This is a genomic window from Asaia lannensis NBRC 102526 (assembly GCF_024054035.1).
Lineage (GTDB): Bacteria > Pseudomonadota > Alphaproteobacteria > Acetobacterales > Acetobacteraceae > Asaia > Asaia lannensis.
Genome location: NZ_JAMXQU010000006.1, coordinates 115,344 through 171,302 on the forward strand (window position 1 = coordinate 115,344; position 55,959 = coordinate 171,302).

Sequence of the window (55,959 nt, forward strand, 5' to 3'; positions counted from 1 at the left end):
TCGCCGATACGCAGGCCTGCGCCATAAAGCAGGGTAAACAGGGCCTCGTCGCGTGCGGCACAAAGGGGGTGCAGGGCCAGGGCAGCCATTTCGACAGGGGCGGCACGCGCAATATCGCGCGAGAGCGGGCGGGGCAGACGCTTGCGCGTTTTGGGGGCCTTCATCTGGCGAAGCGCACTGGCACTCAGCCCATGGCGCAGGGAGAGATACTGGAAAAACGACCGCAGCGCGGAGACCCGTCTCGCACGAGAGCGGGCGCGTCCATCCGGTGTGCCACGCCCTGTTTCGGAGCGGCTGGCATCGAAAGCCAGCCATGCGCGGAAATCGCTCGTTCTCAGGGTCGAAAACGCGTTGAGATCGGGTTCTCCTCCCAGATGCCCGGTGAGAAATGCCAGTGCCGAACATACATCGTGACGATAGGCGATGACGGTATTGGGACGTGCCCTCTTTTCGAGTGCCAGCCAGTCGAGCCAGTTTTCAAGACATTCATGCATCAGCATGACGTCGGACCTCGTCTCGGGTAAGAGGACAGGACAGAAGGGGGCGCTTGGGCAGCATGACAGAAGCGAGCTTAGAGAAGCTGGACGCAGATGGCGAGAGAGCCGTGCGTGTCAGCGTGCTGCTGCCACTGCCATTTCCGACGCCGCTCGATTATCTGGCGCGTGAAGGAGCGCTGTCTCCCGGCGATCTGGTTGCCGTGCCTCTTGGGCGACGTCAGGAAACGGGCTGTGTGTGGGATACGCAAAACGATGTCCCTGCCGATTTTGCGCCGGCGCCTGCACGTTCTGTCCCGATGGCGCGGCTCAAACCCGTGCTCGAACGGCTCGACATGCCTTCCCTGCCCGGCGATCTGCGGCGTTTCATCGACTGGCTGGCCGCCTATACGCTGACGCCCCCCGGCCTTGTTCTGGCAATGGCAATCCGTGCCCGTCACACGGCGCCTACGCGTGTCCAGCTCGGCTGGATAAAGGGCACCGCCGATACGCAGGGCGTGCGTATGACAACGGCCCGGCAGCGCGTGCTTGACGCAGTCGGGGCCGAGCCTGTGTCTACTGCTACGCTGACTGCCGAGACGGGCGTCTCACCGGCTGTCCTGCGCGGTCTGGCTGCTGTGGGGTTGCTGCAGGAAGCGCCTCTGGTGCTTGCACCGCTCTTCGCTCACCCGGATCCGGATTTTCAGCCGCCGCATCTTTCACAGGAGCAGAAGGACGCCGCAACTGAGCTGACGGCGGCCGTACACACGCGCAGCTTTGGTGTAACCCTGCTGGAGGGCGTCACCGGCTCGGGCAAGACGGAGGTTTATTTCGAAGCGATTGCTGCCTGTCTGGCCGAGGGGCGGCAATGTCTCGTCCTGTTGCCTGAAATTGCCCTGTCCACCCAGTGGACCGACCGTTTCGAACGACGTTTCGGCGTTCAGCCTGCACTGTGGCATTCCGAACTGGGTGGCAAGAAACGGCGTGAAACCTGGCATGCCATCGCACAGGGGCAGGCCAGTGTCGTTGTGGGCGCGCGTTCGGCGCTTTTCCTGCCCTTTCCCGATCTCGGGCTGATCATCGTGGATGAGGAGCACGAATCAGCGTTCAAGCAGGAAGAAGGCGTTACCTATCACGGGCGCGACATGGCGATCGTGCGCGCGCGGCTTGCAGATGTGCCTGCCATACTCGTATCCGCCACACCGAGTCTGGAAACGCTGACCAATGTCGAGACGGGGCGATATCGTCACGTGGTGTTGCACAGCCGTCATGGCGATGCGACCCTGCCTGATGTGCAGCTGATCGACATGCGGCGCGCGCCTCCCGAAAGGGGGCAGTTTCTCTCACCGGCGCTGATCGATGCCATACAGGCCACTTTCGAACGTCAGGAACAGGCAATGCTGTTCCTCAACCGTCGGGGTTACGCGCCGCTGACACTGTGTCGTGCCTGCGGTCATCGTATGGAATGCCCCAATTGCTCGGCCTGGCTTGTGGAGCACAGGGCAAGGCAGATTCTGACCTGTCATCATTGCGGGCATAACGAACCCCTGCCGGACACCTGTCCTGCCTGCGATGCGGAAGCCAGCCTTGTTGCTGTCGGTCCGGGAATCGAGCGCGTGCATGAAGAGGCGAGGCTCCATTTTCCCGAGGCGCGTATTCTGGTCATGGCCTCTGACACACTCGGGTCGCCCTCGGCCACGGCAGAAGCGGTCAGGCGTATCAGCGAACGCGAGATCGATCTGGTGATCGGGACGCAGATCGTTGCCAAGGGCTGGCATTTTCCTGATTTGACCCTGGTCGGCGTGGTCGATGCCGATCTCGGTCTGGGCGGGGGGGACCTGCGTGCTGCCGAACGGACCGTCCAGCTTCTGCATCAGGTGGCCGGTCGCGCCGGTCGTGCGGAAAAGCCTGGTACTGTTCTGCTTCAAAGCTATCTTGGCGATCACCCCGTCATGAAAGCGCTGGTCTCGAACGATTATCTTGCTTTCATGGATCAGGAAGCGGCGCAGAGAAAACCCGGGTTCTGGCCACCGTATGGGCGCCTGGCCGCATTGATCATCAGCGCCGACTCAGCCGAAGCGGCCGACAGGGTTGCCGCCATGCTTGGCGCGCGCGCGCCCGATCTTCCTGGCGTGCAGGTGCTTGGGCCGGCCCCGGCCCCGCTGGCCATTCTGCGCGGTCGTCACAGGCGTCGGCTTCTGCTGCGCACAAGACGCAATGTCGCGGTGCAGCCGATTCTCAGGCACTGGCTCGATGGGGTCAAACTCTCCAGCCATGAGCGCATCGACGTCGATATTGACCCGATTTCGTTTCTCTAGGTCTGGCTTTGCCGGGGGCCTTTATGGCGCGGGCGGCTGAACGGATGCGCTTCAGATAGCCCAAAAGGGGCGCTGCGCCTGCCGGGCAGGGATCGGGACCATTTTTGCAGGAATATGGGGTGGATGCAGCCCGAAGGCTGCATCCGGGTAAGGCTCAGGCCTTCTTGTCTTCACGCTTGATGGCCTTGACCACGAAGGTGACGATGGCGATCACGGCCAGAACATGCTGAAGATGCGGACGCAGCTTCTTGGGGCCGAACATGCTGAGGAAGGTCAGGCCTCCCAGAATGGCCTCTTTGGTCTGCGGCTTGGCGGCGCAGCACATCTTGCTGATGCAACAGCCCTTCTTGCCCTGTTCCGGCGCGGTCAGTTCGGTAACCTTGGCCTTGTTCTTCTTGAACATGATGTTCTCCTTATGACTTCGACATCTTATCAAACTGCGCAATCAAGGCAGAGTTGAGATGGTGACGCGCTTTAAATGGGACGTCCATCCAGGGTGGCCTGCAGTGTCTTCACACGTTTGATACCGCCACTAGCCAGAGGGTCTACCACAAGCACCTGTTTTGCCGCCTGAAGCGCTGCCCCGATATCGTGACGCTCTTCCTCGACCTGGGAAAGGAGCTGCCATGAGAGCGGATCGTCAGGGTCGAGATGCAGGGCCACGCCGAGATCGCTTATCGCCCCTTCGAAATCGCCTGCGGCATAGCGTATGCGCGCCCGGCCGCGGCGTATGAATGCCTTGTCGGGCTGGAGAACCAGCGCATTGTCCAACGCAGCCTCGGCCTTGCGGTAGTCATGCGCCTTCAGGTTCGTATCGCCGCTCTCAAGCAGGAGGCGCGTACTGGCTGAAAGCCCTTTCTGTCTCAGGGTCTCGGCGCGACGTTCCAGAGCGCGTGCCTCGGCCGGACTATGCGCGTTGCGCAGGGCCTTGCTGACGTCGCGCAGCGGGTCTGGCTTTGCCTTGTCTGCGGGTAATTTCCCCGAAGGCGCCTGCTTCGATGCTGGGGTGGAAGAGGAGGAGCCAGCCCCCTGTGCGGTTGCGGACCGGTTGCCTGCATGGGGGGAGTGGGTCTGGTCGGTGCCCGGGTGAGCAGGAACAGCCTGGCAGGGGGTGTACGCAGAAACGACAAAAGCCGCGCTGCTGACAAGCAGACACGGCCTGACGACGGTCCGGTAAAGGACCGTGCAATGCGTCAAAACGGGGCTGAGGCTCCGTTTTGGCATCAACAGTGAATTAGCCCTGGCGAGCCTTCATGCGCGGGTTCTTCTTGTTGATGACATAGACGCGGCCACGACGGCGAACGACGCGGCAGTCCTTGTCGCGGAGCTTGGCGGATTTGAGGCTGTTACGGATCTTCATGATAATTTGCTTCCCGGGCCATGCAAGACGAACGGGCGTCGCGCCCGCGAGTGGTGGTCGGAATACTCATCGCCTTGTCCAGAGTCAACTCTTAGCTGCATTTCAGCGCGTGGAAACCCCGTATTTTGGGCGTTTTCAAAGGATGAAAAGGCAATTATCCTGATTCGATGAAGAAAGCTCTGCCTGTTTTTGCCGCCCTGATGCTGGGTTTGCCTCTTTCGGCGCAGGCTGCGCCACATCCTAAAAACGATCCCGCATCGATCCTCAACCGGATTCTTGCCGTGTTGCAGACAGATCCGGACTCGGCCAGCGACAGCTGTGTCGAAGCCCTGAAGGAACTGCACAAGACGCAGAAGATCATTGCAGATCAGGATACGGACAGCAGCAGCAATCAGGATGCGGCAGTCGCACGCGATGTGCTCGAATCCGATTTCGAGGAAACCATCGAGATCTGCGGTACGGATGCGCGCACCATGTGCCGCACGAAAGCCGAGTCCGATGCCAGGCTTCCGCCACTTTGTGCGGCCATACGGCCCCGCCCCCAGGCAGAGACCGACGAATAAGGCGGATCGGCCCGGTTCTGGCCGATCCACGCCTCTACAGAGCTTTCCTGTATGGTTTCAGGGCGCGCTTGTATCGGGGGCGCCGTCTGTCAGAGGGCGCCTTGCCATGGCCCAGAGTGCGAAGGCCTGCACATAAGCGACCTCTTCAAGGCGCTTGAACCGTCCCGACGATCCGCCGTGACCGGCATCCATATTGATCCGGCACAGGAAAGGCCCTCCTGACGCCACTTCGCGTAGCTTTGCGATCCATTTCGCGGGTTCCCAATAGGTCACGCGCGGGTCGGACAGCCCACCCATTGCCAGAACGGGCGGATAGGCCACCGGCCTGATATTATCGTAAGGCGAATAGCTTGCGATCAGGTCATAGGCATCCCGATCTTCCAGCGGGTTACCCCATTCGGGCCATTCAGGCGGGGTGAGCGGCAGGGTATCGTCGGACATGGTGTTAAGAACGTCCACGAACGGCACCTGTGCGGCGATGCCGGCGAACAGTGCAGGTGCAAGGTTGGCGACCGCCCCCATCAGCAGTCCGCCCGCCGATCCACCATGAGCGACAATGCGACCCTCCTTCCCGTAACCCCGGCTGACGAGATCGCGTGCACAGGTCACGAAATCGGTAAAGCTGTTCGGCTTGTGCTTGCCTCGCCCTTGCAGAAACCAGTTCCAGCCTTTTTCCGACCCGCCGCGGATATGCGCGACGGCATAGACCCAGCCACGGTCCACTAGGCTGAACACAGAGGTACTGAACCCCGATTCCATGGAGATTCCGTATGACCCGTAGCCATAGAGCAGGATCGGGGCCGTACCATCGATGGGCGTGTCGCGTCGTTTGAGAACGGTGATCGGCACCTCTGCACCGTCATCTGCCACGGCGAAAAGACGATGCGTTTCATAGAGTGCGGGGTCATGACCCGAAGGAACCTCGCGTATTTTCTGCAGAACCTGTTCGCCCGAGCGCATGTCGAGATCGTACCAGTGTGCAGGCGTCGTCGGTGATTCGTAGATATATCGCAGAACCGCGTCGTCATATTCGAGAAAGCCGAGCAGGGTGAGATCGAAGGCAGCCTCCTGCATTCCGATCGTTCTGGCCTGACTGCGTATGTCCTTCCCGGTGTCGTTCCCCCCGGCATCCGCCTTGACCACATGGATCTCGATATTGCCGTCGACACGTTCCGACCAGGCCAGATAATCCCGGCTGGCGGTGGCGCCGAGCAGGTAGCGACCCGGATGATGCGGCACGAAATCGCGCCAGTTCTCACGCGACGGTGCCGTGTCCGGTGCCTGCATGAGAGCGAAATCGACTGCATTGCCGGTATTGGTCAGTATGATGAACCGGTCGTTCCAGTGCGTGAGCGTATAGCGCTCGCCCCGTACCATCGGTGAGGCGATCTCGGGCATCCGGGTCGGATCGGATGCCGGTATGAGCAGAGTCTCGTTCGTGTCGTGGTCGCCACGTTCGATCAGGATCCATTGACGCGATGCCGAGACGGCAAGGCTGAGGAAAAATCCGGGATCGGGTTCGTCGAACACGAGTACATCCTCGCCCCCGGCGAGAGGACGCCGATAGACACGAGAGGGACGTCCATGGTCATCGCGATAGATCCAGAAAAGCCATGCGCTGTCGGGCGAGATCACGAAACTGCCCGAAGCGCTCTCGACGACAGGTGCGAAAGGCTTGCCCGTTTCGAGATCGATGCTGTGCAGGCGGTAAACCTCCGATCCCTGCGTGTCTGCGGCGTAGACGAACACGCGATGATCGTCTGAATGGCGTGTGGCAGCGAGCGCGAAATAGGCATGCGCCTTTGCCAGGGCGTCGACATCGAGCAGCACCTGCTCTGCTTCATCCTGTCCCTCTCCCCCACTCCGACGCGGGCGTCGCAGATAGACGGGATGCTGTGCATCCTTGGCGAAACGCGAGAAGTAGAGCCAGTCGCCGTCGGGCCAGGGAACGGAATCCTCGGCGGGCGGAATACGCCCGATCATTTCCCGCAGCAGCGTCTCGCGTTCAGGCGCCATGGGGGCCAGACAGTGCTCGGTATAGGCATTTTCCTCACGCAGGGCCTCGGCAATATCCGTGCGTAACAGGGATGGATCGCGCAGGACTTTCTGCCAGTTCTCATCCTTCATCCAGGCATAATCATCCTGCCGGACACGGTCGAGCTGGGTGATCGTATGAGGCACGCGCCTCGGTGAGGGAGGGATCATGACAGGGCCTTAGCATGGATGACGATTGATCATCCCACAGTGCGGCAGATCAGGGCGCAGCTCAATGTTTCCCGGGCTCGAAGTAACAAAGTTTCGATTGGGTAATAAACTAGCGCCTGGCTCAAATGTTAGACAACCGCACGTCCTTCGACCTGTCTGAACGACCGGTAAAGCGCGTTTTCACAGGTCCTCATTCAAACGACGGGCCTGAAAAAGAGCATAACTAAGGATCGATTTCATGATGTCACGTCTTTGTCTTGGTCTGACGGCCCTTTGCAGCCTCGCCTATGCTGGCGCAGCTCATGCCCAGCAGGCACCTGTGCCTGCCGTAGCACCGGGTACACAGTCCACCGTCATGCCTGCCGGTTCCGTTCCCGTTGAGCGTCAGGGCGCACCGACCGCCAATAACGGCGCCATGCAGGCCGTTGGCGGTCCCGCTGTAAGCAATACGGTCGCTACCGCAGCAACGCCCGGCGTTCTCGACACATACGGTCTGCCGTCGCTCGACTCAGCCAAGGCCGGCAACCTTGCAGGTCTGGCGAGCTATTGCGTGCGCAACCATCTGGTGCACGGCACGACGCTGCGCGTTGTAGGCCGCAAGCTTGCCAAGCGCCCGGATGTGCAGAACGACCAGTATTACTCGCTGGGCGGTCAGGGTCTGCTCCAGACCAGCACGAACGTCCCGTTCGACGTCTCTTCCCTCGATCTGAGCCATCGTACGCAGCTTTGCGCCCAGGTCGGTCAGCGCGGTCAGAAGTTCAAGTAAGATCTTATTGCCTGACAGAACGCAAAAGGGTCGGCCATCAAGGCCGACCCTTTTTGTTTTCTGATGACGGCGTCTTGGGGTGGGCGGTCCGGTATGGAGCACTGCCCCGTACCCCGCCAGAGGACAATCGTTCTCTGAAAACCTGTCAGATCATGAAGCAGGATCGAAGGAGCGGGCCCCTTCGCGGGTGTAGGGCAGAGCCCTGCAAGGTGACGTGATCAGGCGGGAAGCGAAAGAACCAGGTCCAGACCTTCAGCGCTGCACAGCACGGCTGCTTTTTCCTGACGGGTCAGGGATTGAAGGGCAGAGGAAACGGATGACGCTTCACGCAATTTGAGAAGACCGACCAGAAGATTGGGGTCGATGGCGCTGCCGGGCTGACGCGGTGCAGGCAAGGCGCGCCGATGCTCTGCTGCCAGATCGGGATTGCTGCGCAGGGCGGCGAAAGCTTCTGCGGGGGGGCGATTGGGTAGGGCCTCGGCCTGGGTGCGTCGCAGATCGTTCTCCGCGGCCAGAGCGAGGATGGGAGGCAGATTGACCTCTTCGGGGATCAGCAGAAGGCCCCAGCTCCTGAGCCACAGGCCGACATCGCGGCTGGCCGTCATGGCTGCGAGTGGGATCGCCAGGGCAAGACCCACCAGAACCGGCGTCATCCACAGGAAGAGCGAGAAGGAAACGGACCAGGCGGCCGCGGCGAGAACGATGCCGAAAGCCGTATAGATCCAGTAGCCGTGCGCGACTTCCTTCAGCGACACGCGCCCGTCATCGCGGTTCTGGGCGTTCCAGCCCGAATCACGACCGCGAAGAATGGAGATGACGCCCGATGTGTGAATGAGCATGGCGATTGGCGCGATCAGACCGCCAATCAGCGTTTCGAGCAAAATGGACACGACGAGGCGCACGAAACCGCCACAGCTGCGCAGCATGGAACGATCGAAAAGCGTGGCGATCAGGGCCAGAAACTTGGGAGCCAGCAATACGGCCATGGTGCCGATGAACACGTATTTGGCCTGTACCGGATCGACCTGTGGCCAGTGCGGATACAGCGTCTTGGTATCACCGAAATATTCGGGCCGGTCGAAATGCGACTGAAGCGATATCAGGATGCCGAACATCAGGAACAGCAGCCACAGGGGGGAGGTGATATAGGCCCCGATTCCCACCATCATGTGCATGCGGCTGATCCAGTGCAGCCCGCGCGAGAGGACGATCTTGCCGTGCTGAAGATTGCCCTGGCACCAGCGACGGTCGCGAATGGCGACATCGGTGAGCGATGGCGGGCTTTCCTCGTAAGAGCCGAACAGGCCGGGAATCATGTGAATGGCCCAGCCACCGCGACGCATGAGGGCGGCCTCGACGAAATCATGGCTGAGAATGCCGCCGCCGAAAGGCTTGCGCCCCGGCAGATGCGGCAGTCCAGCCTGCTCGGCAAAGGCGCGGGTGCGGATAACGGCGTTGTGCCCCCAGTAATTGCCTTCCGAGCCATGCCACCAGGCAATACCATGGGCGATGAGCGGTCCGTATACGCGGCCGGCAAATTGCTGCATGCGGGCAAACAGCGTCTTGCCGCCGATAATGACCGGAAGCGTCTGGATCAGGGCAACGTTTTTATGCCGTTCCATGGCCGAGACGGTACGCACGATCAGACCGCCATCCATGACGGAGTCTGCGTCGAGGGTCAGCATCTGCTGATAGGCACCCCCAAAACGCTTGACCCACTCTTCCAGATTGCCGGATTTGCGATCGATGTTCTTGGGGCGTCGGCGATAGAAGATGCGCCCCTGCCCGTTTACGGCCTCGACGAAAGCCAGATAGGCGCGTTCCTCGCGAACCCAGACATCAGGATCGGTCGTATCGGAAAGCATGAAAAAATCGAATGCATCGATACGCCCGGTGGCTACGAGACTGTCGTGAATGGCACGCAGGCCCACAAGCACGCGATCGGGGTCCTCGTTATAGGTGGGCATGAGCACGGCCGTGCGTGACATGAGCGCCGGCAGGGGCGTGTCACGCGAAATGCCCAGACCCAGACCGCCGTGACGCAGTACCGAGACGAACCCGGCAAGGGAGGAGGTAAAGGAAAGCGAGATCCATGCGCCGAGCACGACGAAAAGCGCGAGCACGATAATGCCCAGCGTCGAGACGCCCACGGAATTGAGCACGCGGTTCATTTCGAACGCGCCCCAGCCGGTCAGGAGAATGGCGCCGCCGATTACAAGCAGGCGTCGCAGCCATAACAGGGAGGGGGTGGTCGGCAGACGGCGATCGCGCCCGAAGGTCTCGGGACGCTGACGCAGGTTCTGCGTCGGCATCGCAAGTGGCGATTCCGCCGGGAGCACGTCGAAGGGGGTGAAGTTGGGAGAGAGGCTGCTCACGGCGTCCAACGATACATCCATTTTTCAGAAATCGGGCCCTGCTCATTGGCAAGCTGACAGGTGAGCTCGGCCAGCTTGGCACTGCCGGGGTAGAATTCGAACGTTGTGCGCCATCCCTTGATGTTGGGGTTGGGCTCGACGACCACGTTCTTGATCGTGCCGGTCGATGCCTGAGGGACGAGATGAAAAGCCGCGTTGGGCGGCAGGTTCTCGAAAGGCTTGCCCGTGAAGTCGATGACGAACATGCGGCCATCGGCGTGATCGGTCACCCCGCCGACTCGCGTCGCGCCGATACGGGCCAGATCGGTCGGCCAGGGCGTGTCCCAGCCCCAGTACATGCGATAGGTGTACGAATATTCGTGCCCGGCCTGCATGGTCTGCTTGGGGCGCCAGAACGATACGATATTATCGTTGACCTCGTTGGGGGTCGGGATTTCGACCAGATCGACCGCGCCTTCGCCCCAGTCGCCGATAGGCTCGATCCAGAGCGAGGGGCGTTTCTCGTAGTTCAGGGCGAGATCTTCGAAATCATGAAAGGCGCGACGGCGCTGCATCAGGCCAAAACCGTGCGGGCTGGCGTCCTGAAAAGCGGAGAACTGGAGATCGACCGGGTTATTCAGCGGGCGATAGAGCTGGGCGCCAGTGCCGGTCCACATCTGCAGCGCTTCACTGTCATGAGCAGCAGGGCGCCAGTCATCGACATGATTGCGGTTGTTGGCGTCGAAATAGAACATGCCGGTCAGGGCAGCGACGCCGCCTTCGGTAATGTCTGTGCGCGGATAGAAGCTCGACTGAACATCGAACACCGTAGTGGCGCCCGGACGGATGGTGAAGCGGAAGGCGCCCACGACCGAGGGGCTGTCCATGAGTGCGTGGATCACGACGGAGTCGACGCCGGGCTTGGGCTTTTCAAGCCAGAATTCGCGGAACAGGGCGAATTCCTCACCCTTTGGATCGCCCGTTCCGTTGGCAAAACCACGTGCAGACAGGCCGTAATTCTGCCCCCTGGAGACAGCACGGAAATAGGAGGCACCGAGGAAGACAGCGCATTCTTCCATGACGTTGGGTGTGTTGATGGCATTGCGCAAACGCAGACCCGAGAAGCCGAGATCGTCCGTCACGCGCAGCATCGGATCGGGATAGGTAAACATATCGGGGTCATAAACGATCGGGCTGGACTGACCGTCGACCACCTCGTTCATGTTGATGCGTGGGCGATACAGGAACCCGCGAGGGAAGAACTCGACATCGAAAGCCAGATTCTGGCCGTGCCAGAGTGCACGGTCTTCCTTGTAGGCAATGCCGCGGAACTGATCGAAATTCAGATTGTCGATGGCGCTGGGGAGAGTCTGCTGCGGCGCCTTGTAGGCCGATTTCGACATGGCCTGCGCGATCTGCCGGACCGTATTATTGTCGAACGGCGTAGGCTTGGGGGCGGCAGAGGGCGCCGCCCGGGCAATTTTACTGGCCCCTAATATAGAGAGGCCAGCACCGATTTTTACCAGATCGCGACGCAGCACTATGACTATCTCCAGCAGGCCCGGCTAAATGCCGGGGGATCTCCGATTTTCCTAACGCCCATAGGTTACTTTGGGACACAGGAAAACTCGCCTGCCCTAGAAATCTGTCATGAGTGCGGCTTTCGCGCATCCTTTTCAGACGGGGAGCGCTGCCTTGACGCCCTTTTCGCGGATAATCTTGCGCAGTTCGGTCACTTTTTCGTCAAGTGCGGCATGGTCGAGCTTGCGCCAGCCATCGAAAGCCGGAAGGGCAAAGCCGGCTTCCAGATCGTCGCTCTTCGCGATTTTCCATGTCTCGTCGGTGAAGGTGGGTTCGATCGGTTCGAAGGTACCGCCCTTCTCGTTCTTGCCACGCAGCATTTCAAGATAGGCCGCCAGACCGTAGGCGACACGATCGAGATCGCGCTTGTCGTTCAGCAGGTTCTGGATGGTCGCCGTCCAGAACACCTGTACCTTCGACGCGCCATCGCTGCCGATACGCAGATTCTGGTCCGCCATGGCAGGGTTCGAGAAGCGTGAAATCACCGATTTCTTGTAATTCTCCAGATCCTCGCCCGGCGCAGCCTTCAGGGTCGGGATGACATCGGTGTCGAGATAGGTCTCGACCAGCTTGCGCAGATCGGGATCGTTGATCGATTCATCGATATGATCGTAGCCCAGAAGCAGACCGGAGAAAGCCAGGAAGATATGCGATGCATTGAGCATGCGGATCTTCATGAACTCGTAATCGGTTACGTCATCGACCATCTGCACGCCCACTTTTTCAAGTGCAGGGCGTCCGTCGGCAAATTCATCTTCCACCACCCATTGCGTGAAATCCTCAGCGACGAGCGGCAGAAGGTCGTCCAGACCGCTCTCACGGTTCAGACGTGCTGCGATCTCTGCTGAAACCGTTGGGGTGATGCGGTCCACCATGGCATTGGGGAAGGTGGCATTGGCCTCGATCCAGCTGGCCAGTTCGGGATCGCGTGCCTTGGCATAACCGAGGAATGCCTTGCGGGCGACATTACCGTTATGGCGCAGGTTGTCGCAGGACATGATGGTAAAGGCGCGATCGCCTGCATCGCGGCGGCGGCGCAGGCCTTCCACCACATAACCGAAAATGGTCGAGGGCGATTCCGGGTTGGACAGGTCACGCTGTACGGCTTCGTTATCGAGCGCGAACTCGCCCGTATGCTCGTCGATGTTGTAGCCGCCTTCGGTGATCGTCATGGAGACGATCTTGATCGCGGGATCGGCAAGATAGTTGAGCACGGCTTCAGGCTGTTCGGGGGCCAGAAGATAGTCGCGCAGGGCACCGATCACGGTGCGCTTGCTGTCGCCCGACGGGGCGGTTTCGGTCAGGGAGAACAGGCAATCCTGCTTCTTGAAGTCCTCGGCCTTCTTCTTCGAACGCTCGCCGGAGGTCAGACCCACGCCGACAATGCCCCAGTTCTGCTGACCGGGCAGCGCGAGCGCCTTGTCCACGTAAAACGCTTCATGGGCGCGGAAGAAGTTGCCGACGCCGAAATGCAGGATTCCCGGCTTGATGTCCTTGAGATCATAGGATGGAGCGTCCACGCCTTGCGGCAGGTGCTTCAGGGTCTCGCGGGTGATCATAAGCTTAAATCCCTTGTTGTTGCGTCAGGAGCGCCGTTTCCGGGCAGGAAAGAAAGACCAGATTCGTCGCGGCAGGTCAAAGCAATGCCTGACAAATCACAGTCCGGATCGTCGTCTTCAACGTGACAGACCGGTGGCAGGTTCATCGCCAGACGGTTCCGTCCCTATTTTCCGATCATGTCGCGCAGGTCTTTTGCGCGGCTTTCAGGTGTGCACATCAGCACATCGGTAGCGCGCCTCAGATCCTGACGGAGCAGGGCAATCACGAAATGCATTTCCGGCAGGGCATCCTGCCCCAGGGTCGGGAGCGTGCTCAGCACATCCTCTCGGCCCGGACGATAGGGTTTTTCATTCGCCTTGCCCGCAGCATGGATCTCACAGCGGCGGGCGAGAGAGCGATACGCATGACTCAGCCCGGTATGCAGCCCGGCCACACCGGAAAACCCGCCCCTGTCCTTGCCCGCATTGATGGCGCGCGCCACCAGCATGGTATCGCTGAGCATACGGCGCATGAGGGCCGGCAATACGGTCAGGATAGGGTGACGCTTTTCGAGCAGACCCCAGTTTTCACGATAGGCTTCGGCCACGCATTCGTTGAGGACAGACAGGTTGCGCGCGCAGTGATCGTTGCGTGCTTCCAGCTCGCTCCACATCTCCTGACGGCGCAGGGCGGCCTGAAGCAGCTCATCCATTTCACGGAACATGCGCCCCGCGGTCAGAAAGCCGCGTCTTCTGGCATTGGCGTGCAGTACGACGAAAGACACGACCAGCGAGACGATAACACCAAGGAAAATGGCCGTCAGACGTTCTGTCAGGGGCCAGTAAGGGTTCGCGCCATGCGAAGGCAGAAGATAGACGATCATCAGCGTCACCCCCGCAAAGCGCAGTGAGGGACGCACTGCTGCCATATAGGCCAGAGGAAGGAGCGCAACGCAGAAAATCGGCCAGTAGAAACCGAACAGCAGCCGCGCGGTAATGGCCAGCGTGCCGACGATTGCGCCGACAAGCGTGCCGATCACCTGATCGCGTGCTGTGGACACGGTCTGATCGATGCTCGACTGCGTCACGATCAGCGCCGTGATCAGGGCCCAGATCGTCTCATCCAGCCCGGTCGCCTCACCGATGATCCAGCACAGGGCGACCGCAACCAGCGTGCGGACCATCTGCCGCCAGGGCGCCTCACCATCGGCTCTTGCCCGGAACAGGGAGCCAAAGGGCATCGATTACTCCCCGGATAGAGGCAACGGCACCCAGCGTAGACCGTCCTGACCCTGAACGAGCAGCAGGACGGTATGTTTTTTCTGCTGTCGCGCGCGCGTCAGCTCCTTGGACAGGGCATCGGGCGAATTCACGGCCACCTGCTGCACCTCGGTCACGACGTCGCCGGGCTGCAACCCGCGTGTGTCGGCCGGGCCATCGCGCGTCACATCGCTCACCACCACGCCGCGCTGTGAGTCCGACAGACTGTATTTGCTGCGCATCTCGTCATCGATCGCCGAGAAGGTGACGCCCAGATCGGCAAGGGCCAGTTTGCTCGGCCCCTTGGTCTTGGCATCGGTCGGTGGCATGTCGGGGGCTTCGGGCGAGGGCTTGACCACAAGCGTGACGTCCAGCGTCTTTCCCTTGCGCCAGATGCCGAACACCGTTTTCGTCCCCGGTGCGATTTCGGCCACCAGGCGCGGGAGGGCATGACCGTCAATGGGCTTGCCATCGAGCGAGACGATTACATCCCCGGTCTGGAGCTTTGCCGTCGCAGCCGGCCCCTTGGGGTCGATGCCTGCAATCATCGCGCCTTTTTCAGGTTTGAGCCCGATACTGTCGGCAATCTCATGCGTCACGTTCTGTACGCGCACGCCGATCCAGCCGCGCGAGACATGCCCGTCGCGACGCAGCTGGTCGATCACGCCGCGTGCATCGTTGGCCGGTATGGCGAAACCGATACCGATGGAGCCGCCGCTCGAACTGTAGATGGCGGTGTTGATGCCGATCACCTGTCCGTCGAGATTGAAAAGCGGACCGCCCGAATTGCCGCGATTGATGGAGGCATCGGTCTGGATATAGTCGTCGTACAGACCGTGATTGATATCGCGCCCGCGCGACGAGACGATGCCGCTCGTCACCGTGCCGGACAGGCCGAACGGATTGCCGATGGCCAGAACGCGGTCGCCTACACGGGCCTTGTCGCTATCGCCGAAGGGCACGGTCGGGAAGGGAGTCTTGCTTTCGATCTTGATGACAGCCAGATCGGTTCTGCTGTCACGCCCCACGATCTTGGCGGGTAGCACCGTACCGTCCTGCAGCGTGACCGATACCTTGTCGGCATCCTTGATGACGTGGTTGTTGGTAACGATATACCCGTCAGGCGAGATGATGAAGCCAGAGCCCAGAGCCTGCATCTTGCGTGGGGGCTCCGAGGATGAGGGCTGGCGGTTCATGTAATCGTGAAAGAATTTCTCCATCGGCGAGCCGGGGGGAAATTGCGGAACCTGCGGCCCGTCATCGGGGCTCGCATCCGGACCGTCATCCTCGTCTTCATCTTCTCCCGGCTTCAGCGTTGCCGAAATCGAGATATTCACGACCGCAGGCAGCAGGCTTGCAGCCAGATCCGCAAGCGAATCAGGCGCAGCATGAACGCTGCGCGCTGTGGCCGTCGCCGTGCCCGGCTGAGTAGCTGGCGCCGCCGGGGGCGAGTGGGCCGGTACAGACTGGGCCGAAGCAGACCGGACCAGAGCGGACTGGGCAAAGGCGGCAGATGTGGCGGAAACCCAGCCACCCATCAGAGCGGCAAGAACGAGGCGATGTTTCATCATGCTAGGCTAACGCAAATCAGGGGTTTGCGTCACCTATCTCCGCGCTGCGATCTTTCTTCTCTTCCGCGCGGGCTTCCCTGCGTGTTTCACCCGCCATGAGGGCGGCCTGACGACGGTGGCGATCGAGCCAGAGAGCCAGAGCGTAGACGCCCAGAAAACCCAGTACATTGACCAGTATCTGAATGACCCAGCCATCGCCGAAGCTGTTCATCACAAGGCGTGCAAACAGATCCAGAATTGTACCGAAGCTGAACACTTCAAGCGAATGGCGCCCTAACAGGGCCAGCCCCTGACCGACACGCGTTTCGGACAGGCGTGTGGCCGTGACCGAAGACTGAACGAGCAGCAGAATGGCCAGCGCATCGGTCCAGCGCCATATGGCGAGATCGGATTTGTCGGCAGGTGGCAGTTCCGCCAGAGGCCTCAGACTGGGCAGGTTCCAGCTTTCATAGGGGAAGCATTCCAGCGCAGCGAACACGAGATAAGCGCCCGCCAGCAGTTTCGCCCATAGTGGACCGGGCAGATTTCCCTCCCGCTTGCCGGCCATGATGGCAGCCAGCATACCGAGCGTGAAAATGAACTGCCATGCGAAGGGGTTGAAATACCACCCGTCGGGATCGAGCCAGTTGGGCAGATTCAATGTGGGATCGCTGTTGATCAGCCCCCAGAGTGCAAGGCTGGCGCCCCCCAGCAGCCAGGGTGAGATCTTCCACAGAAACACCAGCAGCGGAAATGCCAGAAGAAGCACGATATAGAGAGGCAGGATGTTCAGATTGTTCGGCAAGGCCTGGAGGCTGAGCACGCGCCAGATCCACTCATGGCCATGCGCAAGCTCAGGCTCCAGAAAATCTACCGGCACAGGCCAGTAGTGACGCCATTGACGGATCGTGAGCACGGAGACGAGCAGCATGACCATCTGGAACAGATAGAGCCGCCAGCACCGGCGCAGGATACGTTCGATCCCCATGATCCAGCCGCCGCTCGGCGGCCCGCGCAGGATAAGGCGACCGTAGGCAAGCCAGGAGGCGTAACCTGCCAGAAGCACGAAAATCTCGGCAGCATCGGCAAAGCCGAAATTGCGCAGGGTAAAACGGTTGAGCACATCCTGCGGCGCATGATCGGCCAGCATCATCAGCAGCGCGATGCCGCGCAGTGCATCGATACGATGATCGCGTTTTCTGCGTTTGGGGGCGGCGTCGGTTCTGGCCTCGCTCATTCCTGTCCTGCTTTCCTGCCCATATGGGCCGGGTAAAGAGCCCCGGCATCGCCCTGCTCATACGCGCAGACGCTTGCGCGATCCACTTCCAGCCATGTTAAACCACAAGGAGCAGACCCCGGCCCGTCGCCAGCAGCGCCCTGCCGCCAGAGGACAACCATGACCGATTTTGAAAAACCCGCCAATGAGGAAGACCAGCGCAGGATTCTCGAGACCCTGCGACTGGTCAAGGATGAGGCTGGCACCTCGAACGTTCTGAGCTTTGCCTCGCTTGAAGGCGTGGCCGTGCGTGACGGTCACGCTCATGTCTCGCTCGCCACATCGCGTGAGGACGCCGCACGTATCGAGCCCATGCGCCCGCGTGCCGAAGCTGCACTGGCCAACCTGCCCGGTATTTCGCGCGCCACGATTATTCTTACCGCCCATCGTGCGCCCGGCAAGGCTGCCCCCCAGCCTCAGGGGCATCGCCCCTTCCAGCTGGAGCAGCCTGCAAACAGCCCTGGTCATCCGCAGCCAACCCGCCCCGATGGCAAGGCGCTCCCCCAGGTGCGGGCCATTATCGCCGTTGCCTCGGGCAAGGGGGGTGTTGGGAAATCGACCACGGCCGTCAATCTTGCTGCGGGTCTGGCCAAGCTCGGCCTGCGCACCGGCATGCTCGATGCCGATATCTATGGTCCTTCGCTCCCGCGTATGCTCGGCCACTCAGCAAAGCCCGCGCTCGAAAACGGCAAGATCATCCCCGTCGAGGCCTGGGGCATGCACGCCATGTCCATCGGATTCCTGGTGGATGAGCAGCAGGCCATGATCTGGCGCGGCCCCATGGTCATGGGGGCGATCGGCCAGTTTCTCGGCGATGTCGCATGGCCCGCCCTCGATGTGCTCGTAATCGACATGCCGCCCGGCACGGGCGACGCCCAGCTGACCATCGCCCAGAAGCTCAGCCTGCGCGGTGCCGTGATCGTGTCCACGCCTCAGGATATTGCGCTACTGGACGCCCGTCGCGGTCTGACCATGTTCGAACGCATGAACGTGCCGCTTCTCGGCGTGGTCGAGAACATGTCCTATTTCTGCTGTCCCAACTGCAACCATCGCACCGAGCTTTTCGGTCATGGCGGGGCTCGCGCCGAAGCCGAAAAAGCCAATGTGCCGTTTCTGGGCGAAATCCCCCTGCTAGCCGATATCCGCATGAGTGCGGATGCAGGAACGCCGATTATTCTTTCAGCGCCTGAAAGCGAGGCCGCGCAGGCCTATACACGTCTCGCGCGCGCCGTGGCCGACAGCCTGCGTCTGGAGCCAGGCGCATGAACCGCCTGATCCTTGCCGCGCTGGTCATGGGGATGACGCTTGCCGGCTGCGGCCCACGCAAGGTTGCCCATCATGGTTATGCTGCCGATGGTTATGGCGTGATCGACAACTCACCCCATCTGCCCCCGCCGGACACACTCTGGCAGCACGCCGCTCCTGCGCATTGAAGCCGGGATCGAAGGGGCTTGCCCCTTCGCGGGTGCAGGGCTGAGCCCTGCGGGAGCATTTCCTGTCAGTAGATGGCCGGTTTAGTGGGTGGTTGGTGCGGCTGAAGAGCTGGCCGGGGCCTGAACGCCGGTTTTCTCGGTTACGGAAACATCGCCGTTGACAGTGCGGTTCAGCACGGAGAACGAAACGGCATCCATGGTGGTGACGTCGACTTCGTCGCCCATTTTCAGACTGTTCAGCAGGGGCAGGAGTGCCTTCTGGCGGACGGTTATGGTGCGGGTGATATCGGCGTGATCGATGATCGTCACCTTGTGGGCGGCGGCATCGACAGCGACAACCTTCACGCGCTGACGCTGGAACGAGACGAGCGTGCCGTGAGGATGGCGGCGCGCATAGCCCTTGGCCGAGGATACCGTCGATTCAGGTAAGGGTGTGCCCGGTGCAGCGAGATCGGCCGCGAGTGTCTGGAAAAAACGGACAGCGATACGGTCGCCTTCCTCAAGGTGAGGCAGGTTCTTTGCATCTTTGGGAATGGTCAGGTTGAGAAGTCCGCCCTTCTGGTCGCGCAGAAGGAGGGTATGTGTTTCCGCGTCGATCGTCTCGACCGTGGCGGTCATGGTCTGGTTGCCCGTGATGACAGCCTGTGCAGCAGCGGAGGGCGCATGAAGCACGGCCGCAGGCGCTGCGAGAAGAAGGGCAGTCAATGCAGGGCGCAGCAGACGGCGTGTCGTGCGCAATGTCCTCAAAACCATGGGAGCGTTCTTGTCCTTCTTGGGTGTCAGTCAGGGCGATAGGATCGTCTCTCCCGTCTCGATACGGGGGAGCCGGACGATCTCAGGCTGCCCTATGTTGCCGCTTCTGAAAAGGGGCTGCGTGACGGGGAGCAACCGTTATGCCCGATGGGTGAGGACGCAGGATGACCGGCATCGGTGCAAGCGCCATTCCCGTGATGACACTACGCTCGTTTTGCGAGGATAACGGGGTATGACGCGCCGTTTTCCAGCTCTGTCTTTCCCTTGCGGTTTTGTACTCGCATTCATGCCTGCCTGCGGTTCCGTCTGGGCTGCACAGGCAGACAGTCTGCCGCCCGCATTGCAGAAAGCGCCTTTGCGGCATGAAGAAAATGTGACCGTGCGCGGCCGGCAGGCAGCGGGACTGGCTGCGGATTATCTGCGCTCTGCTGCGACACTCGGCCCACTTGGAACACGATCCATTCTGGAGACGCCGTTCTCGGTCATGACCGTCCCTCGTGACGCGATCGTGAACCAGCAGGCGCGGAATGTGAACGACCTGACGCAGTTCCTGCCCTCGGTTCAGCTTGAAATGAGGGGAGACCCCAATACCAGTCGTCCGCAATCGCGTGGGTTCGAGGCCGATGTCATTGCCAACTCCCGTATGGACGGGCTGAACATGGTCATCACGACCCCCTATGCGGCTGAGATGTTCGACTCGCTTCAGGTGCTTAATGGACTTTCCGGCGCGTTATACGGGCCGCAGAACCCGGCAGGCACATTCGATTATACGCTCAACCGGCCAACGGACCGACAACAGGAGCATCTCGTTCTGGGGGTGGATGCCACGGGCGCCCCCCTGGAATCGCTCGATGTTGCCGGACGGACAGGCGGTGGGAAGTGGTTCGGCTATCGTGTGACGATGCTCAACCAGTCAGGCACCAGCTACGCGCCGGGAACGCATCTGAGGCGCGGGATGATCGTCGGGGCGTTCGATATCAGGCTTGATGACAGGACACAGATCCAGATCGATGCCAGCCAGTACAGCTATGCCCAGCGTGGCTATGCGGGAGGGTTTACCTTTCCAACCGGCCTTGTCTTGCCCAGGGCGCCCGATCTGTCACGGCAGGGCTATGGGCAGAGATTTGCCGGATATAATGCGTCAACCGATACGGCGCTGATGAAAATCGTGCATCGCTTCGATGCAGACTGGTCGCTGACACTGGGCGGGCTTTATCAGGATGCGGGACGCAACGTGTTCGGTGTGACCAATGCGTTGCTGGATGCGGCAGGACGGTACCGGACCACGATTACAGCAGCGACGACCGCCAATGATTTCAGGGTCTGGTCCAATCTGGCCTATGTGAACGGACGGTTTCGCACCTGGCATTTCGACCATCGGGTCGTGCTCGGCTCGAACGGCTACAGCATGGGAAACTTCAATCCGACTGCAGGCGCCAGCACTGTTCTGGGAACGGCCAGTCTTGGCGCGCCTGTCGTCTATACCGGCACACAGCCCTATTTTTCGGGGCGCTACCGCTCTGCATCGATCCTGACCCAGTCCCTGCTGGCTGGCGATACGATTGCGCTCACGCGTCATGTCTCGGTGATGGGAACTCTGGGCTGGAGCTGGCTCGATACCATGAGCACTAGCAAGGCAGGGGTGACGACGGGTGCGTATCATGCCTCTGGCCTGTTCACCCCCATGACGAGCCTGATCTATCGTCCCGGCGCGCGTACCAGTCTCTACGCCACCTGGGGACAGGCCGTTCAGGCTGGACCCGTCGCACCGGCTTCCAGCCTGAATGCGAACGATGTTCTCGCGCCGCTCCGGTCGGAGGAATATGAGGTGGGCGCAAAGTATCGCCCTTCACGGGGATTGATGCTGAGTGTGGCGGCTTTTCGTATGACGCGCGATTTTGCTTTCACCGATCCGGCAAGCGGCCTGTTTCGTGAGGCTGGCGTTCAGCGCAATTACGGTATTGAAGGGCAGATTGCAGGGCGGTTGAACGACGCCCTGAGTGCGATAGGCGGTATGACCTGGCTCGATGCCCAGACAGGCAATACGGGTTCGTCCCTGACGTCGCACAAGCAGGTCGTCGGGGTGGCGCCGGTCCAGGCCAGCATGCTGCTCGATTATCACCCGCAATGGATGCGCGGTGCGGCGGTCAATGCCAGCTTTCATGTTGTGGGGCGGCGTGCTGCCGATAATGAGAACCGCAGTTTTGCAGCGTCTTTTACGACACTGGATCTGGGTGCGCGTTACGGGTTTCATGTGTATCGCACGCCAATGGTTCTGCGCTTTGGCGTGACCAATGTCACGAACGTGCAGTACTGGGCGTCTGTGTATCCCAGCTCGATCGACGGGGGGACGAACGCGACCAATTCAGCGGTGGCGGGCCTGCCCAGAAGCTTTCACGCGACGACCGAAATCGACTTCTGATCGGTTTCGCATTCCGGCTGATCGACCGGCGCGTGCCAGCCTTTTACCGTTTCATCATTCTGCCTGAGAGCCGCAGCCCCGTGCGCCACTGCGGCCCATGCCGCGTTGGCCAGCGCCTTGCGGCTGGGGAAGTTTTCGGGGGCGAGGGGTGGGTGCAACAAAATCGTGGCGCGCTTGTTGCGTCTCTTGAGGAACTGCCAGACATGCGGGCCGAGATCCATATCGCCATACCAGGCAAAAATGGCGCGTCGGGTGCGATGAACGGGCAGGCCTTCAAGCCGGTCATAAACCAGCGAGATGGGCTGGATGAGTGGTGTCAGCCCTGGTGGGTATGATGGCATGTCGACAGGGGGCGCGTTTTTCGGCAGGCGTGGCAGCTTGGCGATGGCGAAGAATGTCGACATGAAAGGCAGCACGCGCGATCCGTCCGACGACGTTCCCTCAGGGAACAGGATCAGGTTATCGCCGGTTGCGAGGCGGGTGATCATCTCGTCGCGCTCGCGCCCTGTCGTGCTTCTGTTGCGACTGACGAATATGGTCCGACCGATTTTGGAGACCAGCCCCATGATAGGCCAGCGTTCGATATCGCCCTTGGCAACGAAAACGGAATAGATCTTGGTCCCGAGGACGGGAATATCGAGCCAGGATGAGTGATTGGCGACATAGATCACCGGACGCTCGCCACGATCGCGTCCTTTCTGGCCGCCCACAGTGCCGACCGGTTCGCCGATTACCTTGATATCCAGATCGAGCAGTTTGCACAGCACGCCCCAGATAACGCGGGTCCAGCGTATTTTCAGCACGCCCGGAATGGGGAGGAGCAGGGCTTCGAAACCGACCGAAAGAGGTACCCAGACGACGACCCCAGCGAGACGCAGGCAGGCCTGCAGTGCCTCGACTCTCTGCCCCAGGCGGCCCGGCCCCGGATCGATGGTGTCCCGATCGAGAACAGGTCGCGTCATCTGACGCGCAGTCCCGTTCTTCTGGCGAGAAGGGTCTCGACGCGAGACCAGTCCGGCGAGCCGGTTTCGGAGGCGATCTGCACACATGACCTGTTCAATACTGTCACCGGGCAAATGTGACAATCTGTCGACCGACTTCTTCTTGTCCGTAAATGTTTCTGAAAACAGCACCTGTGCTTACGGGATGGTGCGGGTAGACGCAGTATTGAGGCGCATCCACAGGCATGTTTCACGTGAAACATCGCAGTGGCTCATGAGGGTGCGAAAGAAGGTAACGCATTGTTAACAACCCAATAATGCGCCTGCCGCGTCTCTGATGCGTAGAGACTGAAAAGAAAGGAAGAAAGCACTATGTCTGGCTTTAACCCCATACCCGGAATGCCCCCCATGAGCACCAAGCTCAAGCCGAACTGGTTTATCGGGATTGGCATTGTCCTGCTCGTTCTCGGGGCTGTGGCTCTGGTTGACGCGATCGTCGCGACTCTCGCGAGCGTGGTGGTTCTCGGGATGCTGCTGATCTTTTCGGGCGGGGCATATCTGGCGCAGAGTTTTGCGCATCGCGATGTGCCCGGATCACGCTTCTGGATGACCGCTCTCATGGGTCTTCTCTATGGCGTGAGCGGTATTCTGCTGATTCAGGAGCCGATTACGGGGTCGTTCTTTCTGACGGCGTTTATGGCGGGATGTCTTATGGCGTCAGGCGTCATGCGCGGCATCTGGGCGATGGGTAATCGCGATGTGCCCAATTGGTGGACCCTGGTGCTCAGCGCTGTCGTGTCGCTGCTGACGGGTATTTTTATCTTCGTTACGCTGCCCTGGTCCGGTCTTTGGCTGATCGGCACGTTTATCGGGGTCGAACTGATTTTCGGTGGCGTGTCTGCAATCTCGTTCGGCTCTGCGCTCAAACACAACACACGCTGAACCTTCAGAAGCCTTTAAAAACCGGAAAGCCACGTTGAACCCGGTTCAACGTGGCTTTTTTATTTCGGTGCAGATTTCAGGATCTGTGTCGGGTCCGGTCCTATTGTCAGGCTCCACGCACGGCGCGTGCGATGGTCGAGAGCTGCTCCAGTACGGCTGGCACCGTAGAGGCTGTGGCCTTGCCATTGTCGAGCGTCTCGGCAAGCGTGGCGATCAGGGCTGAGGCCACGACAGCTGCATCGCCCACAGAAGCCGCCTGCTTCGCCTGTTCGGGTGTGCGAATGCCAAAGCCTATGGCAACAGGCAGATGGCTGACAGCCCGGATGCGTGGCAGGGCTGCTGACAGTTCGTCATTGCTGGCCGTGCGCGTGCCGGTAATGCCGGTGATGCTGACATAATAGATAAAGCCCGAGGCGGTATCGAGCAGATAGGGTAGACGTGCATCCGGCGTGTTCGGGGCAATCAGCTGAATGAGGTCAAGGCCGCAGCGCTGTGCATCATCGGCCAGCAGATCGCTTTCTTCCTTGGGGAGGTCGACAATGATCAGCCCATCGACGCCGGCTTGTGCTGCATCGGTACAGAAGCGGGCAGGGCCGTAGCTATCGATCGGATTGAGATAGCCCATCAGGATGATGGGTGTCTCGTTATCGCCCTCACGAAAAGCGCGCACCATGTCGAGCACGCCTGCCAGTGTGGCACCGGCCGTCAGGCCGCGTCTGGCTGCAGCCTGAATGGTCGGGCCATCGGCAGAAGGATCGGAAAAGGGAACGCCGATCTCGATCAGGTCCGCACCGGCTTCGGGCATGCCTTTCAGCAGTGCGAGCGAAGTCTCGAGATCGGGGTCGAATGCCTGAAGATACGGAATGAGTGCCCCGCGCCCCTCGGATTTGAGGGCGTCGAAACGGGCCTTGATACGACTCACAGCGCAACTCCCAGATGCTCGGCGACAGTAAAGATGTCCTTGTCGCCACGGCCGGACAGGTTGAGAACGATAATCTGATCGGGGGTCATGGACGGCGCGATTTTCATGACCTCTGCCAGACCATGGGCACATTCCAGCGCAGGAATAATGCCTTCTGTGCGTGTCAGGAGCTGGAACGCATCCAGTGCCTCCTTGTCTGTCACACCGACATATTCCACGCGACCGATATCGTTCAGCCAGGAATGCTCCGGTCCGATGCCCGGATAATCGAGACCGGCGCTGATCGAATGCGCCTCGGCGATCTGACCGAACTCATCCTGAAGCAGATAGGTGCGATTACCATGCAGCACGCCGGAACGTCCACGTGAAATGGAGGCTGCGGTGAGACCGCTATCGAGGCCATGACCTGCGGCCTCGACGCCGATCATCCTGACGGCGTCGTCATCGAGGAAGGGATGGAACAGGCCCATCGCATTCGAACCGCCACCGATGGCTGCAACCAGAACGTCAGGCAGACGACCTTCTGTGGCCAGGATCTGCTCGCGCGTTTCGATGCCGATGATGGACTGGAAATCGCGCACCATTTCCGGATAGGGGTGCGGCCCGGCAACCGTGCCTACCAGAAAATAGGTGTCATGCACGTTGGCTACCCAGTCGCGCATCGCCTCGTTCATGGCGTCCTTGAGTGTGCCAGACCCTGCCGTGACTGGATGAACCTCGGCGCCGAGCAGATGCATGCGAAATACGTTGGGTTTCTGCCGCTCGACATCGACCGCACCCATGTAGATTTTGCATTTCATGCCGAACAGGGCGCAGACCGTGGCTGTTGCCACGCCATGCTGTCCGGCCCCAGTCTCGGCCACGATGCGTGTCTTGCCCATGCGTCGTGCCAGAAGGATCTGGCCCATCACATTGTTCAGCTTGTGCGAGCCGGTATGGTTGAGCTCTTCGCGCTTGAGATAGATCTTTGCGCCGCCAAGCTCTTCACTCAGGCGCTTTGCATGCCAGAGCGGGCTGGGGCGGCCCACATAGTCGCGGAAATAATAATCGAGTTCGCGTCTGAATTCGGGATCGGCCTTGATGGCCTGATAGGCTTCTGTCAGATCCTGCACCAGAGGCATGAGGGTTTCTGCCACGAACTGACCGCCGAAACTGCCGAAACGACCGCGTTGGTCGGGGCCGTTGCGCAGGCTGTTGGGGCGAGGCGGAACTTCAGAACTCATGGCAAATTTCCTGTCAGGGACATGGATCGACACGGCGAGCGGGTTTCTGCGATACCAGAGGGGCGGCGTTGCGTCCATTCTTGTCCCGCAAGGGAAAGCGTCCGAGCCAAAAAGGAAAAACGAGATGTTTCTGGCCCATCCTGTCGGGCAACCCGTTCATGAAATTCTGGCCGCAGATGACGCGAAAAATGTGACATGGCTCGATCTGGTCGAGCCCACCGAAGACGAGATCCGTCTGTCCGAAACCATGCTGGGGATTACCCTGCCACGCCGCGATGCGCTGGAAGAGATCGAAAGCTCGTCGCGTCACTACAAACGGGGCGATGTCATCTATCTGTCCATGCCCTTGGTGCGCATGGTCGATGGTGTGCTGACGACATGGCCAGTCGGTATGGTGATCACACCGGACAAGCTCATCACGCTGCGTTATGCGAGCTATACCGCCTTCGAAACCATGAGCCGCGATCTGGCGGCCGATAATGCCGATTTTGCCCTGTCCGACGTACCGGAGCTGACGATCCATCTGCTTGAGACGATCGTCAACCGTCTTGCCGATATTCTCGAAAATGTCGGTCATGCGCTCGATGCGATCTCACGTACGGTCTTTGCCGCCAAAAGGCCGAACCGACGCGTGCGCAGTGCCGAATTGCTGCGACAGACCCTGCGCGAGCTGGGCGAGAGTGGCGATCTGACATCGTCGATCCGGGAAAGTCTTCTGGGGGTGGATCGCATCGGTATGTATCTGGGCGATGCGCGTTATTTCGAGTTTCGCGATACGCTTCAGATGCGGCTGCGCATTCTGGGGCGCGACGTCGCCTCATTGAGCGATTACGTCGTTCAGATGACGGCGAAGGTCCAGTTCCTGCTGGATGCCACGCTCGGTTTTATCAGTATCGACCAGAATAACGGCATGAAGCTGCTGACGGTGGTCAGTTTCGTGGGGATCACGCCTACCTTGCTTGCGGGCGTGTACGGCATGAATTTCAAGGTGATGCCGGAACTCGATTGGCGTTATGGCTATTACTATGCTTTGTGCCTGATGCTTGCCTCGGTGGCCGTTCCCCTTTTTATATTCTGGCGCCGGGGCTGGTTTGGAGATCGCTCATCGTGAACCGCCTCGCTCTGACCCTTCCTGTCCTATGCCTTGGGCTTGTGGCCTCTCAGGCCATAGCACGCCCGGTTCTGCAGCCGACAACGGAGCAGGCCCAGGCTGCGCTCGACCGCTTAGCACGGGAGCCGCTTCGCTATGAGGGCGAGAGCATGGTTGCGCCGGATTTTCGCCAGGCCCCCGGTTATACGGGCAGGCAACCCACGCATGTCCTGATGGGGTACCGGGTGGAAGGGACGCGCCTTTCGGGTGAATTCGTCGTTCTCGATGCCGATAACCGCCCGCTTCAGGCAGCCCCGCTTACCGGGCAGATTGCGCAGCAGGGTTCTGGCAATGTCGGTTATCGTGTTGCGGGTCACCCAGCCGGACCCATGCCATGCACGATCGATATCGCGCTTCCCAAGCCGCTTCATCTGGATGGACAATGCGCACCGGCCATGATTTCAGGCGCCTATGCCGAACGTGTAAAGGCGTCACCTCTGATGTTCATTATTCCGGGGCTCGGGGCGTCCGAAACGACATCGGGACAGTATATGATGAAGCCTTGGCGCGGTTGATCGGAACTATTGACAGAAAGCGTTATTTCTCATTAGATTGAGACGCAAGAGCCGCTGGTTTTCACTTATGCGGCCTTTCTCAAGACCCTTTCGTCTTCGCTCATCGTCGGGCCCGTTTCTGCGGCCCATCTGACGGGGCATTCTTTCACGATCGATCATCTGTCACGGGTGCGGCTCTCCGTCTTCCGGGCAGTGGACTATAGCCCATCTAAGGCGCTTTTCATGCATCTTGCTGAACTCAAGAAAAAAACACCTGCCGATCTGCTGGCCTATGCTGAAGAGCTGCAAATCGAGAATGCCTCCTCGATGCGCAAGCAGGACATCATGTTCGCCATTCTCAAGACCCTGGCGGATAACGAGCAGGCCATTTACGGCGAAGGGACGCTGGAAATCCTGCCGGACGGTTTCGGTTTCCTGCGTTCGCCCGAAGCGAATTACCTGCCCGGTCCTGACGATATCTATATCTCCCCCGCCCAGGTCCGTCGCTTCAGCCTGCGCCCTGGCGATACGGTCGAGGGGCAGATCCGCGCGCCGCGCGACGGCGAGCGTTACTTCTCGCTCCTCAAGGTCAACACCATCAATTTCGAAGAGCCTGACGCCGTCCGTCAGCGCATCAACTTCGACAATCTGACGCCGCTCTATCCTGAGCGTCGCCTGCGTATGGAAGTCGAGCAGACCGGCACACCTGAGCCTCAGCCCACGGGCAAGGGCAAGAAAGACCAGCGCGATTACACACCGCGCGTGATCGATCTGGTGGCGCCCATCGGCATGGGGCAGCGCGCCCTGATCGTGGCACCCCCGCGTACCGGCAAGACCGTGATGCTGCAGAGCATCGCCTCGTCGATTTCGGCCAATCACCCCGATGTGTTCCTGATCGTTCTGCTGATCGATGAACGCCCCGAGGAAGTGACCGACATGGCCCGCTCCGTGCGCGGCGAAGTTGTGTCCTCGACCTTCGACGAGCCAGCGACACGCCATGTGCAGGTCACTGAAATGGTGCTTGAAAAGGCCAAGCGTCTGGTCGAGCACAAGCGCGATGTCGTCATTCTTCTCGACTCGATTACCCGTCTGGCACGCGCCTACAACACGGTTGTTCCGTCATCGGGCAAGGTGCTGACCGGCGGTGTGGATGCCAACGCACTGCAGCGCCCCAAGCGCTTCTTCGGTGCGGCCCGTAATATCGAGGAAGGCGGTTCGCTCACCATTATCGCGACTGCGCTGATCGACACCGGCAGCCGCATGGATGAAGTCATCTTCGAAGAGTTCAAGGGCACGGGTAACTCCGAGCTCATCCTTGATCGCAAGCTGGCCGACAAGCGGACCTTCCCGGCAATCGACATCACCAAGTCGGGCACGCGTAAGGAAGAGCTTCTGGTCGATCGCGCTTCGCTGTCGAAGATGTGGGTCCTGCGTCGTATCCTTGCGCCGATGGGCACGATGGATGCCATGGACTTCCTGCTCGACAAGCTGAAATACAGCAAGACGAACCAGGATTTCTTCGACGCCATGAACAACTGATCTGGTTTTCAGGTCATGAAAAACCGCCGGAGGCTCACGCTTCCGGCGGTTTTTTTATGGGGTTTTATTCCGTACCCTGCCGACGGATGATGTCCTCAGAAGAGAGGCCCGGTTACGCACTGGACATCGAAGGGTTCTGTCCCTTCTCAGATGAGGGGTAGAGCCCTGTGTGAACCGGACCACAGCAGGGGGGCTGTCCTGTAAAAGCTAGATCGAAACCCCTTCGAGGCGCAGAAGGTAGCGTTTGTCGTCCAGACCGCCTTCGCCTGAATATCCGCCCAGATGGCTTTTGCCGAGAACGCGATGACAGGGGATCAGGATGGGAATGGGATTATGGGCCATGGCTCCGCCAATGGAACGGGCTGAGCCGCCAGCTTTTGCGGCGAGTTCGGCATAGCTGACAGTCTGGCCATAAGGCACATCGCGCAAGGCCTGCCATACGGCTTTGCGATACGCTGTGCCCCAAGGAGCCAACGGAAGGTCGAAACTTTCTGCCTCGCCGTCGAAATAGCGTTCCAGCATGGTCTGGGCACGGGTAAGGAGAGGCGTCTTTTCCTGATCGCGCCCCCAACCCCAGTCGAGGGCAACGATAGCGCCCTCATCTTCGCTGAGTGTAAGAGGGCCGAGAGGAGAATGAAGCGAGAGCTGGGGCATAGAAGGAATTCACATGGTTGACGCGATGGAACGCCCGGGTGAGCGCAGGGGCGAGGTGATTTTCGCTCTGGCTACGGGAACCGGGCGGGCGGCTATCGCTATCATGCGCGCAAGTGGCTCCGGGGCTCAAGAGGTGCTGGCGGCACTATGCCGTGGGCGTCTGCCTGCACCGCGCCACGCGAGTTTGCGGGCGCTCCATCATGACGGCGACCATCTGGATGATGCCATGGTGTTATGGCTGCCGGGCCCACGCTCCTATACGGGTGAAGACGGTTTCGAGCTGCATCTTCATGCGGGTCCGGCTGTGATCGACCGTGTCGCCATGGCGCTCACGGCACTCGGTGCGCGTCCGGCAGAGCCGGGTGAATTCACGCGTCGTGCCGTTCAGGCGGGGAGGCTCGATCTGCTTCAGGCCGAGGCGATTGCCGATCTCGTCGATGCTGAAAGCCAGAGTCAGCGTCAGCAGGCGCTCGCCCAGGCCGATGGGGCACTCAGTCGGGTTTACGAGGGCTGGAGCGCGCGGCTGAAAACCCTGCTCGCGCATCAGGAGGCCCTGATCGATTTCCCTGACGAGGACCTGCCAGAGGCTGTGGAGCTGTCACTGGCGCGTACGCTGGATGGTCTGCGCGATGATCTGCGTGGGCATCTGTCAGACAGGCGAGGCGAGATTGTCAGGCGAGGTCTTACTGTCGTGATCGCAGGCGCCCCCAATGTCGGCAAGTCGAGCCTGCTCAATTATCTGGCAGGTTACGATGCGGCGATCGTGACCCATCGTGCCGGTACGACGCGCGACGTCATTGCCATAGACTGGCTGTTTCATGGCGTGAGGCTGCGTCTTGTCGATACTGCAGGGTTGCGTGAGACCGATGACGAGATCGAGGCTGAGGGCATAAAACGGGCATTGTTTCACGTGGAACATGCCGATCTCGTCGTGCATGTCATGGCGGGAGAGGCCGAAGCCCCGCTGCGACCGGACGCGCTGATCGTCAGCAACAAGATCGATCTGCACCCCCCTGTCGGAGCGGGGCTGGGGTTGAGTGTTCAGACAGGCGAGGGGATGGTCGATTTCGAAGCGGCCCTTGCAGAGCGCATCACGGCTTTGACATCCGGCGTAGGCGCACCCCTGACACGTGCACGCCACAGGGCAGGGATTGAGGAGGCATTGCTCTATCTCGATCAGGCCAGAGAAGCGACATGGCCGGAGGTGAGGGGCGAAGCACTCCGTCTGGCCATGCGTGCTCTTGGGAGACTGACCGGACAAGTTGATGTCGACTCCCTGCTCGATGTGATATTCGGACAATTCTGCATTGGTAAATGAGGCGTGTGTGAGCGAGTTTGATGTTGTCGTCATAGGCGGAGGGCATGCAGGAAGTGAGGCTGCAGCGGCCTCGGCGCGTTTCGGCGCGCGTACGCTTTTGCTGACCCAGAAACCCGAGATGATCGGAGCCATGTCGTGCAATCCGGCGATCGGCGGCATCGGTAAGGGGCATCTGGTGCGCGAGATCGATGCGCTCGATGGATTGATGGGGCGCGCGGCAGATCGGGCAGGGATCCATTTCAAGCTGCTGAACCGTTCCAAGGGGCCAGCCGTACACGGCCCCCGCGCTCAGGCCGATCGCTTCCTGTATCGCAATGCCATCCAGGCGCTGCTGAATGCCACGCCGAACCTGACCATTCTGGCCGGTGAGGCCGCCGATCTGAATGTGGAAGACGGGCGTGTGACCGGGGTCGTCTGCGAAGACGGTCGGGTCTTTTCATGCGGGGCGGTGGTCGTGACAAGCGGCACGTTTTTGCGCGGCGTTATCCATATCGGGCACACGCAGGAACAGGCAGGGCGCATCGGTGAGCGTCCGGCAGCGCGCCTGGGCGAACGGCTCGAAGCGCTGGGTCTGCGCATGGGGCGGCTCAAGACCGGCACGCCGGCGCGTCTTGCGCGCGAAAGCATCGACTGGGACTCGCTGGCCGAGGACAAGGGCGATGAAGTGCCCGAACCGTTCAGCCGTCTGACCGATCGGATCACGACAGATCAGCTCTCCTGCCGGATCACGAGCACTACCCCGCAGACGCATCAGATCATACGCGATAACCTCGCGCTTTCAGCGCTGTATGGTGGCGCTATTGCGGGCAAGGGACCGCGCTATTGCCCCTCGATAGAAGACAAGATCGTCCGCTTCGGCGAAAAGGACGGCCATCAGATCTTTCTTGAGCCGGAGGGCCTGCCGGGCAATCCGGGGGGCGATCTGGTCTATCCGAATGGTATCTCGACCAGTCTGCCTGCCGATATCCAGGCCCTGATGATTGCGTCGATCCCCGGGCTCGAAAAGGCGCGTATCGTTACGCCGGGTTATGCGGTTGAGTATGATTATGTCGATCCACGCGAGCTGGCGCCCAGTCTGGCGCTCAGGGCGATGTCGGGGCTTTACCTTGCCGGTCAGATCAATGGAACGACCGGCTATGAAGAAGCCGGGGCGCAGGGGCTTCTGGCAGGGCTTAATGCTGCGCGTTTCGTTGCGGGAAATGATGCGCTCGTTCTGGGGCGCGATCAGGCCTATCTTGGCGTGATGCTCGATGATCTGACGCTGCAAGGCGTATCCGAGCCTTATCGTATGTTCACCTCGCGCGCCGAATACAGACTGAGCCTGCGCGCCGATAATGCCGATTTGCGTCTGACGGAAATCGGCATGCGTATGGGATGCGTGGGCACCGAACGCTCCGCACGCCTGCAGGAAGACCGCGATGCGATTGCTGCAGCTATGGAGCAGGCCCGTCTGACTGTTTTTGCGCCGCAGGATCTGGCAGCGCAGGGGGTGGCGGTCTCGCAGGATGGGCGCAGACGTTCGCTGCTGGACGTTCTGTCGGGTCAGGCCGATGAGGCATCGGCCATGCGTCTCGCGCCATGGTTCGGTGCGCTACCCTTGCGTGTGCGTCGCCATGTGGAGACTGAAGCCCGATATGGCGGGTATCTGCAGCGTCAGGAGCGGGAGATCCGCCAGCTTGCAAACGAAGCGCAGATCGCGCTGCCTGACGATCTCAATTACGGACGTATCGGAGGATTGAGCAGCGAAATGAAAGAACGCCTGTCTCTGGCAAGGCCGGCCAATTTTGCCGCAGCTCAGCGCGTACCCGGTGTCACGCCTGCGGCCATGATTGCACTCCTTGCGCATGTGAGGGCCGTTGCATGAACGGGGTTTCACGTGAAACACGCGACCGGCTTGAGGTCTTCGCGTCACTGCTGGAAAAATGGAATGCCCGGATCAATCTGGTCAGTCCACGCGACATGCCCCATCTGTGGGAGCGTCATATTGCCGACTCACTCAGGGTCGTTCCCTATATCGTACCGGGGTCGCGCGTGATCGATCTGGGCTCGGGGGGTGGATTTCCAGCGCTGATGATCGGTATCGCCTGCGATGCCGAAATGGTCATGGTCGAATCGGATCAGCGCAAATGCGCTTTTCTGCGTGAAGCCGCGCGTGCTTGCGGCGTCAGGGCCACCGTCGTGCCAAAGCGTATCGAACAGGCTGAGCTGGCCCCTGCGCCCTATGTCACGGCGAGGGCTCTGGCTTCATTGACGCAGCTGCTGGAGTGGAGCGCGCCTTTTCTTCTGCCTGAAGGGAAGGCGCTGTTTTTGAAGGGGAAAAATCTCCCCGACGAGTTGACCGAAGCCGAACGGTGCTGGCACATGCAGCACAGAATTCTGGACAATCGCGCTGCTTCGGGCGGCGCCATCATCGAGATAAGCGATATCAAACGTGTCGAATAACGACACGGGCAAGAAGGCCCGTATTCTCGCCGTCACCAACCAGAAGGGGGGTGTGGGCAAGACCACAACAGCGATCAATCTGGCAGCGGCGCTGGCAAGTACGCAACGCGTGCTGCTGGTCGATCTCGACCCGCAAGGCAATGCCTCGACCGGGTTGGGTGTCGATTACAACACCCGTCAGATCGGCAGCTATGCCGCCCTGATGCAGGAAGCGCCGCCCGAAAAGCTGCCGCGTCCGACCCAGACACCCAATCTCGATATCATCGTGGCCAATACCGATCTGGCTGGCGCAGAGATCGAGCTGATTGGAAGCGATCGTCGCGAATTTCGCATACGCGAGGCGCTGGAGGCTCTTTCAGGGCGCTACGACGTCATTCTGATCGACTGCCCGCCGAGCCTCGGTCTGCTGACGCTCAACGCGCTGGTTGCTTCGGATGCGGTGCTGATCCCGCTGCAATGCGAATTTTTCGCGCTGGAGGGAATCAGTCAGATCGTGCGTACGGTCGATCGCGTGCGTCGCGCCTTCAATGCCGATCTGCATGTGGCAGGCATCATTCTCACCATGTACGACCGGCGCAACAACCTGTCCGAGCTGGTCGCGGCTGATGCACGCAACTTCTTCGGCGATCAGGTGCTTGAAACGCTGATTCCGCGCAATATCAAGATTTCCGAGGCACAGAGCCATGGCTGCTCCGTGTTGGAGTATGATCGTCGCAGCAGCGGGGCTGCCGCCTACCTGGCTCTCGCTCAGGAAATCGCCCAGCGTCTGGGGCTTTCCAACCAGAAAGGGGCTCAGTCATGAGCAAGAAACCGGCTCCCCGTCTTGGACGCGGTCTTGCCGCCCTTCTTGGCGATCAGGCCATCGACCTGCCACGCACTCCCGGACCTGCACATGAGGCGGCTCCAAACCCGTCCATGCTCGGTGTCGATCTGCTGGCACCAGGCCCTTTCCAGCCTCGTGTGGACATGGATGAGGGACGCCTGAACGAACTGGCCGATTCGATACGCAGTCGTGGTGTGCTGCAGCCCATTCTCGTTCGTCCGGATCCGGAGCAGAAAGGGCGTTACCAGATTATCGCGGGTGAGCGTCGCTGGCGTGCCTCGCAGCGTGCCGGTCTGCACGAAGTCCCTGTCCATGTGCGTCTGCTCGACGATGCCGATGCCATGGCCGCGGCACTGGTAGAGAACCTGCAACGTGCAGACCTCAACGCGATTGAAGAGGCAGAAGGCCTGCAACGCCTGCTGACGGACTACGCCCTGACACAGGAAGAACTGGCCGGGGCGGTTGGCAAATCCCGTCCGCATATCGGCAACATCCTGCGTCTGCTCAACCTGCCTGAAGCCGTCCGCCAGAAAGTGCGTGACGGGCTGCTGAGCGCAGGCCACGCTCGAGCCCTGTTGGCGCATCCCGATCCCTGTGCTGCCGCAGATATCGTGATCGCACGCGGGCTCAACGTACGTCAGACCGAAGCCTTGGCCCGTCAGACACCTAAGGCCGAGCAGGCGGAAGCCAAGCCGCCGAGGGATAATGAGCTGGTACGTCTGGAACGCGATCTGGCAACGCGTCTGGGTCTGAAGGTCAAGATCGAGTTCAATGGCAAGGGGGGGTCGCTTCGTCTGGACTACCGCAGTCTCGATCAGTTCGATGCCCTGATGCGTCTGCTTTCACCAGAGTCGAGCTGAAGTTGGTTTCGTATGCGGAATAGTGCATTTTTCCTCTTGCTGCCTGTTCCGCCCTTTGTTAGAAGCCCTCTCACCGGAGCGGGGCTATGGGCACATAGCTCAGTTGGTAGAGCAGCTGACTCTTAATCAGCGGGTCCAAGGTTCGAGCCCTTGTGTGCCCACCATCGCCCCGCCGGTACCTTTTCCTGATAATATGCTTGCCAGATACGATAGTTCAGAGCGCTCTGCGCTTCTGCTTATCGTGTTTCCGTGCGTCTTGCCCTGTTTATCTGGCAGCCTTCACTCGCGACCTCGTATGGTGAGCTGTTTCTGGAGCCTGAAATTTCCACGTAAGATTTTCGCGCGCCAGCCGGCAAGCCGCCTGCACAGACTTCAGAAGGCTCCTGTCGAGCCGATATCCGATGAGGCCGATAGAGGCAGGATAGCTCTGGCGTTTCGCGTTGGAACGGCTGCGAGGCAAGCGCAGAAGACCGGAGGAAACGCACATGCCGAAAACGGGTTCGTGCGGCTGATTACAGCCAGGGTGAAGAATTCGATTTTCTGAAAAAAGCGCTGGCTGGGATGGGAGGGATCGAACCTCCGAATGGCGGAATCAAAATCCGCTGCCTTACCGCTTGGCTACATCCCATCGCGTTGAAGGGCTTTTAATCTGCCTCTTCGCGAACGTAAAGCTCTTATGTTTCCAGTTCGAGCGGGTGATCTGCAATGCCGCTGCGCTGTCCGGCTTCTTCAGCAAGACGGTCAGGCGAGGGTTTGAGCACGCCAAAGCGCTCTGCCTTGTCCAGCGCCTGATCGAGGGCTGCCATTGTCTGCGAAAGGTCGGCGCTTTCGTCTTTTTCCCAGGCGCGAAGGGCAAAGCCCCAGACCCCTGCAAGGCCGTTCAGGCGCATCTTGCCACCGAGGCCGGTGCAGTCCACACCCGCCACATCGGCCATCCAGCGCATTGTGTCGAGTGTGGCCGCGCCAAGCAGCACAGCCAGACCAGGTTCGGTCGGCAGGGCCTGCAGGACAGCCCGTATGCCTTCGCGATATTGCTGGAACACATCGAAGCGGCGCATGAACAGATCGAACACACGCTCGCGTACCGTGCCGCTCAGCCCGTCGTCACGGAAGGCCGATTCATCGGCAAGACGACCGAGACGGAACAGCAGGCTGTGGCGGAACGGAAAGCGCGCCCTTACCTCATCGATCGGCAGACCGGCACGCTGTGCAGCCTCGACAAGCGAGAAGCGCTGCCAGCCCTTTTCTGCAGCGGCGGAGAAGCCTGCATCCAGAAGTGCCAGATCAAATTCTTCGCGGTCGATATCCGTCATAAGCCCGTTCCTGTCATTCTGAGAGCGATAATACCCGATGGGCGTATGGTGACAATCAAATGACAGACAAAAGAGCAGGGTTCTGGCGGTGTTTTATACCCTGAAGCAGTGTCTGGCCTGTTTCAGGGCGCAGAGCCGGAGCGCGCTCCGAAGCTCAGGAGGCCATTTCACGCGAGCGTGCCATGGCCTTGTCGACTGCCTCGGTCATTGCGGCAGGCCAGGCATCGGGAGCCATCAGAACCTCGAGTGCCTTGGCTGTCACGCCATTGGGGCTCGTGACATTCTTGCGCAAGGTCTCGCTCTCTTCTGGCGAGGCTTCAAGAAGTGCGCCGGCACCCGATACCGTTCCTCGTGCAATGAGCCGCGCTGTTTCGGCAGGCAGACCCACGCGCAGGGCTTCCTTTTCCAGTAGCTCTGCAAGAAGAAAAACATAAGCGGGGCCGCAGCCTGAAATCGGGGTCAGGGCTTCGAGCTGTTCTTCATTCCCGACCCAGGCGACATCGCCCACCGCAGAGAGCAGGGCCGTGCAGAGACTGCGCCCTTTCTCGTCCAGATCCGGGCTGCACACGCCGGTCACGCCCTTGCCAATGGCCGCTGGCGTATTGGGCATGGCGCGCACGATTCTGGTGCTGGCCTCGTGACAGGCTGCACGCAGACTGTCGATCGTGCGGGCAGCAAGCATCGAGATGAGAATGGTCCCGTCAAGGAACGGATGGAGCGAGGAGAGGGCCTCTTCCATACCTGCCGGTTTGACCGCCAGAACGATGATATCCGGCTTGAAATCCGCGGGGATATCCTCCGGTCGCCGCACGACGCGATGCGGTGCAGGGGGTGCCTCGCAGCGTCTGTCCAGAATGACGGAAGGGGCGAGGCCCCGCTCCAGCCATCCCTGCCACAACGCTCCACCCATTTTACCGCATCCGACAAGCAGAAGAGAAGGCAGGCTCATGCTTCACCTGCACAGTCGAGCATGGCTGCTTCGAGAGCCTCTGCGGGGGATTTGCCGCTCCAGAGCGTGAACTGGAAGGCGGGGTAGAACCGCTCGCATTCCGTAATGGCAATATCGATCATGTCTTCCATGCTTTCTGCAGCAAGGCTCGTGGCACCACGCAGCAGGACGGAATGCCGGAAGACAGGCGTTCCCGTTTCGAGATCGAGGCTGAAATGCCCGATCCAGAGGCGTTCGTTGGCCAGCGCGATGAGTTCGTAAAGCGCCTTGCGTCGATTGGCAGGAGCCCGCAGGTCGAACGTGCAGGTAAAATTCATGGCAGCGATCTCACGCGACCAGGAAAAATAAAGCCCGTAATCGCACCATTTTCCCGGTGCCTCGGCCGCCATTTCCGAATCGGTGCGACGGTCGAACGCCCAGTCATGGCCGCAGACGATCTGCTCCATGACGTCGAGCGGGTTGGTATCCTGATGCGAGGAGGAGGAGATGGATAGAGCAGGCATGCGGGACTCCCTGGGCCGGTGATGCGCGGGACGAGGCGACGCGACGCGCATCAGGATGTCTGCAACGATATGAAAATCCGCAAAATCAGGTCCTGCGAATCGTCATATCAGGTCACGTTACGTATGCCCGGCCTCCGTTGCAAGGATGCTGGCATACGCGTTTGTCAGGCGTGGGGTGTGGGGGCGGTTACGGCCTTTTCCAGATCGGCCAGACGCTCTTCCATGCGGGCGATGCGTATATCGGCATCTTCCTGTGCCATGCGTGCGCGGGTGGCGAGTTCGCGCGCAACGTCCAGCTCGTCACGGCGCACTAGATCGAGCGACGAAAGGGCCTCGTCGATACGGGCGCGGACCATCGCGTGGATTTCCTCGCGCAGCCCTGTCAGAGCCGAAAAGGCGCCTCCGGCGACACCTGCAAGATCATCGAAAAAACGGGGCCGGTCTGCCATGGTGCTATCCTTGCTGTCCTGTCGCCCGGTCTGTGTTCCGGGCGGTGATGATGCCCCCGTGCGGCCAGAGGGGCGTGTGCTGCCCAGACTGACTCTCACATCTTCCGGCTGCAACGCGGCACGGTCCGATCGGGATGCCGATGCCGCGTTTTTCTCCTTCCGGTGTGGCTTGGAGGTTGCGTTGCGGCGTCTTATACAGGTTCCATGATGATCGTCACCGGCGGCGCCGGATTTATTGGTTCGTGCCTGGTTGCAGCGCTCAAGGCGCGCGGTGAGGCTGTCGCGGTTGTCGACCGCCTGCGCGATCAGGGCAAATGGCGCAATCTCGCCAAACATGCCCCCGATCGGCTGATCGATCCCGATGCACTCGATTCCTTTCTGGCCAATGCGACCGATATCGAGGCCGTGTTCCATATGGGTGCCATCAGCAGCACGACTGCGCGCGATGGCGATCTGGTCTGGCGCAGCAATGTCGACCTGTCGGAAACGCTGCTCGACTGGTGCGCTGTGCGCGATGTGCCCTTTTTCTATGCGTCGTCGGCAGCGACTTATGGCGCCGCAGACAGGCCGGAGCTGTTTTCCGACGCACCCGACCGGCTCGATACGCTCAGGCCGATGAATCTTTATGGCTGGTCCAAGCATGTGTTCGACCAGCATCTTTTTGCACGTCTGGACTCCGGGGCGTTGATGCCGCGCCAGTGGGCCGGTCTCAAATTCTTCAATGTCTACGGACCCAACGAGTACCACAAGGGATCCATGATCTCGGTCGTCAAGGTCAAGTATGACGAGGTCATGCGCGGCGCACCCGCAAGACTATTCCGCTCCGACCGCGCCGATCTCGCCGATGGCGCGCAGGCGCGCGACTTCATCTGGGTGGGCGATCTGATCGATATCATGCTCTGGCTGTACGACCACCCCGGTGTCAGCGGGTTGTTCAATTGCGGCACGGGTACGGCGCGTACCTATGTCGATCTGGCCAATGCCGTCTGCGATGCAGCGGATGTGCCGCGTCGTATCGAGTTCATCGATATGCCTGAAGCATTGCACGGCCAGTACCAGTCCTATACCTGCGCCGATATGACCCGTCTGCGCGCGGCCGGGTATGATCGCCCCTTCACGACGCTGGAAGAGGGCGTCACGCGCTATGTGCGCGACTTCCTCGCGACGCCCGACCCCTATCTGTAAAGACCCTCATGGCTGCCCATCCGATCATCCTGCCGCAATTCGACCCGATCGCCTTTCGTCTCGGGCCGCTGGCCGTGCACTGGTATGCGCTTGCCTATATTCTCTCGATCCTGATCGGCTGGAAGATTGCCGTGCGTCTGTGCGCACTGGCACCCCGTGCCGCCACACGCGAGCAGGTGGATGATTTCGCCTTCTGGGCCATGCTCGGCGTCGTGCTGGGTGGGCGGCTCGGCTATATCCTCTTTTACAAGCCCGGCTTCTATCTGACTCATCCGCTTGCCATCCTTGAGGTCTGGCAGGGTGGAATGTCGTTTCATGGCGGGGCTCTTGGCGTCATACTGGCGCTGGCCTATTTCACGTGGCGCAACAAGATCAATTTCCTGGCTTTTTCCGACCGTATCACGGTTGTTGTACCGCTCGGTCTCGGGCTCGGGCGCTGCGCGAATTTCGTGAATGGTGAGCTCTGGGGACGTCCCGCCCCGGACTGGCTTCCCTGGGCCATGGTCTTTCCGACGGGTGGGCCGATCGCGCGCCATCCTTCACAGATCTACGAAGCCCTGACCGAGGGCGCCCTGCTTCTGACAGTCATGCTTGTTGCGGCCAGCCGCCCTTGGGTGCGCATGCGCTACGGGTTTCTCGCCGGGTTGTTCCTGTTCGGCTATGCGCTTGCACGCAGCTTCTGCGAGCTGTTCCGCGAGCCGGATGCCTTTATCGGTTTCCTGCCCTTCGGTGTGACCATGGGACAGGTGCTCTGCATTCCCATGGCGCTTGCCGGTCTCTGGCTCATGGCATTCGGTATGCGTCATCCTCATACGATCGACGGAGAAAAGGCTTATGGCTGATCGTGCGCCGCGCGGCTGGATGCTTCAGGCCGATTCTCTCTCCATGCTCCGACACGGTTTTTTCACCCGTCTCGGCGGTGTCTCGTCGGCTCCTTACAACACGCTCAACTGCTCTCTTGCCTCGGCCGACACGGCAGAAAACGTTGCGCAGAACCGTGGACGTGTGGCGGGGTTTCTGGGCGTGAGTCCGGACGTTCTGCTGGGACTGACGCAAACCCATTCTGCCGATGTGGTCACGCTGACGTCCAAGAGCCCGGTCTGGCCAACAGGACGCGGTCCGAAAGCCGATGCATTGGTCACCAATCGTGACGATCTGGCTCTTGGTGTGATTACGGCCGATTGCGGCCCTGTGCTGTTTGCCAGCACCGATGGGGCTGTTGTCGGGGCCGCACATGCCGGATGGCGCGGTGCTGTCGGTGGCGTGCTCGAAGCCACGATTGCGGCCATGGCGTCGCTCGGGGCAGGAGAGGTCACGGCCTGTCTGGGGCCGTGCATTCACCAGCCCAGCTATGAAGTCGGCGCGGCAATGCGTGAAGAGGTGCTCGATACGTCACCGGAGGCCGGACAGTTTTTCATGCCTGCCCCCCGGTCGGGTCATTTCCTGTTCGATCTGCCCGGCTACTGCCTGCACAGGTTGCGTCGTGCAGGTCTGTGCAGACTTTCGACCATCGGTCTCGATACACGCCCCGATGTCGCACGGTTTTTCAGCCATCGACGACGCACGCTCGCAGGCGGCGGCGCCATAGGTCATCAGATTTCCGCCATACGTGCAGGGAGCGTCATCTGATGCGTGCGATCAGATCGGCTGTCACGTCGTTTGCCGTGACCGTGCTGCTTGCCGGGTGCGTGGAGATGCCGCACCCTTTCGGCGATCCGGGTCCTGAAGGCCGACGCCTAGCCCTGACCACGCCACCGCCGCGACTGGCGGTGCCGACCCCTACGGAAACGCTGCTCGACAATGCGGCATCCGCCCTTTGGGCGAAGGACATTGCTGCCCAGCTTGTGGAGCAGGCCCTGCCTGCCAGCGCGCAGCCGGTAAAGGCGGGCGACTGGTGGCTCAGACTTTCGGCAACGATGCAGGGCGATCAGGTGACGCCGCATTATGAGGTGATGACCCCCAAGGGCGAGGCGCGCGGTCACTGGGATGCCGCGCCCATACCGGCCTCTGTCTGGGCTCAGGGACAGAAAGATGTGCTTGCATCGCTTGCTGCCTCTTCCGCTCCGCAGATCAGCGGGGTCCTGACCGGGATACAGGCTGCCATGATGCAGGATGATCCCCATAGTCTCAAACGCCGACCGGCGAAGGTGTTTTTCAAGGGCGTTCATGGCGCGCCGGGCGATGGTAATATTTCATTGGCGCGTGCTTTCGTCGCAAGCTTTCCGGATCGGCATGACAAGCTCGATTCGGACGCGAAAGCAGCCGATTACAGCGTGGAAGGCATCGTTACCCTCAGCGACGGCCCGGCAGGTATGACGGGTCATCCGGTCCAGCATATCGAAATCGTCTGGCGTACGGTGGCGGCTGATGGCAAGGAAGCGGGGGCAGCAACCCAGCTTCATGATATCGATGCCCATTCCCTCGATGGCGCATGGGGCGATGTTGCCATGGCCGCCGCATCCGAGGCGGCGGGGGCCGTGCATCAGATCATCACCAATTATTCGGGGCGCAATCACAAGCCCCTCCCGCCTGAACAAAGTGCAGGCCTTCCGCAAGACAGGCCGACAGGCAGGCCGGGCTAGGTTTCCCTGCAGGGAGTTTGTTGCCACAGGAAGGTCCGGTTCGGGAGAACCTTCCTGTGGAGGGCGCGCTATGCGTTTCCACAGCGCGTCATGCGTGTCAGCCGATCGTTACGACCTTGGTCAGGTGGCGTGGGGCGAGCGTGTCGAGGTTCTTGCTTCGCGCGACATATTCGCCAAAGAGCTGAAGTACGGGCAGACAGACGAGCGGCCCCGTGCCTGGCTCGCCCCCGACGGGCAGGGACACTGTACCAGGCCCACCAAGCCCCAGAACCCGCGCGCCCTTGGAAAGCAGATCCTGCGTCAGCAGGGTCTCTTCCGCCAGCGTATCGGGATGATACATCATGACCACGAGCGAACGCTCATCGATCAGACTGATCGGGCCGTGTCGATATTCCAGCGGATGATGGGCCTCGCTCTGGCTGAGGCTCATTTCCTGCATTTTCAGAGCGCCTTCACGGGCAACACCGTAAAAGGCGCCACCGCCCAGAAACACGAAATGCGAGCGTCCTTCTATGAGGCCGGGGAGGGCAGGATCGGCCTGGTCGAGCAGGCTGCGCGCGGCATCGATGGTCGGCTGGCTTACGGTAAGTCCCGCATAACGCATGCCCAGAAGCAGCATCAGGCTGGCTGACGCCGTCATCACGATCCCTTCCTCATGATGGGTCTGCGCACTCACCACGGTATCGGCGTGGTGACAAAGGGCGCTGCCGTCCGCACAGGTAATGGCGGTCACATGCTGCCCGTTGGACTGGCTTGCCTTTGCGGCAGCCACGGTTTCGGTCGATTCTCCGCTACGCGAAAGCGCGACGATCTCGACATTCACGCCAGCCGGGACATAGTCATGCGGCCGCCGCGTCCACTCATTGCCCGGTACGGCACGGCTTTGATGGCCGTGAGCATTCAGGAAAACAGCAATCGAATCTGCAATATGCACGGATGTCCCGCAACCAACGACAACCTGAATGTGACCCGGTGAGGGGCTGGCTCCCCCGAGATCGGCTTTCGCCCAAAGGGGGAATTGTTCTCTGATGCCGCGCTCGGTTGCGTTCATCGCGCCGTTCCTCTCAAAAATTAAGGGGCACGTCGCTCCATCACCGTTACCCCGAAGCGTTAATCTGTCATGCAGAACGTTACCCGTGGTCAAGACAGCACACGTATTGCGAGCAGGCACCATGATTTGGATGACTGATAGTCGTGACGCTAAAATACGAATAGAATCGCTCTGAGCGTTATCACGACAAAGAGACCAGGATAATTCAATATAAAATACAGATATCTCTGTATCATGCCGTGTGGGCTTGCGATCCTATGCAATATATTATCGGTATTCGCGTATATATTCTGGCAGATAACATAATGGCTCTGCCATGGTCTTATGGGCAGTCCGGCATACCCTTACTGAGCGAAAGCAGATCATGAGTCGTAATATCTACATTCATAAATTCGATCCTGAGGCCGAGGAAGGCATGGGAGCTTTCCCGCTCGAAGATGTACGCACGGCGCTGAAGGGGATTGGCGATCCGTTTTACAAGGAATGGGGGGTCGAGGAAGATGGGGATGGTGGTATCGAGACGGGTGAGCAGATACCCTATACCAACCCTGATGGTCGCTCTGCTTTCGCGTCATCTACCGACACGTTTCTTTTTACCGTTGTAAACGGGCAGGTCAAAGCTCTTGACTGGGATCGGCCACTTGGGCGTGAAGGCACGGTCCGTGCCCTGTGGTACCTCATAGAGACCCTTCGACTTTCCCTTATCGATCCAGGCGGGGGCGGGGACGAACCTATGCTCTACGTGACGTCCGAGGCTGTTCTTGAAGAGGTCGAACAGGTCTGGCCAGAGTGCAGGGAGATGGGTGTTTACATATTCGACGGCTATGAAGATTTCAGAACGCGCTTCGAAAGCTGATACCCAGCACCTGGGTCGGAGTGGGCCCTAAGCCCGCAAAAAACGCGTTACCGGTCGGATGGCATCTTCATGAGTTAATGACAGCGTGACCTCGCGTTGTTAGAAGGCCGCGTTTGCTGCCGCCCCGGACCGGAGTCGTTTCCCGATGAAGATCGTCGCCTGTAACAGTAACCTGCCACTGGCGCGTGCCGTTGCCCAGGAATTGCGTCTCCCTCTGTGCAAGGTGTCTGTACGACGCTTTGCCGATGCCGAGGTCTTTGTCGAGATTCAGGAAAATGTGCGCGGCGAAGACGTGTTCGTGATCCAGAGCACCTGCTCGCCGACTAACGATAACCTGATGGAATTGCTGATCATGCTCGACGCCCTGCGTCGCGGATCGGCCCGTCGTGTCACGGCGGTGATGCCTTATTTCGGCTATGCAAGACAGGATCGCAAATCAGGCCCCCGCACCCCGATCAGCGCAAAGCTTGTCGCCAATCTTCTGGTGGAGGCCGGCGCCAACCGTATTCTGACCATGGATCTGCACGCCATGCAGATTCAGGGATTTTTCGATATCCCGGTCGATAATCTCTATGCCGCGCCGCTGTTCAAGCGCGATATCAATGCCCGCCACCCCAATGAGGATCTGATGATCGTCTCCCCCGACGTGGGCGGTGTGGTGCGTGCGCGTCAGCTCGCACAGCGTCTGACCACGGATCTGGCGATCATCGACAAGCGCCGCGAGCGCGCGGGCGTGTCCGAGGTCATGAACGTGATCGGCGATGTAAGCGGGCGCTACTGTATTCTGGTCGATGATATCGTCGATAGTGGTGGCTCACTGTGCAATGCTGCGCAGGCCCTGATGAATCATGGAGCAGCAGGGGTGGAAGCTTATGTGACCCATGGCGTTCTGACAGGACAGGCTGTGGAGCGTATCTCTGCTTCGCCCATCCGCATGCTGACCCTGACCGATAGCATCCCGGCCACAGAGGCCATGGAAGCCTCGCCCAATATCCGGCAGATCAGCACCGCCAATCTTCTGGCGCGTGCCATGAGTGCTGTGGCAGATGAAAGCTCTGTCTCTTCGCTTTTCGATTAAGGACACGTTTTCATGCTGCTTCGTCGCCCCTTCTGGTATCTGCGCCACGGTCAGACCGACTGGAACGCCCAAAACCTTTCACAGGGACGCACGGATATCCCCCTGAACGCCACCGGGCGCGAACAGGCAGTGAAGGCAGGTGCTTCCCTTTCCCGTCACTGGCGTGATGGCGCAGAACCGATTGCCCGTATCGTTTCTTCACCGCTGGTACGTGCCTATGACACCGCTCTGGCAGCTCAGAAGGCGATTGCCGATACCAGTGGCGTTACTCTTCCGCTCAGCACCGAGCGCGAGCTGGAGGAAGTCTGTTTCGGCGTGATGGAAGGCGAACCCATGGGGGACTGGTACGACCCCTGGATCGACGGGAAGTTCACCCCTGAAGGGTGCGAGACTTTCGATGGCCTCAAGAACCGCGCGGCCAATGCCGTCAACCGTGCGCTGGAGCATGAAGGCATTCCCATGATCGTTGCGCATGGGGCGCTTTTCCGTGCCCTGCGTGCAGCCATGAGCCTTCCCATCAATGTCCGCCTTGCCAATGCCGTACCGCTTTATTGCGACCCAACGGAAAATGGCTGGGTGCTGACGGCTTACGAGTAAAAACGCGGGGCTTTACCCTGCGCATCCAGAAGAAACAGGCCTCTCGGATTCCATTTCGATCATTCGGGATCGGAGGGGCTATGCCGCTCTGCGGGTTTCAGGGCAGAGCCGTGAAACAGGCGCTCGCAGGGGCACATACAAGGCGCAAATTACCCGCCGACTCCCGAAGATCATTGCTTTACCCCCCCGTTTCCGCTAAGGCGCGCCTTCACTCAGGCACCCCTGGAGGCCGTGAGTGCAATGAATTTGGGAGAATACCGTGACAAATATGACGTCCCTCGAAGTCTCTACGCGCGCGAAGGCTGGTAAGGGGGCAGCGCGCGCAACGAGACGTGCCGGTCTGGTGCCGGGTGTTGTGTATGGTGGCAAGCAGGAGCCTTCGCTGATCCAGATCGATCCGCGCATCATCCACAAGGAAATGGTCCGTGGCGGCTGGCGTTCGCGCCTGTACGAACTGGCTCTCGAAAGCGGCACCGTGCGCGCCCTGATGCGTGAAGTGCAGCTTCACCCCGTGACCGACGCGCCGATCCATGTCGATTTCCAGCGTCTGGCTCCTGGCGAGAAGGTCCATGTGACCGTTGCCATCCACGTGACCGGCGAAGACAAGGCTCCTGGCATCAAGCGCGGTGGCGTGCTGAACCTGGTCCGTCACACGGTGGACGTCATGGCTGACGTGGACAACATCCCGGCCAGCTTTACGGTCGATCTGAGCAACCTCGACATCCACGACAACGTGCGTTGGGACGACCTGACCGGCACCGAGAACGTAACGCCGGTTCTGCAGCTGCCGAACTTCGTCATCGCTACCATCGCTCCGCCGACGGTCGATGCCGAAATGGAAGCTGAAGCCGCTGCGAAGGCTGCTGCCGAAGCCGCCGCCGCTCCCGCGAAGAAGAAGTAAGACCGTACCGGGTGGCCGCAATGCTACTCTGGACCGGGCTCGGTAATCCCGAGCCCGGCATGCGCAGGCAGCGCCATAATATTGGCTTCATGGCTGTCGAGCGTATTGCCGAATACTACCGGTTTTCTCCCTGGCGTTCGCGCTTCAAGGGAGAGACGGCCGAGGGCAGCATCGAGGGACAGAAAGTTCTTCTGCTCAAGCCCATGACCTATATGAATCTGTCTGGCGAGAGCGTGCAGCAGGCTGCGCGGTTCTTCAAGATTCCGGTTTCCGATATCACGGCGTTTCATGACGAGCTCGATCTTGCGTTCTGCAAGGTGAGGGTCAAGCGCGGTGGCGGTGCTGCGGGCCATAATGGTCTGCGCTCCATGGACCGTATGCTGGGCGATCAGAATTATCAGCGCGTGCGACTGGGCATAGGGCATCCGGGTCATAAAGACCGTGTGACGGGCCATGTGCTGGGCGATTTCGCCAAGGCCGAACAGACCGAACTCGAAGCGCTTCTCGATGCCGTGGCTGCGGCGTCGCCCCTGCTGGCCAAAGGGGAGCCGGAAGCGACAATGACAAAAATCGCCATGTTGTGCGGGGAGAAACGCTGATGGGCTTCAATTGTGGCATCGTGGGGCTTCCCAATGTGGGCAAATCCACCCTGTTCAACGCGCTGACCGAAACGGCAGCGGCGCAGGCAGCGAATTATCCCTTCTGCACCATCGAGCCCAATGTGGGTCGCGTGGCCGTGCCCGATCCGCGTCTCGAGAATCTGGCACGTATCGGCAAGTCGCAGAAAATCCTGCCGACCAGTCTCGAATTCGTCGATATCGCCGGGCTCGTGCGCGGTGCTTCGCGTGGTGAAGGTCTGGGCAACCAGTTCCTTGCCAATATTCGCGAGGTGGATGCCATCATCCATGTGCTGCGTTGCTTCGAGGATGACGACATCACCCATGTCGAGGGCGGTGTGGACCCGGTGCGCGATGCCGAGATCATCGAAACCGAACTGATGCTGGCCGATCTGGATTCGCTCGAGAAGCGTCAGGTCTCGCTCCAGAAGCGCGCACGCGGCAACGACCGCGAGGCCCAGCAGCAGCTTGCGATCATGGATCCCATTATTGCTGCATTGCGTGAAGGCAAGCCTGCCCGTACGGCCGTGCCCAAGGGTGAGGAAGAAACCGCACGCCGTCTGCAGCTCATGACCACCAAGCCGGTGCTGTACGTCTGCAACGTGGAAGAAGGCTCGGCAGCGACCGGCAACAGCCATTCCGAGGCCGTACGCAAGCGTGCCGAGGCAGAAGGTGCTGCCGTTGTGGTCGTTTCGGCAGCTATCGAAGCCGAAGTCAGCCAGCTGCCACAGGAAGAGCGCGCCGAATTCCTGGAAGGGCTGGGTCTGAACAACTCGGGTCTGGATCGTGTGATCGCTGCGGGCTACGGGCTGCTGGGCCTGAGCACCTATTTCACGGTCGGTCCGAAAGAAACGCGCGCCTGGACCATCACCAAGGGCACCAAGGCACCTCAGGCGGCGGCGGTCATCCATAATGATTTCGAGCGCGGCTTCATTGCCTGCGAAACCGTGGCTTATGACGATTATATTGCCTGTGGTGGTGAGTCGGGTGCCAAGGAAGCGGGCAAGCTGCGTATCGAAGGCAAGGAATATGTGGTGCAGGACGGCGATGTTCTGCTGTTCCGCTTCAACGTCTGAGGCCGGGTATCGCTGATTGACGTGCAGGCCGGGGCTTGACCGGCCTGACACTCGGGCAATGATGGCGCGTCATTCCGGAGGCGCTCATGGATATTCTCGTTGCCTGTGATTCCTTCAAGGAGAGCCTGACCGCCGAGGCCGTGGTTCAGGCGATCACAGACGGATTTTCCGAAATCTGGCCCAATGCCCGCTATCACGCCTTTCCCATGGCGGATGGTGGCGAGGGCACGGCTGCCATCATGGCACGCACGCTGAATGGACAGATCGAGACCCGGACGGTCTGCGGGCCGCTCGGTGTTCCTGTCGAAGCCCGGTTCGCCGTGCTCGATCAGGGACGTACGGCGCTTATCGAGCTGGCCGAGGCTGCCGGGCTGGCTCAGGTTCCTCCCGAATCCCGCTCTCCTCTTTTCACCACCACCTACGGGGTGGGCGAACTGATGCGTGCTGCGCTCGACAGGGGGTGCAGGCATCTGGTTCTGGCTCTCGGGGGGAGTGCGACCTGCGATGGCGGGGCAGGACTTCTTCAGGCGCTTGGCGTCTCCCTGCGCGATCTGCGCGGGAACGAAATCGCACAAGGCGGCGGCCCGCTTGGATCGGTTTTCACCCTCGATGACGATCGGCTCGATCCGAGGCTGAAGGAAAGCCAGATCGACATCCTGTGCGACGTTACGGCTCCCCTGCTGGGCGAAACAGGCGCTGTGGCGGTCTTCGGGCCGCAGAAGGGTGCGACACCGGCCATGATTCCGATTCTGGAAGCCTCTCTGGCACGCCTTGCAAGCCTGATCGCCATGCGTAGCGGACAGGATGTGGCTCAGCGCGACGGTATGGGGGCGGCAGGCGGTGCGGCTCTGGGGCTGGTCGGCTTATGTAACGCAACGCTCGTTCCGGGCGCTGAAACCGTTGCGAGGCTGCTCGGCCTGCAAAGTATCGTGAACGATATGGACCTGGTGATTACGGGCGAGGGACGTCTGGATGGCCAGACCGTGCAGGGCAAGGCCCCTCAGGCGATTGCCAGTCTGGCAAAAGCGGCGGGAAAGCCTGTCATCGCCTTTGCCGGGACATTGGGCGCAGGCCATGAGCATCTCTTTACAACCGGGTTCGATGCGGTTTTCAGCTGCCTCGATCGACCCTGTACGCTGGAAGAGGCATTTGCTGAAGCCGAGAGAGCGCTGAGGCGTTGCGCACGTAATGTTGCTGCGAGCCTCGCCCTGGGGCGATCTTTTCAAGCAGCGCAGGAATGATACATAGCTGATCGCCCTTTGCCGGCCTTGGGTCCGATCGGGCCAGATGCCGCAAGGCAGACAGGAGAATGCATGATGGAAGCTGCTACGACCGTGTCCGATTTCAAGGCCCTGACCGGACCAGCACGCGCGGCGGCCCGCGTTCTTGCCATCTCTCCAGAGAGCCAGCGTAACGAGGCTCTGCGTGCAGCTGCTCTCGCCCTGCGCGCGCATGCGGCCGATATTCTTGTGGCGAATGCGCGCGATGTAGCGGCATCGAAGGCCAGTGCGGCCTTTATCGATCGCCTGACACTGACACCCGCACGCATCGAAGCCATGGCCAAGGGACTCGAATCCATCGCGCTTCTGCCCGATCCGGTCGGCAGGGTACTGTCGGAATGGACACGACCCAACGGTCTCGATATCCGGCGCGTGGCCACACCGCTCGGTGTTATCGGCATGATTTACGAAAGCCGCCCCAATGTCGGGGCGGATGCGGCGGGCTTATGCATCAAATCCGGCAATGCCGTGATTCTGCGCGGCGGTTCCGAGAGCCTGCACTCGGCGCGCTGTATCCAGTCCTGCATTCAGGACGGTCTGGAGAAGGCCGGTCTTCCGCGCGATTGCGTGCAGATCGTCCCCGATGCCGACAGGGCTCATGTGGCGTCGATGCTGACAGCCGCCGGTGAGATCGACATGATCATTCCACGTGGCGGAAAGTCGCTTGTCGAGCGCGTGCAGCGTGAGGCCCGCGTGCCCGTGCTGGCCCATGCTGACGGGCTTTGCCATACCTATATCCACAAGGATGCCGATTTCGCGATGGCGCGCGACATATTGGCGAATGCAAAAATGCGCCGTACCGGAATCTGCGGTGCGACCGAAACCCTGCTGATCGATCGCGCCATTGCCGAGACGCTCCTGCCCCTGCTGGTGCAGGATCTTCATGCACTGGGCTGTGCCGTTCTGGGCGATGAAACCGCACGCCGGATCGTGCACGACCTTGAACCGGCGACATCGGACGATTTTGCGACCGAATGGCTCGATGCCCGCCTTTCCGTTGCCGTTGTCGATACCGTGCAGGAGGCGCTCGCCCATATCGCACGCTACGGTAGCGGTCATACCGAGGCGATCATCACCGGAAATGCGGAGATCGCCGAAACATTCCTCAACGGTACGGATAGTGCTGTGGTGATGTGGAACGCCTCGACCCAGTTCTGCGATGGCGGAGAGTTCGGGTTCGGGGCCGAGATCGGTATTGCCACGGGCAAGATTCATGCTCGTGGCCCTGTCGGCCTCGAGCAGCTCACAACCTTCCGGTATGAAGTGCGCGGCACCGGTCAAACACGCCCCTGACGTGCCGCAGATACCGAAATACGGCGACAACCGTGCAATTTCCATCGGCCTGCTTGGGGGGTCTTTCAATCCTGCCCATGCAGGTCACCTGCAACTGGCGCGCTATGCCCTGACGCATCTGAGGCTCGACCAGGTCTGGCTCATGGTATCGCCGGGGAATCCGCTCAAACCCCGTAAGGGCATGGCCCCGTTCGAGAGCCGACTCGATTCGGCCAGAGCTCTGGCCGATGGGCGACGTATTATCGCTACGGATATCGAGGCGCGGCTGAACAAACGCTATACGGTCGAGACGATCGAACTGCTCCGTCTGCGTTTTCCCCAGGCGCGTTTCGTGTGGTTGATGGGGGCAGACAGCCTTGCCTCGCTTACAAAATGGCGGCGCTGGCGCGATCTCGCTCTGCATGTGCCCATGGCTGTGGTACCCCGACCGGGCAGTAATCGAACCGCTTTATCGGGTCAGGCTACCCATGCGCTCAGCCATATGCGCGTTCCATCGCGACAGGGACCGGTCATGTCTCGCTCGAAAGGTGGTGTCTGGGCTTTTCTTCCGGCGCCGCAAAACGGTATATCAGCGACAGCGTTGAGGGATTCCGGCAAATATCCCGCCTCGCTCTCTCTCTAATGTTTTGACCGGAGTGTCGAGCCATCGCCAGAAAACCGTCCGACGAGACGACCACCCCAGCCCGTCGCAGCCGCGCGTCAGCTGGTGAGACCAAGCCCAACCCCGCCACGGGCGAGGGCGCCGCAACCCTGAAAACCGCCGGCACGCCCCGCAAGAAAGCGGCCGCAGCAGGCCCGCGCAAGACACGTAGCGCAGCACCCCGTACCGGTGCCGAGCCCGAACTGGTTGAAAAGGCGCTGGCGCTCATCACGACAAGTCTCGATGAAGACAAGGCGGAAGATATCGTCACGCTCGATCTGCGTGGACGTGCCAGCTTTGCCGATCATATGGTGGTCGCGACCGGTATTGCCGACAGGCAGATTGCTGCCATGGCTTCGCATATCGAAGACAAGCTGAACGAAATCGGCATCAAGCGTATTACGATCGAAGGCGCCAACGGGACCGACTGGGTGCTGCTGGATACCGGCGACATCGTGGTTCACCTGTTCAAGCCGGAAAGCCGTGCGCTGTATGCGCTCGAACGCATGTGGGGCAAGGATCTCGACGATACGGCGAGTGATGAAGCGGATACGACGGATCTCTGATCACCCATGATCAGGATCATCGCTGTCGGTCGACTCAAGAGAGGGCCCGAGCGGGAGCTGTTCGACCGTTATGTCGAACGCACCCGCCCGAAGATCGATCTGGTCGAGATTGCCGAATCCCGTGGTAGCGCCCAGGAAATACGACGCAAGGATGCGTCGGCCATTCTGTCCGCCTGTCCTGAGGGCACGATCATGATCGCGCTCGATGAAGGTGGGACGTCTCCCGATTCGCAGCAATTCTCCACGATGCTCGAAACCTGGCTCGCCACGGGCAAGCAGGTCTCTTTCGTCATCGGGGGCGCTGAAGGGTTGGAGGCCAGCGTCATCGACCGTGCCGATGCGCTGATTTCATTCGGTCGTATGACCTGGCCGCATATGATCGTTCGTCTGCTTCTGGCAGAGCAGATCTATCGCGCACGCGCGATCAGCGCAGGCCACCCTTACCATCGCGCCGCGCGCCCCTGACATAAATCACCCGAGGCTGTAATCACCCGAGGCTGGGCCTCTACCCGGCACGATGCCTGATCGGCCCAGTGTGCCTGGCAAGAAAAAAGGCGACCCGTTTGCGGATCGCCTTCAACAACACTCAACAATGTGGCGGATGATGCGCCTTAACGAAGGTTACGGCTGGGTCCTTCGAGGCTGAAAGCATCTTCCGGTGCTTCAGCAACTTCGGTCGAGTTCATCGGGTGCTGCAGGGCGGCAAAGCTCGCCGTTTCGACCGTGCGAGACTTTGTGGAACGATGCGCTGGCGCAGGCGTATTGTTTGCCATCATCACGCCGTCATCCGGGCGGCCGTAGATAAATCCGTAGGTCGGATAGATGCTGCCATAGGTGCCGGAATTGCTGTTGAGCGCAACGCGCACGGCAGACCAGTCGTTATTGGGGGAAACATCGATGACGCGTACGTTCTTTGCCACGCCGTTCTGCGCCCAGTGAGACTGGTCGATCACGATCGTACGGTTGTCTTCGATCGCGCGCACGACGGCGACATGTCCGTAGGGCATGCGACGGATTGCACGGAAATTCAGAACGGAGCCAGGCTCGGGAGCGGAGCCGCGGGCGTAAACGCCGCGGGAGTTCTCCCACCAGTCGCGCGCATTGCCGCTCAGCACAACGTCGGAAGCTGCCTTGGCATAGGCAACACACTGGATCACATGACCGCCGGAGCGATGATGGCGTGCAGTGAAGCGCGTCTGATGAATGGCGCTGCGGTGGTTCGCAACATGGTGGCTGACATGTGCGCTGTGCATGACAGACTTGTGTGCAGCCTTCTGGCGGGCTTCAGCCTTTGGGGCCAGAACTGCCGACCCAACCAGAACGGACAGAACGGTCAGAGACGAAAAAAACGGCCTGCGGAGAAGTTTGAGGCAACTTTTCTGTCCCACGTTCATTGATTCGATATCCGCCTGTTGTGTGTTGCATCTAGGTAACTATGTTCACCTTGGATTGGCAACCCGTGTAAAGCGGACTCATGGCGAATTTATGAACTTTCTCCGGGAAAATTTGTGTTCGCCCGGAGAAAATTCAAGAGGGACTTACTTTGTTGTGATCAGCATGATCTCAACGAGCATGCGCGGGTCGGCCAGAACTGCCTGAACACAGGCGCGCGCCGGTGCCGATTCTTTCGGCAGCCAGGCGGTCCACTGCTTGTTCAGCGCATCGCGGTCATTGATGTCCTTCAGCCAGATCTGTGCCTGAAGAATACGCGTATTATCAGTGCCATGCTGCTCGAGCAGAATATCGAGCTGTTCCAGGACATCGGCGGTCTGCGCATCGAAATCGGCGTCGAGATTGCGAGCGACAACACCCTGCGTGAAAACGAAGCCGTGATATTCGACGGCCTTCGACATGACGGGATTGGGTTCTGTGCGGATAATTCGGCTCATGGTCGTCTCCTGAAAACCTTGTAATTCCGTGCAGGTCGGGTTGCAGCGGATGGCCCGAACTCTGGTCCGGGCAAATCGTCCGGTCAATCCTGCGTTGTCGCATCATCGCTTGAACGGGGGGCGTCTGCGCGGTATCGCGGCCTGACTGGATGTTGCGCGCTTTCTGCACAGCATCGGGATATCCGCCGGGAGGGGCTGTTCTTTCCTGTGCTGTTATTTGTATCGAATAAGGAGAAGCCGGATTTGCGTGCCCGCACTGTCAAGGTCACTCCGTTACGTCAGAACTGCACCGTGCTCGAAAACCCGGAGACGGGCAGGGCCGTCGTGGTCGATCCGGGTGGCGATGCGCCCGAGCTTCTGCGTCTTCTCGAAGGCATGACTGTCGATGCTATTTTGCTGACTCATGGTCATTTCGATCATGTCGGTGGTGCCGATGCCCTGCGGGAGGGGCTTGCCAGGCGGCAAGTCACACCTGTTGCGATGATAGGTCCCGACAAACGTGACGCCTTCCTGCTTGAGACGGTCGAGGATCAGGCTCAGGCATTCGGCCTGTTCGATCTGCATAATGCCCATCCCGATCGCTTCGTTGTCGATGGTGAGGTGATCGACCTGCCGGAAATCAGCTTCGAGGTGGCGCATTGTCCCGGTCATACACCCGGTCATGTCGTCTATATAAGTCGGGCCAATAAACTGGCTATTGTGGGCGATACGCTGTTTCGCGGTGTTGTTGGCCGATCCGATTTCGCCTATGGCGACCATGACAGTCTGATTGCGGGGATCAAGCGCACGCTGCTTTCCCTGCCTGACGATTTCGTTGTTCTGCCGGGGCATGGCCTGCCGACAATGATCGGCGAGGAACGGCAGAATAATCCTTATCTGACCTGAAAGCCGGGAGAGCAGACATGAACAGGATTTGGCGAAGCAGTCTGCTTCTGACGGGTCTGACCCTTATGGCCCCGGCCGTTCCGGCGTTTGCTGCAGCGGGATCTTCGACGGCCGCCGCGCAGGGCGAAGCCGGGAAGGCGCTCGAAAAAGCGCCCCTTACGATTACTGACCGTCATGGCATGCGCCATGACTTCACAGTCGAGATCGCCCGGACCGAAAAGGAAAAGGAAACTGGTGAATCGACGCACCAGACAATCCCTGACGGGACGGGAATGCTCTTTCTGTTCAATCCGCCTGAAGCCGCAGCCATGTGGATGCGTAACACCCCGGCATCGCTCGATATCGTGTTCATCGGGGCGGACGGACATATTCAGGCCATTGCAGAAAAGACGGTGCCTTATAGCGAGCGCCGTTTGACCGGACAGGGCGATTCCGCCGCCGTACTGGAAGTCGCTGCCGGGACCATGGAGAAGAACAATATCGTCGTGGGTGATCTCGTATCGTCCAAAGCCCTGAGCACGGCTCACTGATCGCGATGAAGATTTTCCTGACCGGGGCCGCAGGCTTTGTCGGCTATCATGTTGCCGCACAGTTATTGAGCCAGGGTCATGAGGTGATCGGCTTCGACTCCCTGAATGACTATTATAGTGTTCAGCTCAAGCAGGATCGGCTGGCCCAGCTTGCCGCGAAGCCTGGCTTCGTTTTCCGTCAGGGCGACCTGAGCCGTCGTGAGGATGTCGAGGCCATTCTGGGCGAGCATCCCGATGTCACGCATATCGTGCATCTCGCTGCACAGGCAGGTGTGCGTTATTCGCTGTCCGATCCCTGTGCTTACGTAACAGCCAATATGATGGGTCATGTGGTGCTGCTTGAGGCGGCGCGTCATCTCTCGCATCTGCAGCATATCGTTTATGCATCGTCCTCATCCGTTTACGGATTGAACGAGGCCATGCCCTTCCGCGAGAGCGATGCTGTCGATCGTCCCGGTTCCTTTTATGCCGTGACCAAGCGGGCGGGTGAGCTGACGGCTCATGCCTATGCCCATCTTTACGGATTGCGTCAGACCGGTCTGCGCTTTTTTACGGCTTA

56 protein-coding genes and 2 tRNA genes (2 of these 58 running past the window's edge) are annotated in these 55,959 nt (G+C 60.3%); 34 read left to right on the plus strand and 24 right to left on the minus strand.

Translation table 11 applies throughout. The features are described from left to right. A protein-coding gene (locus NF685_RS09715) for a tyrosine recombinase XerC (protein ID WP_252849482.1) crosses the window boundary here: on the minus strand, positions 1 to 500 show its 5' portion. 436 nt of this gene lie to the left of the window's left edge; 500 of the gene's 936 nt are visible here — the first part of the coding sequence; it begins with the start codon at positions 498 to 500; the stop codon falls past the left edge of the window. A gap of 56 nt (positions 501 to 556) precedes the next feature. On the opposite strand from NF685_RS09715, the gene NF685_RS09720 reads away from it, so the two are divergent. Continuing rightward, positions 557 to 2,791 carry a primosomal protein N' gene (locus NF685_RS09720; protein WP_252849483.1) on the plus strand — a complete coding sequence of 745 codons (2,235 nt, stop codon included), beginning with the start codon at positions 557 to 559 and terminating at the stop codon, positions 2,789 to 2,791. Positions 2,792 to 2,945: 154 nt separating this feature from the next. Here NF685_RS09720 and NF685_RS09725 read toward each other — a convergent pair whose 3' ends face one another. The 3 genes from NF685_RS09725 to ykgO form a co-directional block, all read right to left on the minus strand. Then, a complete protein-coding gene (locus NF685_RS09725) occupies positions 2,946 to 3,194 on the minus strand; it encodes a hypothetical protein (protein ID WP_222546242.1) in 249 nt (82 codons plus the stop codon). A 71-nt stretch (positions 3,195 to 3,265) separates the two neighbouring features. Next, the gene (locus NF685_RS09730) at positions 3,266 to 3,988 is read right to left on the minus strand and encodes a tetratricopeptide repeat protein (protein ID WP_252849484.1); all 723 of its coding nucleotides are present in this window, start codon (positions 3,986 to 3,988) and stop codon (positions 3,266 to 3,268) included. Positions 3,989 to 4,025: 37 nt separating this feature from the next. After that, a complete protein-coding gene (gene ykgO, locus NF685_RS09735; RefSeq protein ID WP_023978233.1) occupies positions 4,026 to 4,151 on the minus strand; it encodes a type B 50S ribosomal protein L36 in 126 nt (41 codons plus the stop codon). 167 nt (positions 4,152 to 4,318) lie between these two features. Here ykgO and NF685_RS09740 point away from each other — a divergent pair, with 167 nt between their 5' ends. Continuing rightward, positions 4,319 to 4,714, plus strand: a complete 396-nt coding sequence (locus tag NF685_RS09740) for a hypothetical protein (RefSeq protein WP_222546240.1) — start codon at positions 4,319 to 4,321, stop codon at positions 4,712 to 4,714. A 57-nt stretch (positions 4,715 to 4,771) separates the two neighbouring features. On the opposite strand, the gene NF685_RS09745 is transcribed toward NF685_RS09740, so the two are convergent. Beyond that, positions 4,772 to 6,919 (minus strand): S9 family peptidase, encoded by a 2,148-nt coding sequence (locus NF685_RS09745; RefSeq protein WP_252849485.1) that lies wholly within the window; start codon positions 6,917 to 6,919, stop codon positions 4,772 to 4,774. A 238-nt stretch (positions 6,920 to 7,157) separates the two neighbouring features. On the opposite strand from NF685_RS09745, the gene NF685_RS09750 reads away from it, so the two are divergent. Next, positions 7,158 to 7,685 (plus strand): DUF2501 domain-containing protein, encoded by a 528-nt coding sequence (locus NF685_RS09750; RefSeq protein ID WP_222546238.1) that lies wholly within the window; start codon positions 7,158 to 7,160, stop codon positions 7,683 to 7,685. 218 nt (positions 7,686 to 7,903) lie between these two features. On the opposite strand, the gene mdoH is transcribed toward NF685_RS09750, so the two are convergent. From mdoH to NF685_RS09780, 6 genes are all read right to left on the minus strand, one after another. Then, complete coding sequence (gene mdoH, locus NF685_RS09755; RefSeq protein WP_222546237.1) at positions 7,904 to 10,081, minus strand: glucans biosynthesis glucosyltransferase MdoH; 2,178 nt, start codon at positions 10,079 to 10,081, stop codon at positions 7,904 to 7,906. Next, positions 10,057 to 11,538, minus strand: coding sequence for a glucan biosynthesis protein (locus NF685_RS09760; protein WP_373317786.1), 1,482 nt, complete (start codon positions 11,536 to 11,538; stop codon positions 10,057 to 10,059). The genes mdoH and NF685_RS09760 overlap by 25 nt, the downstream gene beginning before the upstream one ends. A 177-nt stretch (positions 11,539 to 11,715) precedes the next feature. Further along, complete coding sequence (locus NF685_RS09765) at positions 11,716 to 13,179, minus strand: mannitol dehydrogenase family protein (protein ID WP_252849487.1); 1,464 nt, start codon at positions 13,177 to 13,179, stop codon at positions 11,716 to 11,718. A 164-nt stretch (positions 13,180 to 13,343) separates the two neighbouring features. Continuing rightward, positions 13,344 to 14,399, minus strand: coding sequence for an FUSC family protein (locus NF685_RS09770; protein WP_222546234.1), 1,056 nt, complete (start codon positions 14,397 to 14,399; stop codon positions 13,344 to 13,346). A 3-nt stretch (positions 14,400 to 14,402) separates the two neighbouring features. Further along, positions 14,403 to 15,989, minus strand: coding sequence for a Do family serine endopeptidase (locus tag NF685_RS09775; protein ID WP_252849488.1), 1,587 nt, complete (start codon positions 15,987 to 15,989; stop codon positions 14,403 to 14,405). A gap of 16 nt (positions 15,990 to 16,005) precedes the next feature. Continuing rightward, positions 16,006 to 17,205 (minus strand): OpgC family protein, encoded by a 1,200-nt coding sequence (locus NF685_RS09780; protein ID WP_222546233.1) that lies wholly within the window; start codon positions 17,203 to 17,205, stop codon positions 16,006 to 16,008. A 159-nt stretch (positions 17,206 to 17,364) separates the two neighbouring features. Between NF685_RS09780 and NF685_RS09785 the strand changes: the two genes are divergently transcribed. Both NF685_RS09785 and NF685_RS09790 read left to right on the plus strand, forming a co-directional pair. Then, on the plus strand, positions 17,365 to 18,510 hold the full coding sequence (locus NF685_RS09785; RefSeq protein WP_222546232.1) for an Mrp/NBP35 family ATP-binding protein: 1,146 nt from the start codon (positions 17,365 to 17,367) through the stop codon (positions 18,508 to 18,510). After that, positions 18,507 to 18,677 carry a hypothetical protein gene (locus NF685_RS09790; protein WP_222546231.1) on the plus strand — a complete coding sequence of 57 codons (171 nt, stop codon included), beginning with the start codon at positions 18,507 to 18,509 and terminating at the stop codon, positions 18,675 to 18,677. The genes NF685_RS09785 and NF685_RS09790 overlap by 4 nt, the downstream gene beginning before the upstream one ends. Positions 18,678 to 18,758: 81 nt before the next feature. On the opposite strand, the gene NF685_RS09795 is transcribed toward NF685_RS09790, so the two are convergent. Further along, complete coding sequence (locus NF685_RS09795) at positions 18,759 to 19,430, minus strand: preprotein translocase subunit YajC (RefSeq protein WP_252849489.1); 672 nt, start codon at positions 19,428 to 19,430, stop codon at positions 18,759 to 18,761. Positions 19,431 to 19,662: 232 nt separating this feature from the next. Here NF685_RS09795 and NF685_RS09800 point away from each other — a divergent pair, with 232 nt between their 5' ends. Beyond that, positions 19,663 to 21,852, plus strand: a complete 2,190-nt coding sequence (locus NF685_RS09800) for a TonB-dependent receptor (protein ID WP_252849490.1) — start codon at positions 19,663 to 19,665, stop codon at positions 21,850 to 21,852. Here the strand turns inward: NF685_RS09800 and NF685_RS09805 are convergent. Then, a complete protein-coding gene (locus tag NF685_RS09805) occupies positions 21,825 to 22,814 on the minus strand; it encodes a lysophospholipid acyltransferase family protein (protein ID WP_252849491.1) in 990 nt (329 codons plus the stop codon). The genes NF685_RS09800 and NF685_RS09805 overlap by 28 nt on opposite strands. A 387-nt stretch (positions 22,815 to 23,201) precedes the next feature. Between NF685_RS09805 and NF685_RS09810 the strand changes: the two genes are divergently transcribed. After that, positions 23,202 to 23,735 (plus strand): HdeD family acid-resistance protein, encoded by a 534-nt coding sequence (locus NF685_RS09810; protein WP_252849492.1) that lies wholly within the window; start codon positions 23,202 to 23,204, stop codon positions 23,733 to 23,735. Between the two features lie 106 nt (positions 23,736 to 23,841). Here the strand turns inward: NF685_RS09810 and trpA are convergent, their stop codons facing one another. After that, positions 23,842 to 24,657, minus strand: coding sequence for a tryptophan synthase subunit alpha (trpA, locus tag NF685_RS09815; RefSeq protein WP_252849493.1), 816 nt, complete (start codon positions 24,655 to 24,657; stop codon positions 23,842 to 23,844). Beyond that, the gene (trpB, locus tag NF685_RS09820; protein WP_252849494.1) at positions 24,654 to 25,880 is read right to left on the minus strand and encodes a tryptophan synthase subunit beta; all 1,227 of its coding nucleotides are present in this window, start codon (positions 25,878 to 25,880) and stop codon (positions 24,654 to 24,656) included. The genes trpA and trpB overlap by 4 nt, the downstream gene beginning before the upstream one ends. A 124-nt stretch (positions 25,881 to 26,004) precedes the next feature. On the opposite strand from trpB, the gene NF685_RS09825 reads away from it, so the two are divergent. The 3 genes from NF685_RS09825 to rho all read left to right on the plus strand — a co-directional run bounded on the left by NF685_RS09825 (position 26,005) and on the right by rho (position 29,063). After that, complete coding sequence (locus NF685_RS09825) at positions 26,005 to 26,991, plus strand: magnesium transporter CorA family protein (RefSeq protein ID WP_222546225.1); 987 nt, start codon at positions 26,005 to 26,007, stop codon at positions 26,989 to 26,991. Then, positions 26,988 to 27,545 carry a hypothetical protein gene (locus tag NF685_RS09830; protein ID WP_252849495.1) on the plus strand — a complete coding sequence of 186 codons (558 nt, stop codon included), beginning with the start codon at positions 26,988 to 26,990 and terminating at the stop codon, positions 27,543 to 27,545. Before NF685_RS09825 ends, NF685_RS09830 begins: the two co-directional genes overlap by 4 nt. A gap of 222 nt (positions 27,546 to 27,767) precedes the next feature. Further along, positions 27,768 to 29,063, plus strand: a complete 1,296-nt coding sequence (gene rho / locus NF685_RS09835; protein WP_222546223.1) for a transcription termination factor Rho — start codon at positions 27,768 to 27,770, stop codon at positions 29,061 to 29,063. Between the two features lie 207 nt (positions 29,064 to 29,270). Here the strand turns inward: rho and NF685_RS09840 are convergent, their stop codons facing one another. After that, positions 29,271 to 29,717: a methylated-DNA--[protein]-cysteine S-methyltransferase gene (locus NF685_RS09840; protein ID WP_222546222.1), complete on the minus strand. Its 447-nt coding sequence runs from the start codon at positions 29,715 to 29,717 to the stop codon at positions 29,271 to 29,273. 13 nt (positions 29,718 to 29,730) lie between these two features. Here NF685_RS09840 and mnmE point away from each other — a divergent pair, with 13 nt between their 5' ends. The 6 genes from mnmE (at position 29,731) to NF685_RS09870 (ending at position 35,324) form a co-directional block, all read left to right on the plus strand. Further along, positions 29,731 to 31,035, plus strand: coding sequence for a tRNA uridine-5-carboxymethylaminomethyl(34) synthesis GTPase MnmE (gene mnmE / locus NF685_RS09845; protein WP_252849496.1), 1,305 nt, complete (start codon positions 29,731 to 29,733; stop codon positions 31,033 to 31,035). A 7-nt stretch (positions 31,036 to 31,042) separates the two neighbouring features. After that, positions 31,043 to 32,899, plus strand: coding sequence for a tRNA uridine-5-carboxymethylaminomethyl(34) synthesis enzyme MnmG (mnmG, locus tag NF685_RS09850; protein WP_252849497.1), 1,857 nt, complete (start codon positions 31,043 to 31,045; stop codon positions 32,897 to 32,899). Then, the gene (rsmG, locus tag NF685_RS09855) at positions 32,896 to 33,477 is read left to right on the plus strand and encodes a 16S rRNA (guanine(527)-N(7))-methyltransferase RsmG (RefSeq protein ID WP_252849498.1); all 582 of its coding nucleotides are present in this window, start codon (positions 32,896 to 32,898) and stop codon (positions 33,475 to 33,477) included. Before mnmG ends, rsmG begins: the two co-directional genes overlap by 4 nt. Continuing rightward, positions 33,467 to 34,279: a ParA family protein gene (locus NF685_RS09860; RefSeq protein WP_252849499.1), complete on the plus strand. Its 813-nt coding sequence runs from the start codon at positions 33,467 to 33,469 to the stop codon at positions 34,277 to 34,279. Before rsmG ends, NF685_RS09860 begins: the two co-directional genes overlap by 11 nt. Then, the gene (locus tag NF685_RS09865) at positions 34,276 to 35,160 is read left to right on the plus strand and encodes a ParB/RepB/Spo0J family partition protein (RefSeq protein WP_222546218.1); all 885 of its coding nucleotides are present in this window, start codon (positions 34,276 to 34,278) and stop codon (positions 35,158 to 35,160) included. The genes NF685_RS09860 and NF685_RS09865 overlap by 4 nt, the downstream gene beginning before the upstream one ends. 88 nt (positions 35,161 to 35,248) lie before the next feature. Next, positions 35,249 to 35,324 (plus strand) — tRNA-Lys (locus NF685_RS09870). 389 nt (positions 35,325 to 35,713) lie between these two features. Here NF685_RS09870 and NF685_RS09875 read toward each other — a convergent pair. The 5 genes from NF685_RS09875 to NF685_RS09895 form a co-directional block, all read right to left on the minus strand. Next, positions 35,714 to 35,788: transfer RNA gene (locus tag NF685_RS09875), tRNA-Gln, on the minus strand. 46 nt (positions 35,789 to 35,834) lie between these two features. Next, entirely contained in the window at positions 35,835 to 36,473 is a 639-nt protein-coding gene (locus tag NF685_RS09880) for a TetR family transcriptional regulator (protein WP_222546217.1), read from the minus strand. A gap of 154 nt (positions 36,474 to 36,627) precedes the next feature. After that, the gene (gene proC / locus NF685_RS09885) at positions 36,628 to 37,422 is read right to left on the minus strand and encodes a pyrroline-5-carboxylate reductase (RefSeq protein WP_252849500.1); all 795 of its coding nucleotides are present in this window, start codon (positions 37,420 to 37,422) and stop codon (positions 36,628 to 36,630) included. After that, positions 37,419 to 37,925 (minus strand): type III secretion system chaperone family protein, encoded by a 507-nt coding sequence (locus tag NF685_RS09890; RefSeq protein WP_222546215.1) that lies wholly within the window; start codon positions 37,923 to 37,925, stop codon positions 37,419 to 37,421. Before NF685_RS09890 ends, proC begins: the two co-directional genes overlap by 4 nt. A gap of 164 nt (positions 37,926 to 38,089) precedes the next feature. Further along, positions 38,090 to 38,374 (minus strand): accessory factor UbiK family protein, encoded by a 285-nt coding sequence (locus tag NF685_RS09895; RefSeq protein ID WP_222546214.1) that lies wholly within the window; start codon positions 38,372 to 38,374, stop codon positions 38,090 to 38,092. A 204-nt stretch (positions 38,375 to 38,578) separates the two neighbouring features. Between NF685_RS09895 and rfaD the strand changes: the two genes are divergently transcribed. Genes rfaD through NF685_RS09915 form a run of 4 tightly spaced genes read left to right on the plus strand, consistent with a single transcriptional unit; the run spans position 38,579 to position 42,141 of the window. Continuing rightward, on the plus strand, positions 38,579 to 39,559 hold the full coding sequence (gene rfaD / locus NF685_RS09900) for an ADP-glyceromanno-heptose 6-epimerase (protein ID WP_222546213.1): 981 nt from the start codon (positions 38,579 to 38,581) through the stop codon (positions 39,557 to 39,559). An 8-nt stretch (positions 39,560 to 39,567) separates the two neighbouring features. Next, positions 39,568 to 40,401: a prolipoprotein diacylglyceryl transferase gene (lgt, locus tag NF685_RS09905; protein WP_222546212.1), complete on the plus strand. Its 834-nt coding sequence runs from the start codon at positions 39,568 to 39,570 to the stop codon at positions 40,399 to 40,401. Next, entirely contained in the window at positions 40,394 to 41,188 is a 795-nt protein-coding gene (pgeF, locus tag NF685_RS09910; protein ID WP_252849501.1) for a peptidoglycan editing factor PgeF, read from the plus strand. Before lgt ends, pgeF begins: the two co-directional genes overlap by 8 nt. Next, positions 41,188 to 42,141 carry a hypothetical protein gene (locus tag NF685_RS09915; protein WP_252849502.1) on the plus strand — a complete coding sequence of 318 codons (954 nt, stop codon included), beginning with the start codon at positions 41,188 to 41,190 and terminating at the stop codon, positions 42,139 to 42,141. Before pgeF ends, NF685_RS09915 begins: the two co-directional genes overlap by 1 nt. Positions 42,142 to 42,238: 97 nt before the next feature. On the opposite strand, the gene NF685_RS09920 is transcribed toward NF685_RS09915, so the two are convergent. Continuing rightward, the gene (locus tag NF685_RS09920) at positions 42,239 to 43,192 is read right to left on the minus strand and encodes an SIS domain-containing protein (RefSeq protein WP_252849503.1); all 954 of its coding nucleotides are present in this window, start codon (positions 43,190 to 43,192) and stop codon (positions 42,239 to 42,241) included. A 364-nt stretch (positions 43,193 to 43,556) separates the two neighbouring features. Here NF685_RS09920 and NF685_RS09925 point away from each other — a divergent pair, with 364 nt between their 5' ends. The 11 genes from NF685_RS09925 to NF685_RS09975 all read left to right on the plus strand — a co-directional run bounded on the left by NF685_RS09925 (position 43,557) and on the right by NF685_RS09975 (position 52,561). Next, positions 43,557 to 44,048, plus strand: a complete 492-nt coding sequence (locus tag NF685_RS09925; protein ID WP_252849504.1) for a hypothetical protein — start codon at positions 43,557 to 43,559, stop codon at positions 44,046 to 44,048. Between the two features lie 145 nt (positions 44,049 to 44,193). Beyond that, complete coding sequence (locus NF685_RS09930) at positions 44,194 to 45,126, plus strand: ribose-phosphate pyrophosphokinase (protein WP_222546207.1); 933 nt, start codon at positions 44,194 to 44,196, stop codon at positions 45,124 to 45,126. Between the two features lie 12 nt (positions 45,127 to 45,138). After that, positions 45,139 to 45,723: a histidine phosphatase family protein gene (locus NF685_RS09935; protein ID WP_222546206.1), complete on the plus strand. Its 585-nt coding sequence runs from the start codon at positions 45,139 to 45,141 to the stop codon at positions 45,721 to 45,723. Positions 45,724 to 45,982: 259 nt separating this feature from the next. Then, positions 45,983 to 46,624: a 50S ribosomal protein L25/general stress protein Ctc gene (locus NF685_RS09940; RefSeq protein ID WP_222546205.1), complete on the plus strand. Its 642-nt coding sequence runs from the start codon at positions 45,983 to 45,985 to the stop codon at positions 46,622 to 46,624. A gap of 20 nt (positions 46,625 to 46,644) precedes the next feature. After that, positions 46,645 to 47,223: an aminoacyl-tRNA hydrolase gene (gene pth, locus NF685_RS09945; RefSeq protein ID WP_222546204.1), complete on the plus strand. Its 579-nt coding sequence runs from the start codon at positions 46,645 to 46,647 to the stop codon at positions 47,221 to 47,223. Continuing rightward, on the plus strand, positions 47,223 to 48,317 hold the full coding sequence (gene ychF / locus NF685_RS09950; protein ID WP_222546203.1) for a redox-regulated ATPase YchF: 1,095 nt from the start codon (positions 47,223 to 47,225) through the stop codon (positions 48,315 to 48,317). The genes pth and ychF overlap by 1 nt, the downstream gene beginning before the upstream one ends. Before the next feature lie 86 nt (positions 48,318 to 48,403). Then, positions 48,404 to 49,558 carry a glycerate kinase gene (locus NF685_RS09955; RefSeq protein WP_252849505.1) on the plus strand — a complete coding sequence of 385 codons (1,155 nt, stop codon included), beginning with the start codon at positions 48,404 to 48,406 and terminating at the stop codon, positions 49,556 to 49,558. 75 nt (positions 49,559 to 49,633) lie between these two features. Further along, complete coding sequence (locus NF685_RS09960; RefSeq protein ID WP_373317787.1) at positions 49,634 to 50,890, plus strand: glutamate-5-semialdehyde dehydrogenase; 1,257 nt, start codon at positions 49,634 to 49,636, stop codon at positions 50,888 to 50,890. After that, a complete protein-coding gene (locus NF685_RS09965) occupies positions 50,856 to 51,512 on the plus strand; it encodes a nicotinate-nucleotide adenylyltransferase (RefSeq protein WP_222548618.1) in 657 nt (218 codons plus the stop codon). Before NF685_RS09960 ends, NF685_RS09965 begins: the two co-directional genes overlap by 35 nt. A 128-nt stretch (positions 51,513 to 51,640) precedes the next feature. Then, positions 51,641 to 52,096 carry a ribosome silencing factor gene (rsfS, locus tag NF685_RS09970; RefSeq protein ID WP_222548617.1) on the plus strand — a complete coding sequence of 152 codons (456 nt, stop codon included), beginning with the start codon at positions 51,641 to 51,643 and terminating at the stop codon, positions 52,094 to 52,096. Positions 52,097 to 52,105: 9 nt separating this feature from the next. Next, entirely contained in the window at positions 52,106 to 52,561 is a 456-nt protein-coding gene (locus NF685_RS09975) for a 23S rRNA (pseudouridine(1915)-N(3))-methyltransferase RlmH (protein WP_252849522.1), read from the plus strand. A 146-nt stretch (positions 52,562 to 52,707) separates the two neighbouring features. On the opposite strand, the gene NF685_RS09980 is transcribed toward NF685_RS09975, so the two are convergent. Both NF685_RS09980 and NF685_RS09985 read right to left on the minus strand, forming a co-directional pair. Further along, positions 52,708 to 53,349, minus strand: a complete 642-nt coding sequence (locus NF685_RS09980) for a CHAP domain-containing protein (RefSeq protein WP_306414233.1) — start codon at positions 53,347 to 53,349, stop codon at positions 52,708 to 52,710. Positions 53,350 to 53,634: 285 nt separating this feature from the next. Then, entirely contained in the window at positions 53,635 to 53,985 is a 351-nt protein-coding gene (locus NF685_RS09985; RefSeq protein WP_252849509.1) for a RidA family protein, read from the minus strand. A 243-nt stretch (positions 53,986 to 54,228) separates the two neighbouring features. Here NF685_RS09985 and NF685_RS09990 point away from each other — a divergent pair, with 243 nt between their 5' ends. The 3 genes in view from NF685_RS09990 to NF685_RS10000 are tightly spaced (at most 17 nt apart) and all read left to right on the plus strand, a layout consistent with a single transcriptional unit that may run on beyond the window. Then, positions 54,229 to 54,870, plus strand: coding sequence for an MBL fold metallo-hydrolase (locus NF685_RS09990; protein ID WP_222546198.1), 642 nt, complete (start codon positions 54,229 to 54,231; stop codon positions 54,868 to 54,870). Between the two features lie 17 nt (positions 54,871 to 54,887). Continuing rightward, positions 54,888 to 55,400, plus strand: coding sequence for a DUF192 domain-containing protein (locus NF685_RS09995; protein ID WP_252849510.1), 513 nt, complete (start codon positions 54,888 to 54,890; stop codon positions 55,398 to 55,400). 5 nt (positions 55,401 to 55,405) lie between these two features. Further along, a protein-coding gene (locus NF685_RS10000) for an NAD-dependent epimerase/dehydratase family protein (protein ID WP_252849511.1) crosses the window boundary here: on the plus strand, positions 55,406 to 55,959 show its 5' portion. 427 nt of this gene lie beyond the right edge of the window; only the first 554 of its 981 coding nucleotides appear in the window; its start codon is at positions 55,406 to 55,408; its stop codon lies beyond the right edge, outside the window.

Excerpts from the sequence above, each read along its gene's own strand:
- NF685_RS09840 (WP_222546222.1), bottom strand. The coding sequence starts at position 29,717 with ATGCCCCAGCTCTCGCTTCATTCTCCTCTCGGCCCTCTTACACTCAGC.
- ykgO (WP_023978233.1), bottom strand. The coding sequence starts at position 4,151 with ATGAAGATCCGTAACAGCCTCAAATCCGCCAAGCTCCGCGACAAGGAC.
- NF685_RS09980 (WP_306414233.1), bottom strand. The coding sequence starts at position 53,349 with ATGCACAGCGCACATGTCAGCCACCATGTTGCGAACCACCGCAGCGCC.
- NF685_RS09890 (WP_222546215.1), bottom strand. The coding sequence starts at position 37,925 with ATGCCTGCTCTATCCATCTCCTCCTCCTCGCATCAGGATACCAACCCG.
- NF685_RS09795 (WP_252849489.1), bottom strand. The coding sequence starts at position 19,430 with ATGGTTTTGAGGACATTGCGCACGACACGCCGTCTGCTGCGCCCTGCA.
- NF685_RS09745 (WP_252849485.1), bottom strand. The coding sequence starts at position 6,919 with ATGATCCCTCCCTCACCGAGGCGCGTGCCTCATACGATCACCCAGCTC.
- trpB (WP_252849494.1), bottom strand. The coding sequence starts at position 25,880 with ATGAGTTCTGAAGTTCCGCCTCGCCCCAACAGCCTGCGCAACGGCCCC.
- NF685_RS09720 (WP_252849483.1), top strand. The coding sequence starts at position 557 with ATGACAGAAGCGAGCTTAGAGAAGCTGGACGCAGATGGCGAGAGAGCC.
- mnmE (WP_252849496.1), top strand. The coding sequence starts at position 29,731 with ATGGTTGACGCGATGGAACGCCCGGGTGAGCGCAGGGGCGAGGTGATT.
- NF685_RS09725 (WP_222546242.1), bottom strand. The coding sequence starts at position 3,194 with ATGTTCAAGAAGAACAAGGCCAAGGTTACCGAACTGACCGCGCCGGAA.
- NF685_RS09985 (WP_252849509.1), bottom strand. The coding sequence starts at position 53,985 with ATGAGCCGAATTATCCGCACAGAACCCAATCCCGTCATGTCGAAGGCC.
- NF685_RS09790 (WP_222546231.1), top strand. The coding sequence starts at position 18,507 with ATGAACCGCCTGATCCTTGCCGCGCTGGTCATGGGGATGACGCTTGCC.
- NF685_RS09930 (WP_222546207.1), top strand. The coding sequence starts at position 44,194 with ATGAAGATCGTCGCCTGTAACAGTAACCTGCCACTGGCGCGTGCCGTT.
- NF685_RS09925 (WP_252849504.1), top strand. The coding sequence starts at position 43,557 with ATGAGTCGTAATATCTACATTCATAAATTCGATCCTGAGGCCGAGGAA.
- lgt (WP_222546212.1), top strand. The coding sequence starts at position 39,568 with ATGGCTGCCCATCCGATCATCCTGCCGCAATTCGACCCGATCGCCTTT.
- NF685_RS09780 (WP_222546233.1), bottom strand. The coding sequence starts at position 17,205 with ATGAGCGAGGCCAGAACCGACGCCGCCCCCAAACGCAGAAAACGCGAT.
- NF685_RS09825 (WP_222546225.1), top strand. The coding sequence starts at position 26,005 with ATGTTTCTGGCCCATCCTGTCGGGCAACCCGTTCATGAAATTCTGGCC.
- NF685_RS09785 (WP_222546232.1), top strand. The coding sequence starts at position 17,365 with ATGACCGATTTTGAAAAACCCGCCAATGAGGAAGACCAGCGCAGGATT.
- NF685_RS09770 (WP_222546234.1), bottom strand. The coding sequence starts at position 14,399 with ATGCCCTTTGGCTCCCTGTTCCGGGCAAGAGCCGATGGTGAGGCGCCC.
- NF685_RS09880 (WP_222546217.1), bottom strand. The coding sequence starts at position 36,473 with ATGACGGATATCGACCGCGAAGAATTTGATCTGGCACTTCTGGATGCA.
- NF685_RS09800 (WP_252849490.1), top strand. The coding sequence starts at position 19,663 with ATGACGCGCCGTTTTCCAGCTCTGTCTTTCCCTTGCGGTTTTGTACTC.
- NF685_RS09740 (WP_222546240.1), top strand. The coding sequence starts at position 4,319 with ATGAAGAAAGCTCTGCCTGTTTTTGCCGCCCTGATGCTGGGTTTGCCT.
- NF685_RS09750 (WP_222546238.1), top strand. The coding sequence starts at position 7,158 with ATGATGTCACGTCTTTGTCTTGGTCTGACGGCCCTTTGCAGCCTCGCC.
- NF685_RS09915 (WP_252849502.1), top strand. The coding sequence starts at position 41,188 with ATGCGTGCGATCAGATCGGCTGTCACGTCGTTTGCCGTGACCGTGCTG.
- NF685_RS09920 (WP_252849503.1), bottom strand. The coding sequence starts at position 43,192 with ATGAACGCAACCGAGCGCGGCATCAGAGAACAATTCCCCCTTTGGGCG.
- NF685_RS09805 (WP_252849491.1), bottom strand. The coding sequence starts at position 22,814 with ATGACGCGACCTGTTCTCGATCGGGACACCATCGATCCGGGGCCGGGC.
- rfaD (WP_222546213.1), top strand. The coding sequence starts at position 38,579 with ATGATGATCGTCACCGGCGGCGCCGGATTTATTGGTTCGTGCCTGGTT.
- NF685_RS09935 (WP_222546206.1), top strand. The coding sequence starts at position 45,139 with ATGCTGCTTCGTCGCCCCTTCTGGTATCTGCGCCACGGTCAGACCGAC.
- rho (WP_222546223.1), top strand. The coding sequence starts at position 27,768 with ATGCATCTTGCTGAACTCAAGAAAAAAACACCTGCCGATCTGCTGGCC.
- proC (WP_252849500.1), bottom strand. The coding sequence starts at position 37,422 with ATGAGCCTGCCTTCTCTTCTGCTTGTCGGATGCGGTAAAATGGGTGGA.
- NF685_RS09965 (WP_222548618.1), top strand. The coding sequence starts at position 50,856 with ATGAAGTGCGCGGCACCGGTCAAACACGCCCCTGACGTGCCGCAGATA.
- rsmG (WP_252849498.1), top strand. The coding sequence starts at position 32,896 with ATGAACGGGGTTTCACGTGAAACACGCGACCGGCTTGAGGTCTTCGCG.
- pgeF (WP_252849501.1), top strand. The coding sequence starts at position 40,394 with ATGGCTGATCGTGCGCCGCGCGGCTGGATGCTTCAGGCCGATTCTCTC.
- NF685_RS09955 (WP_252849505.1), top strand. The coding sequence starts at position 48,404 with ATGGATATTCTCGTTGCCTGTGATTCCTTCAAGGAGAGCCTGACCGCC.
- NF685_RS09895 (WP_222546214.1), bottom strand. The coding sequence starts at position 38,374 with ATGGCAGACCGGCCCCGTTTTTTCGATGATCTTGCAGGTGTCGCCGGA.
- NF685_RS09765 (WP_252849487.1), bottom strand. The coding sequence starts at position 13,179 with ATGATCACCCGCGAGACCCTGAAGCACCTGCCGCAAGGCGTGGACGCT.
- NF685_RS09960 (WP_373317787.1), top strand. The coding sequence starts at position 49,634 with ATGGAAGCTGCTACGACCGTGTCCGATTTCAAGGCCCTGACCGGACCA.
- pth (WP_222546204.1), top strand. The coding sequence starts at position 46,645 with ATGCTACTCTGGACCGGGCTCGGTAATCCCGAGCCCGGCATGCGCAGG.
- NF685_RS09995 (WP_252849510.1), top strand. The coding sequence starts at position 54,888 with ATGAACAGGATTTGGCGAAGCAGTCTGCTTCTGACGGGTCTGACCCTT.
- mdoH (WP_222546237.1), bottom strand. The coding sequence starts at position 10,081 with ATGGATGTATCGTTGGACGCCGTGAGCAGCCTCTCTCCCAACTTCACC.
- NF685_RS09865 (WP_222546218.1), top strand. The coding sequence starts at position 34,276 with ATGAGCAAGAAACCGGCTCCCCGTCTTGGACGCGGTCTTGCCGCCCTT.
- ychF (WP_222546203.1), top strand. The coding sequence starts at position 47,223 with ATGGGCTTCAATTGTGGCATCGTGGGGCTTCCCAATGTGGGCAAATCC.
- NF685_RS09810 (WP_252849492.1), top strand. The coding sequence starts at position 23,202 with ATGAGCACCAAGCTCAAGCCGAACTGGTTTATCGGGATTGGCATTGTC.
- NF685_RS09775 (WP_252849488.1), bottom strand. The coding sequence starts at position 15,989 with ATGATGAAACATCGCCTCGTTCTTGCCGCTCTGATGGGTGGCTGGGTT.